We start from the raw sequence: 57035 nt of genomic DNA on the forward strand, positions 1-57035 counted from the left end.
CCACGTTTTTGCGTATCGGACGATGGCTGTGCGCTCGCGCAGGCAGTCCACTCAATCCAGCTCGGCCATGTCCCGCTCTTGCGGCATGCGCAGGGCGTCGAGCGGCGCGGGCCGGCCCACCGCGTAGCCCTGCACGAAGTCGACGCCCATGGCGACCATGCAGTCGACGATCCTGGCATCCTCGACGAACTCGGCGATGGTCTCCTTGCCGGCGGCGTGCGCGACCTGGGTGATCGAGCGGACGATGGCCTGATCGAGCGGGCTGTCGACGATCCCGCGTATGAAGCTGCCGTCGATCTTCAGATAGTCGACTTTCAGATGCTTCAGGTAGTTGAGCGACGACATGCCGGCGCCGAAGTCGTCGAGCGCGAAGCGGCAGCCATGCGCGCGCAGGCGTGAGATGAGCGTGATCGCGTCGTGCATGTTCGTGATCGCGGCGGTCTCCGTAATCTCGAAGCACACGCAGGAGAACGGAATGCCCCAGAGGCGCTGCTGCTCTTCGATATAGTCGGCGAGCCGCTCGTCGCCGAGCGAGGCGCCCGAGAGATTGATCGACCAGGTGCTGTAGCGGTGCGCACCGGCGGCGATCGTGCCGAACGCGCGCGCGATCACCCAGCGGTCGATCGCGGGCATCAGGTCGAAGCGCTCGGCCGCGCCGATGAACCCCGCCGGCGTCACCAGCGCGCCGGAGGCGGTGCGCATGCGCAACAGCACCTCGACGTGTGCGTCCCCGGGGCCCGCGCTGGGGTCGAGCGGCTTGATCTCCTGGCCGAACAGGCAGAACTCGTCGTTCTCGAGCGCCGCCTTGATATCGGCGACCCACGCCATCTGCGTGTGCGCTTCCGAGAGCTCTTCGTCGTCGAGGCGAAAGCGGTGCACGCGGTTGCGCCCCTTCTTCTTCGCCATGTAGCAGGCGGCGTCCGCGGCCTTCATCACTTCCTTGACGCAGGCGAGGCTCGCCACGTCGCCAACGAGGCCGATGCTCACGCTCGTCTGCACGACGCGCCCGGCGCCCGTGAAGCGGATGCCGGCGATGGCCTCGCGCAGGCTCTCCGCGAACTGCCAGGCATGCGAGACCGCACAGTGCGGCAGCACGACACCGAATTCGTCGCCGCCCAGACGCGCGATGATGTCGGTGCGGCGCAGCGTCTTCCTGAGCACGCTGCAGACCTCGCGGATCAGCTCGTCGCCGGTGGAGTGGCCGCACGTGTCGTTGACCACCTTGAACTGGTCGAGGTCGAGGAACATGACCGAGTGGCCCGGGTGCTCGCGCCGCTCGCCTGCGCCGCTTGGGCTGCTTGGGCCACCCGAGTCATGCGCGCCGGCCTCGAGCAGCGCGCCGAGCTGGCGCTCGAATTCGCGGCGGTTATAGAGGTCGGTCAGCTCGTCGTGGGTGGCCTGATACGCGAGGCGCACCGCGTGCTCGCGCAGCGCGCTCACGTCATACAGCACGACGACGTTGCCGATGACGCAGCCCCGCGCGTCGCGCAGCTTCGAGACCGAGTAGTCGACCGCGAGCCGCGAGCCGTCCGGGCGCGCGATGTAGAGATCGGCCGCCGCGCTGCCGCTGGCGTTGGCGCCACTGCCGCCACTGGTGCCGCCGATGCCCTCGGCGCCGCTCGCGGCGTGCGCGCGGCTCAGGAGGTCGACGCTGCGCGCGTTGTCGGCGCCGTTGCGCAGGTCGCAGATGGCCTCGAACGGCTGCGTGAGCATCGCGGCGGCGGAACGGCCGAGAATGCGTTCGGCGACCGCGTTGCAATAGGTCACGTGCGCGTCCTCGTCGGTGCGGATCACGGCGTCGCCGATCGAGGCCAGCGTGACTTCCGCCAACTCGCGCTCCGTATGCGCCTCGGCTTCCGCCGTCTTGAGATCGGAGATGTCGAACAGGCACCCGACCATGCGCACGGCGCGGCCGCGCGCGTCGCGCACCGCCTGCCCGCGCGCGCGGCACCAGCAGTAGCCGCCGGCGCGCGTGCGCAGTCGGAACGCGACATCGAAGGCCGTCGAGCGCACGAGGTGGCGGCGCAGCGCATGGCGCACGCCCGGCAGGTCGTCGGGATGGACGAGCTGTGTGAGGCCGCCTTCGTTGTCGAAGGGCGTGCCCACGGCGTTGCTCGCGTCGTAGCCGAGCTGATCGTAGAGCCAGTTCGAGAAGTAGCACTGGCTGCGGCCGACCTCCCAGTCCCAGAGTCCCGCGTTGATGCCCTCGAAGCCGAGGCTCAGGCGTTCCTCGTTCTTGCGCACCTCGGCCTCGAGGCGGTCGCTGCGCGTGAGTGCGCGGCGGATGAACAGCGTGAACACGGCGAGCAGCAAGCACGCGCAAGCCGCGATCGCGAGCGTGAGGAGCGAGCGCGTGGCGCGCGCGGCGTCGTCGAGCGAGCGCGAGAAGCCGCTTTCGACGGGCGCGAGTTGATTGTCGATGTCGCGCAGCTCGCGCACGAACGCGGCGGATTCCGCGCTCTGCAGCTTGCCCGCCTGCGCGCGCGCGTGCAGCCGCTCACCCGTTTCGGCGAGCTTCAGGATGTAGCGGTCGCCGAGGTCCCAGTACGCGACCGCCGGGCGCATCCACGGCGTGTTCTTGAGCGTGCGGTAGCCCCAGTTCATGCCATCGACGTCGGCCGCCGCGATACGGCCCTGCTCGAAGCCACGCCGGATCACCGCGATATCGGGCTGCGGCCGGTTCATCTCGAGCTTGGCCGTGCGGTCGCCGAGCGGCACGGCGATGCCATCGAGGAACGTACGGTAGTCGGCTTCGTCGCCCTCGCGCGCGTAGCGTTCGAGCGCGTGCACGGCATCCTTCTGGCCCTTCGACCAGGTGCTTTCGCCGGCCACGTAGGCGAGCAGGATCGCCATGATCGCGAGGCTGATCGACGCGATCACCGCCATCACCGCCGCGAGCAGCCACAGCGGCAGCAGGACGGCCGTGGTGCGCCGCAGTCCGTGCCACCCCGGGGCTTGCCGCGCGGGCTCCGTTTTGTGTCGTCTCATCAGGCTTTACCGGTCCGGTCGCTTTGCTGGATGACGTGACGTGTCGAGGGCTAGGGCCTGTTATTGGCGTGAGCAGGCCCTAAGGCTCGGCGGACCTATGAGGGATAACGGCGGGGCGGGAGGGGGCTTTAGGCTTGGGCGGCGATGGTCGGGTATCCCCGGACGCTCGAACGGCCGCTTAAACAGGCGCTTCGGCTTGCGGCTCCGTGCTGTCTGGCGGCGCCGGGAGCACCGATTCCAGGGTGCGCGCGCCCGCCGCGAGCGCACGTTTGTCGCGCGCAGTAAGCTGCTTGACCCGGTATTCGGCGCGCAAGGCGCTCGCGCGGTCGGCGAGCTCGAATTGCGCGAGCACGCGCACCGGCTTGCGCGAGCGCGTATAGCGTGCGCCCGTGCCGTTCGCATGCTGCGCGAAGCGCGCGGCGACGTCGACGGCGATGCCCGTGTAGACGCTGCCGTCGGCGCATTCGAGCAGGTAGAGGAACCACGGCATGTTGGAGGCGGCGCGACGAAGGGCGGTGAGCGAAAAAGTGAGCGTGAGTGTCCCACAGATCGGCCGATCTGCTAAGCGCTGCACAAACAGCGCCGCGTGTAGTGCTCAGGCGCCCGTGTCCGGAGAGCGAGCGTGGCGCCGCCCCCGCCGCCGCATCACGCGCGAAACGGGTTGTGCTCGTTCAATTCGTGCACGTAGGCATGAATCTGGTTCGTCTCGCTCTTGAGAAAATGAGCGACGGCGTCGGCGAACGCGGGATGCGCGAGCCAGTGCGCCGAGCGCGTGACGGTGGGCATGAAGCCGCGCGCCATCTTGTGCTCGCCCTGCGCGCCGCCTTCGAATACGGCGAGCTTCTCCTCGATGCAAAACTCGAGCGGCTGGTAGTAGGCGGTCTCGAAGTGCAGGCAGGGCACGTGCTCGAGCGCGCCCCAATAGCGGCCGTAGAGCGTGCCGCCGCTCTCGTCGCGCTGATAGACGACGAGCGAGCTCGCGATCGGCTTGCCCTCGTACTCGGCGATCACGAGCATCAGGTTCTCGGGCATCGTCTCGCCGATCGTGCGGAAGAAGTCGAGATTCAGATACGGCGACGAAAAATGCTCGCGATACGTCTGCCGGTAGCAGCGGCTGAAGAAGCGCCAGTGTTCGTCGCGGATGTCCTCGCCGCGAATGCGCCGGTGCGTCACGCCCGCGTCGCGCACCTTGCGCCGCTCGGCGCGGATGTTCTTGCGCTTTTTCTGCTCGAGCGTCGAGAGAAAGTCGTCGAAGTCGCGGTAGCCGTCGTTGAGCCAGTGAAACTGCACGCCTTCGCGCTGCATCATGCCGAGGTCGGTGAGCATCGCCGCGTCTTCGGCGGTGGGAAAGAGCACGTGCAGCGAGGAGACGTCGGCCTGCTCGGCGAACGCGACCAGCGTGGCGGCCAGATGGCGCCGCGCGGTGTCGTCGGCGGCCAGCAGGCGCGTGCCTTGCACGGGGGTGAAGGGCACCGCGCACAGCAGCTTCGGGTAGTACTCGAGGCCGTTGCGCTTGTACGCGTCCGCCCAGGCCCAGTCGAACACGTACTCGCCGTACGAGTGGCCCTTCAGGTAAACGGGCGCCGCGGCGGCGAGCCGCCCCGTGCGCGAGTCGGTGAGCGTGACGAACTGCGGCGCCCAGCCCGCATCGGGCGTGGCGCAGCGCGCGGCGTCGAGCGCCGCGAGGAACTCGTGCCGCAAAAAGGGCGTCGGCTGGCCCTGGCGCGCGAGCAGCGCGTTCCATTGCGCGGCGTCGACCTCGGCCGGTGAGCCGAGAATGCCCGTGCGATAATCGAAATGTTCCTTATTCAACTTGCGTGCCCGTGGTGGCTTTGCGCCCGGCACCCACGCGAGTTTCGCGGCGCCGCGGCAAACGGTCATGGTAAAGCAAACCACCCGAACGGGTGAGGGCCGCAATGTCGGGGTGGCCCGGGCGCCAGCCGATGCCGCGGCTCCCATTCGCTTATCGGTTATCCAAATGACAGAGCGCTTCTTCAATCTCTATTCGCATGGCTTTGCGCGCGTGGCCGTGGGCGTGCCGCGCTGCCGTGTGGCCGATCCGGCCTTCAATGCCGAACAGACGCTCGCGCTCGCGCGCGAGGCCGCAGCCGGCGGCGCGGTGCTGATCGCGTTTCCCGAGCTCGGCCTGTCCGCCTATAGCTGCGACGACCTCTTCCACCAGCAGGCGCTGCTGGACGCCTGCGAGCGCGCGCTGGCGCAGATCGTGGCGGCGTCGGCCAGGCTGCCGCTCGCGATGATCGTGGGGCTGCCGGTGCGCGTCGGCCATGCGCTCTTCAACTGCGCGGCGGTCGTGGCGGGCGGGCGCGTGGCCGGCGTCGTGCCCAAGAGCTACCTGCCGAACTATGGCGAGTTCTACGAGCCGCGCCAGTTCAGCGCCGCCGATTGCGCGAGCACCGACACCGTGCGCCTCGCCGGCGAGGACGTGCCGTTCGGGGCGTCGCTGCTGTTCGAAGCGGCGGAGATCCCGGGCCTGCGCTTTCACGTGGAGATCTGCGAAGACGTCTGGGTGCCGATTCCGCCGTCGTCGTTCGCCGCGCTCGCGGGCGCTTCGGTGCTCGTCAATCTTTCCGCGTCGAATGTGGTGGTGGGCAAGGCGGGGTATCGGCATCAGCTGGTCTCGCAGCAGTCGGCGCGCTGCCTCGCCGCGTATCTCTACACCTCGGCGGGCCAGGGCGAATCGACCACCGACATGGCCTGGGACGGCCAGGCGCTCGTTTACGAAAACGGCGAGCTGCTCGCGCAGTCCGAGCGCTTTCTGGGCGACTCGCACCTGATCTATGCCGACGTCGATCTCGATCGGCTTCAGCAGGAGCGCATCCGCCAGACCACTTTCGGCGATTCGGTGCGCCGTCATGCCGACGAGATCGCGAAGTTCCGCGTGATCCGCTGCGAGCTTGCAGCGGGATCGGCGGGAACTGCGACGGCGGCCAAGGGCGCATGGGAGCAGGAGTCGCTGGCGCTCGCGCGCCGCGTCGAACGCTTCCCGTACGTGCCGGCCGATCCGAAGCGCCGCGACGAGCGCTGCAACGAGGTCTACAACATCCAGGTGCAGGCGCTCGTGCAGCGGCTCTCGCAGGCCGGCATCAAGAAGGTGGTGATCGGCGTGTCGGGCGGGCTCGACTCCACGCACGCGCTGCTGGTTTGCGCGAAGGCGATGGACCGCCTCGGGCTGCCGCGCGCCAATATTCTCGCGTACACCATGCCCGGCTTTGCGACCAGCGAGCGCACGCTGCGCCAGGCGCGCGAGCTGATGACGCTCGTGGGCTGCACGGCGCGCGAGATCGACATTCGCCAGAGCTGCATGCAGATGCTGGAAGACCTCGGCCATCCGTATTCGGCGGGCAAGGAAAGCTACGACATCACATTCGAGAACGTGCAGGCGGGCGAGCGCACGAACCATCTGTTCCGCCTCGCCAACTTCAATCACGCGATCGTGATCGGCACGGGCGATCTCTCCGAGCTCGCGCTCGGCTGGTGCACCTACGGCGTGGGCGATCACATGTCGCACTACAACGTGAACGCCAGTGTGCCGAAGACGCTGATCACGCACCTCGTGCGCTGGGTTGCGGAGACGGGGCAGATCGGCCAGAACGGCGAGAGCGGCCGCGACGTGCTCGAAGCGATTCTCGCCACCGACATCAGCCCCGAGCTGATCCCCGGCAAGTCCGATGGCGCGCCCGAGCAGAAGACCGAAAGCACGATCGGCCCGTACGAGCTGCAGGACTTCAACCTCTACTACACGCTGCGCTTCGGCTTCGCGCCCTCGAAGGTCGCGTTCCTCGCGCGCCATGCGTGGCGCGACCGCGAGACGGGCGCATGGCCCGAGAACGCGAAGGTCGCGCGCAATCAGTACGATCTCGCGGCCATCAAGCGCAACCTGCGCATCTTCCTGGACCGCTTCTTCCGCACGAGCCAGTTCAAGCGCACCTGCATTCCGAACGCCCCGAAGGTGGGCTCGGGCGGCTCGCTTTCGCCGCGCGGCGACTGGCGCGCGCCGAGCGATTCGGAGTCGGCGGTGTGGCTCGCGGATCTCGAGCGCGTGCCCGACGCGGAGCGCGCGAGCGCGCCACCGCCTGCCGCGGCGTCTTGAGATGGGCGCGCACAGCGTAAAATCGCAGGACCTTTGCCGAATTCCCGGCCGACAAGCCACAGATAACCCGCAGATCAACTGAGTCAGAGAGGATCGTCATGAAACGCATCACCGCCGTCATCAAACCGTTCAAGCTCGACGAAGTGCGCGAGGCGCTCGCCGAAGTGGGCCTCACGGGCCTGACCGTCACCGAAGTGAAGGGCTTCGGCCGCCAGAAGGGCCACACGGAGCTCTACCGCGGCGCCGAGTACGTGGTCGACTTCCTGCCCAAGGTGAAGATCGAGGTGGTGGTCACCAACGACCAGACCGACCAGGTGATCGACGCGATCATCGGCGCGGCCCGCACGGGCAAGATCGGCGACGGCAAGATTTTCGTCACCGATGTCGAGCGCGTGATCCGCATCCGTACGGGCGAAGAAAACGAAGCGGCGGTTTGAGGCGGTAGCGCGTCACCGCTCGCGGCACCACGACAAAGAAACAGGGGACGGCACCGCTCGCGCGGCCCGTCCCCACCATAAAAAACGGTGCGATACCCGTTTGGGATACCGCACCGATACGCGCCTCTCGCAGCAGCGTGAAAACGTGGATGAAACTGTACTGCCTACACTCGCTGCAACTTAGAACGAGTGCTGGATGCCTGCGTACACGCCAGTCTGGCTGTGGCCGATGAGCGGGTTGGTAGTCGCAGCCGAATCACCGTAGTTGTTCGCGTTCAGACCGAAGTTGGCGGCCTTGCTGTTCTGCACCGTTGCGACCTGGAGGTCGAGCAGCGTGCGCTTGGACAGGTTGTACGAGCCGCCGACCGTGTACAGCGTGGCGTTGCCGCCGCCGTTGTTGGCGTTGACGTGGTAGACCGCCGCGATCAGCGCGGCTGCCGGCGTGGCTTGCCACGTCACGCCACCCCATTCGTGGTCGAGCGTGGTCGGCTGGCCGATCAGCTGGCCCGTCATGCCCGAGGAACGGATGGCTTCATAGCCGCCCTGAACCTTGAACGGTCCGAGGAACACATTGACCATCGCCATGTAGTCGCGCGAGTAGGCGAAGACGCCTTGCGCGGTGTTGCCCGAGTTGACGCCGGTCGGATCGTACGCGCCGCCGAGCGTGCCGTTCGCCGGGTTGCGGATTTCGTCGTACAGGCCGCGGATCTGGAACAGCGAGCTCGTGTAGGTCAGCTGGATACCGTCCTGACGGCCTTGCGGCGTCGTGCCGTTGCCGTTCCAGCTCGTGGCGTTCGAGAACGAGTATTGGCCGTACATGTCAAAGCCGTACAGCTTCGGCGACTGGTACGAAATGTTGTTGCTGGACTGCGGCCAGTTGCGGCCACGTACGAGCGATGCCGACGACCAGTTCGACTGGCCAAACGGATCGAAGTCCCAAATGCCGTTCGAGATGAACAGCTCGCGACCCAGCAGCAGGGTACCGAACTGGTCGTTGGCCATACCGACGGTGGCCCAGCGATTGAAGATCGAGCCGGCCGAGCCGAGCGCGCCTGTTGCCGTGCTGAAGCTGCCTTCCAACTGGAACAGCACCTTGTTGCCGCCGCCGATGTCTTCAACACCCTTCATGCCCCAGAGGCTGGTGCCCCAGTAGCCGCTTTCGAGCTGAACCTGGCTCTTGCCGCTGGTCGCGGGGCCATTCGGGCCGCCGCCGGTGCCGATGCCGTTCATGTACGCAATGCCTGCATCCAGGCGGCCGTAAAGGGTCACGCTGCTTTGCGCATGCGCGACTACGCCAGCCGACATCAACGCTGCGGCGAGCAAAGCTTTCTTCATCTTCTCCTCCATACCCTGTCAAAGAGTCAACCTAAGTACTGCGAAAGACGTCCGCGCGCCTTCGGGGTGCTGCGGACAGAAGTTGTCGCATAGGGAGCGTGACCCGAGGATCGGCGTACGGAAACGATGCGAGCAGGACAACCTGTTCGAGTCGTCTTGCAGATCCCCTGGTTGACTGGCATCTCCCGTTCTTATTTGAAGTGAAACTACTTTTAACGAACTTTGTTTTGCTACTTTGGTTACTAATTTAGCAAAAAAGACTGGCAGTGGCGACCGAAATCGCTTGGCAGGGGCAGGGTGTCGTCAAATTGCCATACGCACGTCCTGGATGGTGGTCGGCACGATCCGAAAAGTATGTCTAAAGCCTTGTAGGACAAGGCACACACGTTTGCTGGCGGAGGATCTTCAGGATTGCCACTATTGACGCGAAATATCGTCAGGAGTAGGGCGAAATGCGCGGATTTGCTGCGAAAAGCAGGTCGTTACGCAGGATTGCGAAGGCAAAAAGAAAAGGCTCTGAAAGCGCCTTGAAATGCTACTTTGACTACATTCCAGGAATCGGATGTAGTCGACTACACACGCGAGCGTTACTTCAGGCTACCGGAGAGAAATTGCCGCAGCCGCTCGCTCTTCGGGTTCGCGAACACGTCGGCCGGCACGCCTTCCTCTTCCACGCGGCCCTGGTGCAGGAACATCACGTGGTTCGAAACGTTGCGCGCGAAACCCATTTCGTGCGTGACGACGACCATCGTGCGGCCTTCCTCGGCGAGCTTCTGCATCACCTTGAGCACTTCACCCACGAGCTCGGGGTCGAGCGCCGATGTCGGCTCGTCGAACAGCATCACGTCGGGGTTCATCGCGAGTGCGCGCGCAATCGCCACGCGCTGCTGCTGGCCGCCCGAGAGGTGCGAGGGATATTGCTTTTCCACGCGCGGCGCGAGACCGACCTTCTCGAGATACGTGCGCGCGCGCTCCTCGGCTTCCTTGCGCGAGATGCCGAGCACGTGCACGGGCGCCTCGATCACGTTCTCGAGCACGTTCATGTGCGACCACAGGTTGAAGTGCTGGAACACCATCGCGAGCTTGGTGCGCACGCGCTGCAGCTGCTTCACGTCGGCCGCGTGCAGCGCGCCGGTGCGCTTGTCGGCGCGGGTCGCCACTTCCTCGCCGTCGACGACGATGCGGCCCGCGTTGGGCTGCTCGAGGAAGTTGATGCAACGCAGCATCGTGCTCTTGCCCGAGCCGGACGAGCCAATCACGCTGATCACGTCGCCGGCGTTCGCCTTGAGCGAGACGCCCTTCAGGACCTCATGGTCGCCGTACTTCTTGTGGAGCGAGTCGACGAAAAGTTTCTGCTTCTGGGAATTCATCAAATACCTCGGTGCGGACTCACTTGCCCTGGGGCCGCAGATACGCGAGCCAGCGGCGCTCGGCCTGGCGGAACAGCCACACGAGCGTGAAAGAAATGATCAGGTACAGCAGGGCGGCGATGCCGAAGGCGCCGAACGACTGGTAGGTCGCCGAGTTCACGTCGCGCGCGATCTTCAGGATGTCGGGCACGGTGGCCGTGAACGCCACGGTCGTCGCGTGCAGCATCAGGATGACTTCGTTGCTGTAGTAGGGGAGCGCCCGGCGCAGCGCCGAAGGCAGGATCACGCGGCGATACAGCGTGAAGGGCGACATGCCGTAGGCGCGCGCCGCTTCGATCTCGCCGTAGGGCGTCGCCTTGATCGCGCCCGCGAAGATTTCGGTGGTGTACGCGCAGGTGTTGAGCGCAAACGCGAGCAGCGTGCAGTTCATGCCGCTTCTGAAGAACGCGCTCGTCAGCTCGTGGTTGCGGATGATGTCGAGGCTATAGAGGCCCGTGTAGCAGAGCAGCAACTGCACGTAGAGCGGCGTGCCGCGGAACACGTACGTATAGAGCCAGACGAGTCGGGAGAGCCACTTGCGCTTCGAGACGCGCGCGACCGCGAGCGGCACCGAGAGGCAGAAGCCGATGCCGATCGAAATCACCAGCAGCCACGCCGTGATGGCGACGCCGGTGAAGTGATAGCCGTCGCTATAGAGATAGTTGCGCCAGTATTGCTGGATCAGTTGGACGAAGTCTTGCATGGTCTTGGCCTCGCGCGTTTCAGAGATCCGCCTTGCGCACACCGGTGGAGTAGCGCTTGTCGAGATACATCAGCACGAAGTTCGAGACCGTGGTGATGACGAGATAGATCGCACCCGCGAGCAGGGTGAAGAAGAAAAAGCGCAAGGTGCCCTTGCCGGCGTCCTGGCTTGCCTTAACGACGTCGGCGAGGCCGATGATCGAGACGAGCGCCGTGGACTTCACGAGCACCTGCCAGTTGTTGCCGATGCCGGGCAGGGCGAAGCGCATCATCTGCGGGAACATGATGCGCGTGAACACCTGCCAGTTGGTCATGCCGTAGGCGTGGCCCGCTTCGAGCTGGCCGCGCGGCACCGCGAGAAAGGCGCCGCGGAAGGTCTCGGTGAAATACGCGCCGTAAATGAAGCCCAGCACGATCACGCCCGCAAGGAACGGGTCGATGTCGATCTGATCCCAGCCGAGGTAATCGGTCAGCATGTTCAGCCAGATCTGCAGGCTGTAGAACAGCAGCAGCATCAGCACGAGATCGGGCACGCCGCGAATGAGCGTGGTGTAGGCCGTGCCCGCGCCATAGACGACGCGGTTTTTCGAGAGCTTCGCTCCCGCGCCGATGAGGCCGAGCACGAACGAGAGCACGAGCGAGAGGACCGAGAGCTTGACGGTCTGCCAGGTGCCGGCGAGGATCAGCGGGCCGTAGCCTTGAAGAAACATAGGTGAGTCCTCGACGGGGCGTCTCAACGCTGGAAAACGCCCCGAGAAAGGCGCGGCAGAGACTGCCGCGGTTCAAGTCCGTTCATGCGCGGCCGGGATGGCTGGCCGCGTGCTTCGCGACGGCGGCGCCCGTGGGCGCCGTGTGTCTCCGTCTCTTTCTTTACTTGCCTTTATAGATATCGAAGTCGAAATACTGCTTCGCGATCCGGTCGAACGTGCCGTCCTTGTGGATGGCGGCCAGCGCGGTATTGAACTGCGCCTTCAGGTCGGTGTCGTCCTTGCGCAGGCCGATCGCGGTGCCGTCGCCGATCGTCGCCGGGTCCTCGACCGCCGGCCCTGCCCACGCGAAGCCCTTGCCGCGCGCCGTCTTCAGGAAGCCCACGTCGGCCTGGACCTCGTCCTGCAGCGTCGCGTCGAGGCGTCCCGACATCAGATCCTGATACACCTGATCCTGATTCTGGTAGGACACGACGTTCACGCCCTTGCCGGCCCAGTGAGCCTTCGCGTAGGCCTCCTGGGTCGAGCCCTGCTCGACGCCCACGTTCTTGCCCTTGAGCGAGGCCACCGTGGGCAGGAGCGGCGAGCCGGCCTTCGCGAGCATGCGCGCGGGCGCGTCGAACATCTTCTCGGAGTAGTCGATCTGCGTGCGGCGCTGGTCGGTGATGGACAGCGACGAGACGATCGCGTCGAACTTGCGGGCCTTGAGCGCGGGAATGATGCCGTCGAGGTCGCTCTCGACCCAGACGCACTTCACGTTCATGCGCGCGCAGAGCGCTTTGGTCAGGTCGACGTCGAAGCCGACGATCTGGCCGCTGGCATTCTTGGACTCGAACGGCGGATAGCTCGCATCGACGCCGATGCGCACGGTTTTCCATTCCTTGGCCGCGGCGCTGCCCGCCAGAAGGGCGAGCGCGACGCACACTGCAAACTTCTTCATCATTCTCCTGTGGACCGGAGTTCGCGCTTTGGCTGTCGGCCGGAGTGGGTGCTTTAGCACTTGCTCCGGCCCTATGCAGAGCGCGTGACTCAGGTCCCATGCAAATCTGATACGGGCGCGGCGCCGTATGGGTGCCGCGCAGCAAGGTGCCGGGTCGGCGCCGTTCGACGTCTGCCGGGCGTCTGCCTGAGATTTTCCCCAAGGCCCGCCCGAGGGCCACTAGAGGACGGGACAGCGGTCCCCGCTCGCGCGGGCTGGCTCGTGACCGGGCGCCGCTATTTTAGGCGATCAAAAATGCGGGTCGGACGCGTACAGCGTTTGGCGCCTGCGCTTACCGGGCGTTGGTGCGCTGGGGCAAACCGCCGGGCTAACCAGGCTGGCCGTGCCAAACAGGCCGTACCCAACTGACCATACCCAACTGGCCGTACCTAACCGGCCGTGCACGAAAAGCGCGGTATTTTACCCGAAGCGGATGGTGGCGCGGTCGCCTGCATTCCGGCATGTGGCTTCGGTCTGACAGACGCTGGAGAAAGAGCGTGACGGCGAGCGTCGCTGAGCCTACTCCGGCCCGCCTTCGGCGCATCGCTCAGGGCCTGCTGGCGAACCATTGATGTCGCTGGAGAAACGCTGCGGTGCGCCGCTGCCGATTGTGCCGCGGGCCGCTCGCCCCCATTTGGCGGTATCGACATGATTGACCGGAGAATGCCCATGCTTACGATCCGACGCGCCGACGAACGCGGCCACGCCAACCACGGCTGGCTCGACAGCTGGCACAGCTTCTCGTTCGCCGACTATTTCGACGAAGCGCACGTGCACTACGGGGCGCTCAGGGTGCTCAACGACGACCGCATCGCAGGCGGAGGCGGCTTCGGCGCGCACGGCCATCGCGACATGGAGATCGTGACCTACGTGCTCTCGGGCGCGCTCGCGCATCGCGACAGCATGGGCAACGGCTCGACCATCCGCCCCGGCGATGTGCAGCGCATGAGCGCGGGCACGGGCGTCATGCACAGCGAGTTCAACGCCTCGAAGGACGAGGAGGCGCATCTGCTGCAGATCTGGCTGCTGCCCAGCGCGCGTGGCGGGGCGCCGGGCTACGAGGAGCAGCGTTTCGACGATGCCGGCAAGCGCGGGCGCCTGCGCCTGATCGCCTCGCCCGACGGACGCGACGGTTCGGTGACGGTGCAGTCCGACGCGTCGATCCACGCCGCGCTGATCGACGGTGGCGAGCGCGCCGAGTACGCGCTGCCGCCGGGACGGCGCGCTTACGTGCACGTGGCGCGCGGTGCGCTGGAGGTCAACGGCGAGCGCCTGGCAGCCGGGGACGCCGCGATGATCGAGGCCGAAACGGCGGTGACGCTCGCGAACGGCGACGCCGCCGAGGTGCTGCTTTTCGACGTGGCGTGAGGGCGGGCCCGAGGACGGCTTGAGGTCGGGTTCAGACGCGGCGCTAGCCCGGGCCGAAATGAATAACGCCGCGGGACGCAAGTCCCGCGGCGTTATTCATTGAGCCGACAAGCCGGGCGCTGCGCTGCCCGGCCGTGCCGCACGAGGCGCTTACTGCGCCGCCGGGGCCGAGGCCGCGCCCTTTTGATGCTGCTTCCAGTGCTCGCGCATCTTCTCGTGGCGCTGCTCCATCTTGGCGAAGCGCTCCTTGAGCGCCGTGCTCACGGTGGTCTTCTGTTGATCGTTCAGCCCGTTGTAGAAGCTGAGCCAGGCCTGCGCCGTCTGCTCGCGCAGTTGCGCGTCCTGCTGCTCGATCTGCTGATGCGTGGTGTGCATCGCGTTCAGGTCGAGGATCGGCTGGTTCTTCATCGAATCGAACTGCTGCTTGAGCTGCTCGTGGTTCTTGCGCATGGCCTCGTGATTCTGCTTCATGGTGTCGAGCGCGGCTTGCCATTGCTTTTCCTGGGCGGCGTTCAGGTTCAGCTTGTCGTGCAGCTTCTTGAACCCCATCATGAAGTCGCCGTGCATGCCGTGGCCGTGATGCATCATGGCCGGACCGCCTTGGGGCGGCGGCGTTTGCGCGTTGGCGGCGGTGGCGCCCAGGGTGAGGGCGAGCGAGGTCGCGGCGATGGCGAGAAGGCGCGAAGTGGTCTTATACATGGTGATGCTCCTGACAGATCCTTGAAGGTGTCCGGTCTGGCACGGCGCCACTTGAAGGTGAGGGCGTTCGCAACCGGTGTCCCTAGCGTATCGAGCGGACGGGCGCCGCGTGTTACGACCCCGCCCGCGGTCGTTACACGACATTACACGCGCCTTTCGCGGTAACACCCGGTAACCCAAAGCGTGCCCGTGTAAGCAATCGGCTTTCACGCGCGCGTTACACTTCGTTCATGGCTACTCAAATTCTGGTCGTCGACGACGACGTCGAACTGCGCGACCTGCTGCGCGACTATCTGGCGAGGCAGGGCATGGAAGTGTCGGTGCTGCACGATGCGGGCTCGCTCGAGCGGCGGCTCGAGCGCGAGCGCCCCGACCTGATCGTGCTCGATCTCATGATGCCCGGCGTGGACGGGCTCACCGCACTGCGCAAGCTGCGGGCGTCGGGCGACGATATTCCCGTCATCATGCTGACCGCCCGCGCGGACGACGTGGACCGCATCGTCGGCCTCGAGCTCGGCGCCGACGACTATCTCGGCAAGCCCTTCAACCCGCGCGAACTGCTCGCGCGCGTGCAGGCAGTGCTGCGCCGGCGCCGCACGGTGCCCTCGGCCGCCGCGCCCGAGCAGCGCGAACCGTTCTCGTTCGGCCGCTTCATGCTCGACTTCCAGTCGCGCACGCTGCAGCAGGAAGGCAAGCCCATCATGCTCTCGGGCAGCGAATTCGCGCTCCTGAAGATCTTCGTCAATCACCCCATGCGCACGCTCACGCGCGAGCGCCTGCTCGAACTGCTGCACGGCCCGGAGTACGACGGCACCGACCGCGGCATCGACGTGCAGGTGTGGCGCCTGCGCCGCATTCTCGAGACCGACCCGTCCACGCCGCGCTTCATCCAGACCGTGCGCGGCCGCGGCTATGTCTTCGTGCCGGACGGCGAACAGAACAGTCATGCGCCGGCCGTTTGATTCGCTGTTCGGGCGGCTCGCGCTGCTCTTCATCGGCGTTCTGCTGATCTCTCACGTCGCGTGGTTCGCGCTGATGCGTCTCGAGCGCGACCAGATGCAGTCGCGCTACGCGGTGGAGGAGGCGGTGTTCCTCGTCGACGCCGTGCGCCAGCACGTGCAGCGCGAGCCCGACCAGCCGCTGCCCTCGCGCGTGCAGCTGGTCGACCCGGCGAGCCGCGAGGTGCCACCGGACAATGCAGATTTGCCCGGCGGCTTGCGCCGCTTCATCGACGACATTCGCGACCGCATGCCGCCCGGCACCGACGTGCGCGTCGGGCAGCCGGGGCATCCGCCCACGCTTTGGGTGCGCGGTCCGCAAGATGCGCGCTGGATCGTCGTGCCGGCGATGCCGCTGCGCCCGATGCGGCCCATCGACCGCGCGGTGCCATGGTTCGTCATCATCTTTTCGGCGGCCGTGTTCGCGGCACTGATGGCCGCGTGGATGCTGCAGCAGCCGCTGCGCGCGCTCGCCCAGGCGGTGGCGCGCTTCGGGCGCGGCCAGCCGGTGCCGCCCGTGCGCGAGCGCGGCCCGCGCGAGATGCGCCAGCTCACGCGCGGCTTCAATCAGATGGTGACGGAAGTCGAGCGCACCGAGAAAGACCGGGCGGTGATGCTCGCGGGCGTCGCGCACGACCTGAAGACGCCGCTCGCGCGTTTGCGTCTGCGTGCCGAAATGATGGACGAGCAGAAGGTGCGCGACGGCGTGGTGCGCGACGTCGACTCGATGACGCATATCGTCGACCAGTTTCTGGTGTTCGCGCATGACGGCGCCGACCGCAGCGAGCCCGTCGAAGTGGACGACCAGTGCGAGCGCATCGCGCGCAACTACCGCACGGTGGGTGGCGAGACGCTCGTGATCGAGCGTCGCCTGAAAGCCGGCGCGGACTTCCGCCTGCCCGCGGCCACGCTCGAGCGGGTGGTGTCGAACCTGCTCGACAACGCGCAGGCCTACGGCGCGCCGCCCGTGGTGATCGAGACCTCGCGCGACGGGGACGCGTTCACGCTGACCCTGCGCGACCACGGCAAGGGCATTGCCGACCAGGACCTCACGCAGGCGAGCCGCCCGTTCGTGCGGCTCGATCCGGCGCGCGGCGGCAATGGCCATAGCGGCCTGGGACTGGCGATCGTCGAGCGGCTCGTGCGTCGGGCGGGCGGCGAAATCGCCATCGGCAATGGTTCGAGCGGCGGCCTCGAAGTGCGCATGACGTTCCCGGTCGAGGTGGTCGAGCGCACGGTCGCCGAGGCGGCGCAGATCTGGTGAGCGCCGGCGTGCGGCGCAGGTGGGCTGAAGCCTGGTGGCAGGGCCTGTTATCGGCGTGAACAGGCCTCAGGCTGAGAACAGCGTATCGAGTGCGGCGGCGGCCTCGCTGTCGACGGTGTTGTAGACGACACTGTCGGCCTCGAAGATGTAGTGCGTCGTGTACTTGCCGAGGCGGGCAAGAATCTCTTCCTGAACCAGCTCCGGTGCGGCTTCGAGCTTCAGGTACCACGCGGTCGATGACAGGCGCGTCTGGAACGCCCCGTATTCGACCATCAGCTGGTCGAACGCGAGAGCATCCTGATCGCGGCAGACGATGACCAGATTTCCCTTCATGCATGCCTCCTATGTGCTGAGCGACTGGCTACGGCGATGCGCGCGGCATGACGCCACGCGCTCCGTTCGTTCGATGATACCGCGTCAGAGGCGAAAGCCCGGGACGAGTCCTGCAATTAAGTAAGTATTCGCTTGCGCAAATTGAGCGGCGATTGCCGCGCGCGCCTGCCTGATGGATTACCAGGTCGCCGCGGTGGTGCGTGGCGGCGCCGCGCCGTCGGAGGCCATCGCCTGGCAGCGGTCGCGGCCGCCTGCCTTCGCCATGTAGAGCGCGAGATCGGCGCGGCTCATCAGGCGCTCGGGCTGGTCCTGGGACGCCGCGAGCTCGGTGATGCCGATGCTCACGCTCAAATACGCCTCGCTGGGCAGCCCGGCGCAAACACTGGCCTTCACCTCGCGGCGCAGGCGCTCGATCACTTCCTGCCCGGTAGCGAGCGACGTGGCTGGCAGCAGGATGCCGAACTCCTCGCCGCCGAGCCGCCCGACGGCATCGTCGGAGCGCAGCTCGGCGCGGCAGGTCTCGACGAAGTGCTGGAGCGCGCGATCGCCCGCCGGGTGGCCGAAGCGGTCGTTGATCTGCTTGAAGTGGTCGAGGTCGGCGATCGCCATGCACAGCGGCCTGCCGCTCGCGTAGGCAGCGTCGATCTCGCGGCGCAGCAGATTGAGGAAGTAGCGGCGCGAGAGCGCGCCCGTCAGGGCGTCGTGACGCGCCTCGGCGGCCAGCAGCGAGTTGGCGGCCTGCAGTTGCTCCGCGAGGTCGCGGCTCGCGCGGTGCAGGCGCCGCTCGCGTACCCATGAGATCGAGATCACGGCCGCGAGCGCCGTCGACCCTGTCAGCGTGAGGAAGATCAGCAGCCGGTCGCGCCGTTGATTGGCGAGCAACTCGGGCCACGCGTTGAGCGGATCGACGAGATGGGCGGTGAGCCCCGAATTGAGCCCGCCCCGATGCTCATAGAGCGCCGGGGCGCGAAGGCCGGGCAGCTCCACGAACGCCTGCGCCTCGCTCGCCGGCATCCAGGGGGCCTCGCGCGTCGCGGCGTGGGCCGCGCTATGCAGCGGGAGTTCGGCGAAGCGCTCGCGCAGATAGGTATTCACGCGATCGACGGCGTTCATCTCCTCGACGTGGGAGCCCGGCATGGCCAGCCCTTCGAGCTTGCTGTCGTGCGCCATGACGACCACGCCATTGCTGTCGGAGACAAAGGTGCCCGGGTGCGTCACCCAGTGGCGCAGGCGCGCGATGCTGACCTTGGCGAGCACGGCGCCCACGAGCAGGCCGTTGTTATAGACCGGCGCGGCGACGAAGATGCCCGGCTCGCCGCTCGAGGTGCCCACGCCATAGGTTTCGGAGAACGCGCCGAGCAGCGTGTCGCTCAGATAGTTGCGCGAGCGCATGTCGATGCCCACGTAGGAGATTTTCTCCATGGCGTTGCTCGACGCGATGCAGATGCCGTTGTTGTTCACGAGCCAGATGGCGTCGAAGCCGGAGAAGCCTTGCGCGTCGTGCAGGAAGCCGTCTACGGCCGCGAGCGCGGGCGCGCTTTGCAGCGCCTCGCGCCGCGCCAGTTCCGTGGACGGATGCGACGCGGCATAATGCCCGGCCTCGGCCAGAGCCTGTTGCACCACGGCGGTTTCGGCCATGGTCGCGGGGATGGCGCGCGACATCGACAGGTCGCTCGCGATGACCTCGGCCATGTTGTCGACGACCGATCGCGTCATCTGGCGCTGGACGCCAAGTGCGGTGTCGAGCTCCTGGCGCACCATGCGCTCGGCGAGCCAGCCCGCGACCAGCCAGCAGACGAGCGCGACCGCCACGACGACCGCCACCGTAACCGCGGGGGACACGGCAGCCTGACGCAAGAGTCTCCTGTTCATCGGCCTTCTGGTTCGTTCAGGCGCATGGCGCGCATGGTGCATTGGCGGGCGGGATGGCGGGCATCCCGGCAAAACGAGGCAATGCGTGGCCGCGTGTGACAACGGTTTTAACAGTTGGCAGCCGCTGCCGTGCGACGATTTTAACTCTCGAATGCGGCCTGAGAATCCGCAGAGGCCCTTGGGTGGGCCGTCTCGATGCAGTTTGCATGCCTGACCAGGGGCACGGTGCAACAGCGCGTCGACGGGCGTCGAATTCGAGCCGAGGCGCAAGGTCCCCGAAGGCGCTCTGAAAGGACGCGCAAAGCGTTTGCAGGCGGCCGTGTGGCGGCATCGAGCGCGAGGTTGAATCTGTCACGAAGGTTGTGTAGTGTCGTGCCGTTCCTGAACAAGGCAAGCCGGCCTCGCGAGTTCCGCGCGGCTGGCCGCCGGCCCGGTCCCGCACTTGCCGACGGTGCGTCGTCAACGCTAACGAAATACGGTCTCCATGCGTCTTGCCTTTCCCGATCGCGCTTTGCCTGAGCGCCATGCGCGCTGCCAGCGTTACGCCTGCTATTCATGTGGCCGCGCCCGCCGCGCCGCGTCTTACCTCGTGCATGCGCGGCAACGCGTGGAGGGCGTCTGAATGGACTTCGGCTTCAACCTGAACCGTACCGCCAACGTTTCGGCGTGGCGCGTGCTGCCCAATCGCTGGGACTTCGTGGCGTTCCCGCTGATCATTGGCCTGATCGCCATGGCCGTCGTGGGCTTTCATCAGACCATGGCGCCGATTGGCGTGCTCAAGACAGAGACGATCTCGCTCGACCCGGCGATGCTGCCCGAGTACGCCTTGCGCACCACGCTGCGCATGCTCGCGGCGATGGTCGCCTCGCTCGTGTTCACGCTCGTCTACGGCACGCTCGCGGCCAAGAGCCGCCGCGCGAGCCAGGTGCTCGTGCCGATCCTCGACATCCTGCAGTCGGTGCCGGTGCTCGGCTACATCTCGTTCACGGTCACCTTCTTCCTCGCGCTGTTTCCCTCGCGCGTGCTGGGCGCCGAACTCGCGGCGATCTTCGCGATCTTCACGAGCCAGGCCTGGAACATGACCTTCAGCTTCTACCAGTCGCTGCGCACCGTGCCGCGCGATCTCGATGAAGTGTCGAAAGGCTTTCACCTGACCGGCTGGCAGCGCTTCTGGAAGCTCGAAGTGCCGTTCTCGATGCCGGGCCTCATCTGGAACATGATGATGTCGATGTCGGGCGGCTGGTTCTTCGTGGTGGCTTCCGAGGCGATTACCGTCGGCAACAACACGATCACGCTGCCGGGCATCGGCGCGTACCTGGCGCAGGCGATCACGGAAAAGAACCTGCACGCGGTGGGCTGGGTCATTCTCGCGATGACGGTGGTGATTCTCGCCTACGACCAGTTCCTGTTCCGCCCGCTGGTGGCCTGGGCCGACAAGTTCCGCATGGAGACCACGTCGTCGGGCGACGCGCCCGAGTCCTGGCTGCTCGACCTGATCCGCCGCACGCACCTGATTCATCAGTTGCTCGTGCCGCTAGGCTGGTTCTTCGCGAAGGCCGCGCGCGTGCCGTTCAGGCTGCCCGCCGCCCTGACCGCGTTGACCGCCATGCCGATGGTGCAGCGCGCGGCGTCGGCGCCCGCGCGCCGTGAGGGCGTGCGCTCGAAGATCGGCGACATCGTCTGGGCCATCTTCGTGATCGCGCTCACGGTGTACGTGGTCTGGCGCGTGGTCGCCTTCGTGCGCACCGGCGTGACGCTCGACGAAGTCGGGCATGTGTTCGTGCTCGGGCTCATTACGCTGTTTCGCGTGCTGCTGCTGATTGCGATTGCCTCGGTGATCTGGGTGCCGATCGGCGTGCTGATCGGCCTGCGCCCCGCGCTCGCCGAAAAGGTCCAGCCGCTCGCGCAGTTTCTCGCGGCGTTCCCGGCGAACTTGCTGTTCCCGGTGTTCGTGATCGTGATCGTGCGCTTTCACCTCAATCCTGACATTTGGCTATCACCGCTGATCGTGCTCGGCACCCAGTGGTATATCCTGTTCAACGTGATTGCCGGCGCCACCTCCTATCCGAACGACTACAAGGAAGCGGCGAAGAACTTCCGCATCCGCGGCTGGCAGTGGTGGCGCCAGGCGATGCTGCCGGGCATCTTTCCGTACTACGTCACGGGCGCGATCACGGCGTCGGGCGGCGCGTGGAATGCGAGCATCGTGTCCGAGTTCGTGCAGTGGGGCGACACCAAAGTCTCCGCGCATGGACTCGGTGCCTATATCGCGCAGACGACCGCCGCCGGCGACTATCCGAAGATCATTCTCGGCATTGCCGTGATGTCGCTGTTCGTCACGCTGTTCAACCGCGTGCTCTGGCGTCCGCTGTACACGTACGCAGAGTCCAAGCTGCGACTCGACTGACCGAATCATCGAACGCTGGAAGGTAAAGCGATGCAAAACCCCAAGACCCTGAGCACCGCGCACGGCGACGTGCAGACGGTCCCGAACCCGCCACGTGTGGGCGAAGAAATCCTGAACGTGCAGAACGTGTGCCGGGGTTTCAACAAGAACCAAGGCGAACTGCTCGTCCTCGACGACGCGAATCTGTCGTTGCGCGAAGGCGAGATCGTTGGGCTGCTCGGCCGATCCGGCTCGGGCAAGTCCACGCTCTTGCGCATCATCGCCGGGCTGATCTCGCCGACTTCCGGCGAGGTCAGCTGGCGCGGCAAGCCGCTCGAAGGCCCGGCCGAAGGCGTGGCGATGGTGTTCCAGACCTTCGCGCTGTTCCCGTGGCTCACGGTGCTGCAGAACGTGGAAGCCGGCCTCGAGGCGCAGGGCGTGGGCGCGCGCGAGCGCCGCGAACGGGCGCTCGCCGCCATCGACCTGATCGGCCTGGACGGCTTCGAGAACGCCTACCCGCGCGAGCTCTCGGGCGGCATGCGCCAGCGTGTGGGCTTTGCGCGCGCGCTCGTCGTCGACCCGATGCTCATGCTGATGGACGAGCCGTTCTCGGCGCTCGACGTGCTGACCGCCGAAACGCTGCGTACCGATTTGCTCGATCTCTGGACGCAAGGGCGCCTGCCGATCAAGTCGGTGCTGATCGTCACGCACAACATCGAAGAAGCGGTCTTTATGTGCGACCGCATTCTCGTGCTCTCGTCCAATCCGGGGCGCGTGGTGGCGGAGATCAAGGTGCCGTTCAAGCATCCGCGCAACCGCCTGGACCCGGCGTTCCGCAAGCTCGTCGACGACATCTACGCGAAGATGACCGCGCGCCAGATCGGCGAGACGACCAGGAAGGGCCTCGAGCTCGGCAGCTGGCTGCCGCGCGTGTCGACCAACTTGATGGCCGGTCTGATCGAGACGCTGGCGGCCGCGCCGTATCACGGCCGCGCCGACATGCCGGAAATCGCGCGTTCGCTGCATCTCGAGGTGGATGATCTGTTCCCGATCGCCGAAGTGCTGCAGAACCTCGGTTTCGCCGACGTGCGCGAAGGCGATGTGCTGCTCACGCCACCCGCGCGCGTGTTCGCGGAGTTCGGCACGCAGGAGCGCAAGATGATGTTCGCCGAACACCTGCTGCGTCACGTGCCGCTCGCCGCGCGGATCAAGAAAGTGCTCAACGAGCGCCCGGGCCATCGCGCACCGCGCGTGCGTTTCGAGCAGGAACTCGAAGACTTCCTCTCGGACGGCGCCGCGGAAGAGACGCTCGACACCGTGATCGACTGGGGCCGTTATGGCGAGATCTTCTCGTACAACGACCAGTCGGAGATCTTCAGCCTCGAAGACGTGGAGTCCTGATCGAGCGATGGCTTGAACGATGCGCACTGCGGCGTGGGGTGGGCATCGCTTTACTTCATGTCATAGACGTCACGCAAAAACGGTCGCCCAGGCGACCGTTTTTTTGTGCAACTGAAGGCGCGCGTTCGACGAGCTGAGCGCAGCCCGACCGATCGCGGCCTGACTGATCGCAGCCCGACGCTATTGCAGCGTGCCCCAGCGCTCCACGGCCGGCTCGGCGCTCGCCCACTTCCAGCCGGTGTCGTCGTGGCAAGTGCTGGCCGTGTACCACTGCTCGGGTGCGTCGGCGGCGTCGCCGTCCTGCACCGAGAACACGAACTCCTTGCATAGCGCGAGCGCCGAAGCAAACGCGCGCGTCACGCGCACCTGGCCGTGACCGTTCTCGACCGGCAGCTTGTGCTTGATGCGCCAGATGTCGGTGCCGCCCACGGGCAGGCGTCCGGCCGTCTCGGCGATCATCTCCTGCTGGTCGGCGTGCATGCTCTTCATGAAGCGGTTGACGGCCTCGTCGGTGGCTGCCTGGACCGCAATGCCCACGCCCACGCCCACCGCCGGATTTGCCGTCACGATGCCGGTGGCGGCGGCCGCCGCCGCGCCGCTGGCCGCGCCGATCGACGAGCAGCCGCTCGATGCGAGGGCGACGCCCGCACATAGCGCAACCAGCGCGGCGACACGCGTGACGTGCGTGACACGTGTCACGGCGCGCGGCACGGCGTGCCATCCCGCGGCGTGCGGCTGTGCGATGGGCCCGGCGAGCACGTCGCGTGCCCCGGCAGCAACGAATTCGTTTGCGCCGTTCATTGCAGCGCGCCCCAGCGGTCAGTAGCCGGTTCCGCCGACGCCCACTTCCACGTCTCGCCGTCGCGGCAGACCGAGGCCACGTAGAACGCGCTGGAGGCCGGCTTGTCCTTGGTCGCATCCTGATCGACGGAGAACACGATCTCCTTGCAGTCGAGCGCGCCGCTGCTGATCGAGCGGCTCACAGTGACGCGACCATGCGCGTCTTCTTCGATCGGGAACGAATGGGTGATGGACCAGGGCGCCACGCCGCCCACGTCGAGCGGGCCGGCGGCCTTGGCGATACTGTCCTGGGTGTTGCGATGGACCACGCGCTCCGAATACTGCACGCCGGCCTTCGCGGCGGCCACGGCGCCCAGGCCGATGCCCGTGGCGACCGCTGCATTGCTCGTGACCTTCGAGGCGATGGCCGCGCCCGCGATGCCGGCGCCCGTTTGCGCGCCTTCGGAGTAGAGCGAGCTGCACGCGGAGCACGCGAGGCTCGCGACGGCGGCAAGCAGCGTGAGCGACGCCGTGCGCCGCCAGCGTGCTCGCGACGCGTGAGGTCGGGACAGCGCCGCAACGGCCGAAGGCGCGATTCGCGGAGCCGGCGTTGGCGCATTGCACGCCAGAGCACTTCGTTCTTGCATGTTATTTCCCTGCCGCTTGCGGCTGGAAGCCGCCCTGCGCGGGCTCCCAGCATCTTTTGGTGCTGCGGATTGTGCAGGATGCCCTATATAAAGGGGATAGGGAAAGTGCAAGAAATTGCAAAACGTCGTGCGCCGTTTGCGGTTACGTGCTTGCGCACGCTAGTTTTTTGTGCCGTTTGAGTCGATGCATTCGTGCCGGCACATAGGCGTGGATACATCGGTGCCAGCACGCCCTTAGCCCGCATCGGCGTTACTCTCGCCTTCGTCGGGCGAGCCTGTCTCGCCGTCCTCGCTACCGTAGCTGCCCAGACGGTTATAGAGCGTCTTCAGGCTCACGCCGAGCGTGCGCGCCGCGAGCCGCTTGTCGCCGCCGCAGTACTTGAGCGTGCCGAGGATGATCTGCTTTTGCGCGTCGGCGAGCGGCGTGCCGATCCACACGCTCATCGCGTCGCCTTGGGTCACGGGCTTTTTCACGCGCGGCACGAGTTGCGGATGGGCGATCTCGACCGTCTTCTCCGCGAGGATGAACGCGCGGTACACCGCGTTCTTGAGTTCGCGCACGTTGCCGGGCCACGACCAGTTGCGCACGGTCTCGAGCGCGCGCTTGCTGAAGACCTTCTGCGTGCCGTTTTCTTCGTTGAGCTCACTGAGAAAGAACTGGGCAAGCAGTTCGCGGTCGCGCTCGCGTTCGCGCAGCGGGGGGGCACGCAGCGGAAACACGGCGAGGCGATACATCAGGTCCTCGCGCAGCGCGTTCTCCTTCACGGCCGCCACGGGATCGCGATTGGTGGCCGCGATGATGCGCACGTCGCCGCGTATCGCTTCGTTGCTGCCGACGGGGTAGTACTCGCCAGTTTCGAGCGCGCGCAACAGCTTGACCTGATGCAGCAGTGACATCTCGGTGACTTCGTCGAGGAAGAGCGTGCCGCCGCGCGCGTGCTCGAAGTGACCGTCGCGCGCCTGCACGGCGCCCGTGAAGCTGCCTTTCTCGTGGCCGTAGAGCTCGGCTTCGATGAGCTCGTCGGGAATCGCGCCGCAGTTCACGGCGATGAACGGGCCGTCGCGGCGCGTGCTTTGCGCGTGGATCGTGCGCGCCACGAGCTCCTTGCCCGTGCCCGACTCGCCTACGATCAGGGCGGTGGCATCAGTGAGCGCCACGCGCTCGATCTGTTCGTAGAGCTCCTGCATGATCGACGACGAGCCGTACAGCAAACCGTACGACTGCAAGCCCGCGACGCGCGGGCCGGGAGGATCGTTGCGGCGCGTTTCGTTGCCTTTATCGTGGCGCCGTTCGGCGCGCTCATCGTCTCGTTCGGCGGCGGGCGAGCCCGGCTCGATTGACGCCATAGCGTGTTCGTCCTGCAAATTGGGGTGTGTGGCCAGAAGCCGGAAAGCGCTCGCGGCGTCTTGGGTGCAGACGCCGCGCGTGGGCCAGGCCCGGAATTGGAGCCGACAGACCGGCAGCATCGGTGCCGCCAGGGTCTTGGCGGCACCTCTGTCGGGCTGTCCTGCTGGCAGACCCTGCGGACCGCTTTTACGGCGGTCCTGGCAGGCCATCCAGGACTAGCGCGGCCGATGCCGCGCCAACGGCCTCAGAATCTCCATCTCGTAAACATTTAACCACTGCCGCGCCTTTAAGGGCAATGGACGTGGCCGCAAAGCGAGCGGGCCGGTGCTTGTGTGTGGCATGCCTCATGCTGCGCAACTCCCACCTGCGCGGGGCGTCTACGCTATAGCAGGCGGACATCCGTCACGCCGGGCCGCGGCTTGCAACCCCGCGGCTTGCAACCCCGCGGCGGCGTCCGGACTGCGCCACCTGGTCGATCCCTCGTTGGCGACAAAATTGGGAGAGTGCGATATGGCGAGAAACAAGCCTGGACTGATTGGGACCCTGTTTGCGGTGGGCGCGCTTGGCGCGACGGCCGGGATGCTGGCCTGGCGCTGGTCACAACGGCATCGCATGCAGCGGCAGAGCTTCTATCGCGATCTGAGCCGCTGGGAAGGCGAGGGCGGCGCACTGGTCGAGAACGGCACGGGTGCGCCGGATGTGGCGGCCGCCGACAGCGGCGCGGGCATGACCGAGACGATGCACGCCACGCGCGCGGTGAGCAAGGTGGCGCACGGACCGGCGAACGGCTTGTCGAGCGACGACTCGAACGGCGCCTGGCCGTTTCCGCACGGGAGCGGCGATCCGGCAACGCGGCACTGATACCGCTTGCCCTTGGGGGCCTTCGCGCGTGGCGCCGTCGCGCGCCGGAAGATCGCGATCGCAGCGAGCACAACGGGGCGGGCCAGCCGCGCCGGGTGGCGTGGCGTGCTTCGCCGCGCGGCCGGGGTGATGCCGCTGAGCGCCGAGAAACGCGCGCAAGCCTGTCTCGAATAAGTCTATAATGGTCATATCCACAACAATCGAGGTTCGGGTTGCGTGCTGGCCGCGGTATTGTTGCGATAGTGCAGCTGAAACCGCTCATTCGCCGTTTTGAGCGCCCCGACCGTTTCGTACTCCCCTGCAGCGCGACAGCATGCGCCGCAAAGCTTGCGGCGCCGGCTCATGTTGCCTGGTGGCCCGCGCGTGCCGCGGGCGCCGCGCCTGTCGCGCATGGGAGCCACTCATCTTTCAGGGCTGACGAGACGCGATGCCACATGTATTGATTGTCGATGACGACGCCCAAACCCGCGAAGCGCTAGCCGCCGTAGTGGCCGAAGACGGACTCACCACTGCACAGGCCGGCGACCTGCGCGAGGCGCGCATCCAGTTGATCCGCCAGATGCCGGACGTCGTCTTTACCGACCTGAAGCTGCCTGACGGCAGCGGCACGGATCTCTTCCAGGACCTCGATCCGCGCTCGGGCGTGGAACTCGTCGTCATCACCGGCCACGCGAGCGTGGAGACGGCCGTCGATGCGCTCAAATCCGGCGCCATCGACTACCTGGTCAAGCCGATCAACCTGCAGCGCGTGAAGGCGATTCTCAACCGCCTGCCGCGCGCGGGCGACCTCAAGGCCGAGATCGGCACGCTGCGCGGCGAGCTGCGCCGCATGGGGCGCTTCGGCCTCATGCTGGGCAATTCGCCGGCGATGCAGGAGGTCTACGACCAGATCAGCCGCGTTGCGCCCACGCCCGCGTCCGTGATGCTCGTGGGCGAGTCCGGCACGGGCAAGGAAGTGGCCGCGCAGACCATCCATCAGCTGAGCCTGCGCCGCAAGCACGAATTCCTCGCCGTGAATTGCGGCGCGATCTCGCCGAACCTGATCGAGTCGGAGATGTTCGGCCACGAGCGCGGCTCGTTTACCGGCGCGGACCGGCAGCACAAGGGCTATTTCGAGCGCGCGAACGGCGGCACGCTGTTCCTCGACGAAATCACCGAAATGCCGATCGAGCTGCAGGTGAAGCTGCTGCGCGTGCTGGAAACGGGCATGTTCATGCGCGTGGGCACGACCAGGGAGATCGAGACCGACGTGCGGCTGATCGCGGCGACCAACCGCGATCCGGAGCAGGCTGTCGAGGAGGGCAAGCTGCGCCTCGACCTCTATCACCGGCTCAACGTGTTCCCGATCAGCCTGCCGCCGCTGCGCGAGCGCGGCAAGGACGTGGAGCTGCTCGCCCAGGCGTTCCTCGACGAGCTCAACGAGCGTCACGGCACGAAGAAGCAGTTCCCCGCGGCCGTGCGCGAGATGCTGGGCGGCTACCCGTGGCCGGGCAACGTGCGGGAGCTGAAGAACTACGTTCAGCGCGCGCACATCATGGCCGGCGCCGAAGGCGATCTCACCGCCGCGGTGCCGCTGCAGATCTCGATTTCCAGACCCGTGGCGGGTACCGCGGTGACGATTCCGTTTGGCACCTCGCTCGCCGATGCCGACCGTCAGCTGATCCTCGCGACGCTCGAGCAGTGCGGCGGCGTGAAGACGCGCGCGGCCGAGATTCTTGGCATCAGCCTGAAGACGCTCTACAACCGGCTGGTCGAGTATGGCAACGAGAGTGGCAAGGGCGAAGCAGCCGCGCGCGTTGCGGGCGGCGCCTGAGCGCGATGCCGGCCGCCGCGGGCCTATCCGCGCGGTGCGCGCCTGCTCTCGGCGGGATGGGCGCGGCTGGCCTGTGTGCGGGTAAGCGCGCGGGTAGGTGCGCTGGTATGTGATTTGTGACTTGCTCTGCAGAACCTCTCGAGGAGCAACCGATGCTGAGCTACCGATTCCCCGATTCATCCGATCCCCAGGGCAAGCAGCCCTGGCTCGCGCATACGCCGCAGCCCGACGATCCCCCGCCCGGCGAACCCGACGAACCGGATGCGCCGCCCATCGGCGATCCGCCGCCCGAGCCCGACGAAGCGCCGCGCGCCGATGCGCCACCCGGGCCCGATCGATGACGCTCGTGCTTTTTATGTACGAGTTACAAACGCTTCGCCATTCTTACCGGCATTTTCACGCGATGGCCCCTAGACTGTAAGCACACCGTCACCACGTCGCCGGTTCGCGGCTTTGGCCGTAGGAGGCACTGACATGAGACATCCCGCCATGCGCCGTTCCGCCCGTTACACGGGCAAGCGCGGCCCGCGCGACGCCGAGCACAAGGGCGGCGACCCCACCAATCCGTCCTCTGGCTATACGCCCGACCCCGCCGGGCAGAACCGTCCGGCGCCAGGTGTGCCGCCCGATGGCGAGCACAACCAGGGCGGTGCGCGCGCGGAGGGGCTCGAGTACCAGCGCGATCTGGGGTCCGAGCAAGACGCCTGATTCGCGAGGCGCCCGCGCAGCGGGCGAAACGCCTCGCGACACTTCGCCGGAAGTCGTACGGAGTACTGCCTTTTTAGGGCGCGATGGAGCCGGTTCGGACCGGCCGTCGCGCGGATGCTGCTCGCGCCTGCCGCGCGAGTTCGCCGCGCAAAGTCGATCTTGCGTGGGCCAGAGGAGGCACGACTCTTGCGTCCCAAATGGATGCACCGTCCCCCGGACCCAACGAAACAGGAGGTATACCCGTAATGGGCAGACTGATCGTGGTATCGAATCGCGTGGCACCGACTCAGGAAGGACGTCCCGCAGCAGGAGGGCTGGCGGTCGGCGTACTCGACGCGCTGAAGGAAACCGGTGGTGTGTGGTTTGGCTGGAGTGGCGAGACCGTGACGGAGCAGGCGCCTCCGGTCATCGAGCAGCAGGGCAGCGTCACGTACGCGACGGTGGGACTCACCCGGCGCGACTATGACCAGTACTACAAGGGCTTCTCGAATACGACGCTCTGGCCGACCTTCCACTACCGCAATGACCTCGCGCGCTACGAGCGCCTGGAATACAGCGGCTATCTGCGCGTGAACGCGACGCTCGCGCGCCAGTTGCAGCCGCTGCTGCAGCCCGACGACATCATCTGGGTGCACGACTACCACCTGATCCCGTTCGCGCGCTGCCTGCGCGATCTGGGCGTGAAGAACCCGATCGGCTTTTTCCTGCATATCCCGCTGCCGGTGCCCGAAGTGATGCGCTCGGTGCCGCCGCACGAAGAGCTGATGCGCTTCATGTGCCACTACGACGTGGTCGGCTTCCAGACCGACGCCGACCGCCAGGCGTTCCTCGACTACATCGAGCGCGGCGGCCACGGCACCTCGAGCGAGGACGGCATGGTCCACGCGTGGGACCGCTTCCTCAAGGTGGGCGCCTACCCGATCGGCATTTATCCCGATGCGATCGCGAAGTCCTCCGTGCAGTTCTCCGACCGCAAGCCGGTGCGCAGCCTGCGCGACGCGATGCGCGGGCGCAAGCTCATCATGAGCGTCGACCGGCTCGATTATTCGAAGGGGCTGGCCGAGCGCTTCCAGGCGTTCGAGCGCATGCTGCTGAACGGGCCGGGCTGGCATGGCCGCGTATCGCTCCTGCAGATCGCGCCGCCGACGCGCTCCGACGTGCAGACCTATCAGACGATCCGCCGCAATCTCGAAGGCGAGGCCGGCCGCATCAATGGGCGCTTCGCGCAGCTCGACTGGACGCCGATCCAGTACCTGAACCGCAAGTACGAGCGCGAACTGCTGATGGCGCTGTTCCGCCAGGCCCAGGTGGGCTACGTGGCGCCGTTGCGCGATGGCATGAACCTGGTTGCGAAGGAGTACGTGGCATCGCAGAACCCCGAGGATCCGGGCGTGCTGGTGCTCTCGCAGTTCGCGGGCGCCGCCGAGCAGATGCCGGGCGCGCTCGTCGTGAATCCCTACGATCTGAACCAGACCGCCGAGGCGCTCGAGCGCGCGCTCTCGATGCCGCACGCGGAGCGGCAGTCGCGTTACGAGGACATGATGGCGGCGCTGCGCGAGAACAATCTTTCGGTGTGGCGCGATACTTTCCTGGCCGACTTGCGCAGCGTGGCGACTGCCGCCTCGGTCACCGCGAAGGCGCGCAGCGCGGCCCCCGTCAAGGCGGCTACGGCCAGCAAGGCGAGCTGAGCGCGGGCAAGGCGAATTGAGCGCGGCTCGCCGCAGCCGCGCGAGGACTCACTGACGACCGGTATGGCGGCAAGCGTCCACCACGCGGCGGCTTTCGAGCCGCCGTTTTTTTGCGCGCGCCGGCCCGACCGGCGCGCGTGCGCAGCCGGCCTTCTTCAGGCCTGCTGCGCGCCCGTCTGGCCGTATGGCGTAGGCGCCTGGGTCGGGTCGAAATCGGCCCAATGGCCGCCGTGCCATTGGCCCGAGGCGCGCTCGACGTCGTCGGCGCCGGCTTCGCGCAACACTTCCGCGGCCGTCGCCTGATTCTCGGCGCTCACATGCACCGCGAGCAGCACGCCCGACTGGCGTGTCTCGTGATGCACGCGCTCCTCGTGCTCGGCCCTGCGCTGCCAGCCCGAGCCGATGCGCGAGCCGATCCACGCCCCCACGGCCGCTGCGATCACGGTGGACGGCAGCGAAGCGTTGAGCAGCGCGCCGAATAGCGCGATGCCCACCACGGCGCCCGCTACGGCGCCCATGATGAGATTGCGTCGCCGATGCGGCGGTGCGACGTCGACATGCACGAGATGCGGCATATGGCGCGCGTGCTGTCCGCGCGGATTGACGAAAAACAGGTTGACGTCTTCTTCGACGAAACCGCGCGCGAACAGCTTTTCGGCGACGGCTTCGGCGGCGGGAAAGGTCGTGAACCGGCCAGCGACGATCAGAGACATGGGAATCCCCCTTTGCAAGGTTGACTCGCCTGGAGAGCGGCGCCGCACCGCCGGCGGATGCCGGGGCCGAGCGCCATAAACCCATGTTAGTGCATGTTTGTGCGTCCGACTGGCCAACGGCCGGCAGCGCGGGCGCGCTGCACTGGCCGCACAGGGGCGCCAGCGCGTTAGCCCTGCGCGGGCGCGCCGCGCCCCGGCACGAGCCGCAGGACGCTCACGACCGCCGCGAGGGCCGCGAAAGCGGTCGCCGCGTAGAGCGCCACGGTCGGCCCATGCTGCGGCGCGACGCCGAAGATCAGGGCGACCAGCGCCGCGCCGAGCGTCTGGCCGGTGAGCCGCGCCGTGCCGAGCATGCCGCTCGCGCCGCCGCTGCGCTCGCGCGGCGCGGCGGAGAGAATCTGCCGGTTGTTGGGTGACTGGAAGATGCCGAAACCCGCACCGCACAATGCCATGCGCCAGCAAATTTCCACGACGGTGGGCTGCGCATGCAGCGTCGCGAGCGAGGCCAGCGAGACGAGCCCGAGCGCGAAAAGCGCGAGTCCCACGCCGCCGAGCATGCCGGCGGGATAGCGGTCGGACAGCACGCCCGAGAGCGGCGCGGCGCCGATGATCACGAGCGGCCAGGGCGTCATGAGCAGGCCCGTCTGCACCTGCGAAAAGCCGAAGGTCTCCTGCAGCAGGAACGGCAGCGCGACGAACGCGAGCATCTGCGCGCAGAACGAGCAGATCGAGGTGCCGATCGACAGCGCGAACACCGGATTGGCGAGCAGATCGACGGGCAGGAGCGGCGCGGGCTGCGTGAGCTGGCGCCGCACGAAGAACCAGCCGACCACGAGCGCGACTGCGAATTCGAGCGTGACCCACGCGTTGCTCTCGCCGTGGCCGAGGCCGTCGACGGCAAAGATCAGGAGCCCGAACACGATGGCGTTGAGCACGGCGCTCAGCAGGTCGTAGGGCGCCGGATGCCGTTCGTTGACGGGCAACGCGCGCATACCCAGCACGAGGGCGGCAATGCCGATCGGCACATTGATCGCAAAGAGCCAGGGCCACGACGCAATGGCGAGCACGCCCGAGGCGAGCGTCGGACCGACCGCCGAGGCGATCGCCACCACCATCGCGTTGATGGAGATGCCGCGCCCGAGCTGCGTGCGCGGGTAGATCATGCGCACGAGCGCGGTGTTCACGCTCATGATCCCGGCGCCGCCGAAGCCTTGCACCGTGCGCGCGATCGCGAGCGCCGGCAGCGAGGTCGCGAGCGCGCAGCCGAGCGAGGCAATCGTGAAGAGCGCCATGCCCCACAGGTACACGCGCCGGTAGCCGATGCGGTCGCCGAGCGAGGCGAGCGGCAGCAGCGAGATCGTCACCGAGAGCTGGTACGCGTTGACGATCCAGATCGAGCTCGCGGGGCTCGCATTCAGGTGATGCGCGATGGTCGGCAGCGCGACGTTGGCGATCGCGCCGTCGAGCACGGCGAGCGTGATGCCGAGCGCGACCACGAGGATCGCGTAATAGCGTTGCGGGAAGGGCAGTCCGGTCTCGAGGTCGTCGGTGGGATCGACGGGATCGGTGGGATCGGCGCGCGAGGCGGAAAGCGTGGATGTGGGCATCGATGAGAGGGGCGGCGCGCGTCGAGCCCGCGCGCCGCCGGGTGCGTTCGTTGTTGTGCGTGCGAGGCGCGCCATGGCACACATTGGCGCCGTGCGCCGTGTGTCCTGCGCACGCAAGCTTGCCGTTACTTCAGTTCGTAGAGCCCGACGTACGTGGTCGAATCCACTTCGTTCAGATGCGTCATGAAGCGCGCGACCGCGTTGGTGGTCTCGGGCGTCACTGGCAGCTGCGCGATCTTCAGCGCATGGACGCGGAAGATGTAGCGGTGCGGCTTGTCTCCGCGCGGCGGCGCGGCGCCCCCGAAGCCGACCGTGCCGTAGTCGTTGCGGACCTGCACGGCGCCTTGCGGCAACAGGCTGCCATCGGCCTTGCCGGCGTTGCGCGCGAGCGAGCGCACATCGGGCGGAATGTTGACGACCACCCAGTGCCAGAAGCCGCTGCCCGTGGGCGCGTCGGGATCGTAGACGGTGAGCGCGAGGCTTTGGGTGTCGGCGGGCGGCGCGTCCCACTGCAACGCGGGCGAGACGTTGTCGCCATCGACGCCGAAGGCCCGATCGTCGAACTCCTGCGCCTTCGGCATGAAGCCGTTACTCGGAAAGTCGTCGGACCAGAGTCGAAAATCAGCCATCGGTTGCCTCCTTATCGTTCAGTTCTGAAGTGGATGCGGCGGGCGTTAAACGTTGGGCGTCCCACGTCGGGCGGTCGGGCGTCACACGTCGGGCGTGACGTGCCGGGAACCCTGCGGCTGGCATCGCTTTGCCGGGGGCGCCGACAGTCGATCCAGTTTATCACTGCGGCGCGCAGCGCTTTGGCCGCAAGCCAGGCTCAGGCACGCGCTTCGAACCAGACACTTTCGGGGTCTTCGAGCCAGTGTGCGAGCCGCTCGACGACCGCCTGCGGATCCTGGGCCGCGCCGCGCAGCGCGCATTCCCAGATCACGGCCACGCGCCAGCCCTGGGCTGCGAGCGCGGCGAGGGCCTTCGCGTCGTGGGTGCGGTTGCGCGCGATCTTGGCGCGCCAGAACTCCGGCCGCGTGGCGGGCCACTTGAAGAGCGCGCACTGATGGCCGTGCCAGAAGCAGCCGTGCACGAACACCGCGGCGCGATAGCGCGGCAGCACGATGTCAGGGCGCCCCGGCAGCTCGCGCACGTCGAGGCGAAAGCGAAAGCCGCGCCGATGCAGCAGGCTGCGCACCAGCTTCTCGGGCTTCGTGTTACGCGCGCGGATGCCCGACATCATCCGGCTGCGCGTGGCGGTGTCGACGACGTCGACCATGGCGGGCCTGGTGTGGTTCGCCCGGGCCGGCCTTCAGGCCGGCGCGACGGCCGCGCGCTCGTCGGCCAGCGCCGCATCGAGATGCGGCATCATCGTGCGCGCCACTTCGCGCATCACCGGCATCACGACGCTGTTGCCGAACTGGCGATACGCCTGGGTGTCGCTCACGGGAATGCGGAAGGTGTCGGGAAAGCCCATCAGGCGCGCGCACTCGCGCGGGGTGAGGCGGCGCGGACGCAAGCCCTCGCCCTGGTGCACGAGAATCTCGCTGCCGTCCTTGTGATAGCGCGCGGAGAGCGTGCGCGTGACGCTGCCGGGAAACGCGAGGCCGAAGCCGAAGCCGTTGCCGGCCGCGCGATGCTTTTCCGCGTATTGCTGCAGGTAGGCCCAGAGTCCCGGTGTGAGCGTGTATTTCGGCTGCACCTGGCGTGCCGCATGATCGAAGAAGCGCTCGCCGTCCCACGGCAGGACGGGCTCGCTGCCGTCGGTGCGATGCAGGACCGAGGCGAGGCGCGGGCCTTCCTCGGGCAGCCCCAGCGCATCCCACGTGAACGGCGCCGGCTCGCGAAAGCCGACGATGATGATGCGCTCGCGATGCTGCGGTGTGAAATGGCGGCCGTCGATCACACGATAATGCACGTCGTAGCCGAGCTCGTCGCGCAGTACTTGCAGGATCACGTCGAAGGTGCGCCCGCGATCGTGCGAAAGGAGGTTCTTGACGTTTTCGAGCAGGAAGGCGGCGGGCCGTTTCTCGGCGATGATGCGCGCGACGTCGAAGAAGAGCGTGCCCTGGGTGGTGCACTCGAAGCCGTGCGGACGGCCGAGCGCGTTTTTCTTCGAGACGCCCGCGATCGAGAACGGCTGGCACGGAAAGCCCGCGAGCAGCACGTCGTGGTCGGGCACGTCGGCGGCCGGAAATTCGACGATGTCGCCGACGAACGCATGGTCTTCGCCGTCCTTCTGCGCGTAGTTCTCCAGATAAGTTTTCTTCGAGAATGGATTCCACTCGCTCGTCATAACGCAGGTGCCGCCGTGCGCCTCGAAGCCCATGCGAATGCCGCCGATGCCCGCGAACAGATCGACGAAGCGAAAGCGCGTGGGCCGTGCGCCGGGCGATCCCGCGCCGGGCGATCCCGCGGCGGCCTCCGCGCTATGCAGGAGCTCGCGCAGCGCCGCTTCGAGCATGGCGGGGCAGGGCGTTTCGCCTTTTTCCCAACGGCGCACGGTCTTGACGTCCTTGCCGACGTGAGCGGCGATCTGCTGCTGCGTGAAGCGCTGGCGTGCCTGCTGCAGCAGGTCTCGCGAATGGGCCGGGTGCACGAAGTCCTCTCTGGGTATTTTGGCGGACATTATGACCGATGGGTGACCCCCGGCACCAGGAATTCCGCAGAGAGTGACGCAAGACGCGAAGGCGCTGCGCGCGGACGCCGCGCACGATGCGCGGGACGCTCGAGAGGCGGTGCGCGGCTCAGCGGCCGGCGGCTTTGCCGATGGCGTGCTTGGCGCTGGCCGCCGCCGCTGAGGCGGCGTTCAATTCGTGCAGGTCGATCTGGATCAGCAGGCTGTCGATATCGGCGAGCTGGCCTTTATTGACGTGCCCGGTGTCGAGCAGCCGGTGCAGGCGCTTGCGCCAGTAGGAGGCGGGGAGAATCGCGCCGCCGAAGTCGCCCGAGAGCGACAGCGGCATCACGCGCCGAATATGGGCGATATCCTGGTCGATGAGACTCGACATCAGGTGGCCGGCCGGGAGGGGACGCAGGGTGTCCATGCACATTGATTACGGCAGTTTCGTCACTGACTTTAAGGGCGGATGAATCCATGTTTACCCGCGGCCGGATACATTGCCGCTGGGCTCAACGCAAGATAAGCATCGTCATCGACGAAACGACGACGGTGCCGAGCGCCGCCATCAGCGCGAATACGTAAGGTGAGGTCATGGCGTTGGTCTCGTTTTGCGTGGTGCTTGAGACCATCGTAGGCGATGGCGGGGCCCATGAATGTTAACAATTGACAAGTCACGGCTGCCTGCATCACGCAACGGCCATGGCCGCCCTGAGAGCGGCGGCTCGCGCCCGGTTGCGGCGTGCCGCCGGGCCCCGGCCGCCGGCCTGAACGGCTGCGATGCGCTTGGGCAGCGAGGTCCGGCGGCTCGCACGACCTCGCGCGGCAGCCTTACTCCTCCGGCGTTTCGGGCGTGGGCGCCGGACCTTGTGCGGCGCCTTCGAGGAAACGGCGCGTGGCCTCGAACGAATTGAGCATCTGCTCGGGCCAGGGCGTCTGCAGCATGACGGCCTGATGATTCTCGAACGCCGACGACAGCAGCTTGATGAGCTCCGGCGAGCTCAGATGGCGCAGCAGGACGCTCACGGCGATCGCGGTGGCCTGGCTGGCGCCGGCCGTCTGCAGTTCGGAGTGGGTGAGGGCGGCGAGTTGCTTGTTGATGTCCATGGTGGATCTGCCTGGAAAGAGGACGCTGCGAGGCGCGCGGCATCGGCGACCGGCTCGCGCGGGATGCGCAGCGAGAGCGTAACGAAATAAAGGGAGAGATCGGGGCCGCCGCGCCGGCAGGGCGGGCACGGGCGAGCGGCGCGGTGAAGATGGGTGCGGGCGGCTGGTCCCCCTGGCAGGAATCGAACCTGCATCTAGCGCTTAGGAGGCACTTGTTCTATCCATTGAACTACAGGGAGCCGTCAAATCCGCTGCGGGGAGCGCGAGCCCCCTCTCCGCCAGACCGCCATGTTTCCCAAGTCACCCGTCATGGCGCGGAGTCTGCGCACAAAGTGTGGTTGTGCGGCGCAGGCGCAAGAGTATAGCAAACGCCATCCGGCTGGAAAATGCCACCCCGCTCGGCGCGCGCTTCAGAACTCCACGGCGACGAAATCGGCCTTGCCCACGTCGCACAGCGGGCAGCGCCAGTCTTCGGGGATATCCGCGAAGCGCGTGCCCGCGGCGATGCCTTCGTCGGGCAGCCCATCTTCTTCGTTATAGACCCAGCCGCAGATCAGGCAGACCCAACTCTTGTATTCGATCACTTCGCTCACAACACACCTTTCATTCCAGTTCGACGCGGTTTTCCGCGGATCGTTGCCCGCGGATTGAGCCGCCCATCTAGCCCCAGATAGCCACATATGGCCCCGTTAGCCACCCTGGCCCGCTTGAGGCGGGGCGGCGGGCGAGCCGCGATATTACAGGAAAATGACGCTCCGGCCGCGCGCGGCGGGTTCACGGCGCCGCGATCGGCCAGGCGCGGCCGGGCATGCGCGCGTGGGCGGACGTCACAGCGAATGCCACGGCGAGCATCGAGGCAACGGGGCCAGGGCGGCGGACCCCATGCGCCCCGGTACAATACGCGCTTGCTCTCCAACGCAGGCAACGGTCTCCATTCATGTCGCTTTACACCATCACCGGCGCGCAACTCGCGTTCGGCCACGTCGCGCTGCTTGATCACGCGGACTTTTCGCTCGAAGCCGGCGAGCGCGTCGGGCTGATCGGCCGCAATGGCGCGGGCAAGTCGTCGCTGCTCACGATCGTCGCCGACCTCGCCCGGCCCGACGACGGCCTCGTCACGCGCCAGCAGGATCTTTCGACCGTCTACGTGCCGCAGGAGCCCGATTTCGACGCCGATGCCACCGTGTTCGACACCGTCGCCTCGGGGCTCGCGGGCGTGCGCGCGCTGCTCGACGAATTCGACGTGGTCGCGCACAAGCTCGCGGACACCCCCGAAGGCGCGGAGCACGACGCGCTGCTCGCGCGCATGAATGCGCTGCAGTCGTCGCTCGATCACGCCGACGCCTGGAACTGGCGCACGCGCGTGTCGACCACGCTCGCGCAGATCGGCCTCGAAGGCGACGCGCGTGTGGGCGCGCTCTCGGGCGGCATGCAAAAGCGCGTCGCGCTGGCGCGCGCGCTCGTCGTGCAGCCCGACGTGCTGCTGCTCGACGAACCGACCAACCACCTCGACTTCGACGGCATCCGCTGGCTCGAAGAGCTGCTCGTCGCGCAGCGCTCGAGCCTGCTCTTCATCACCCACGACCGCGCGTTCCTCGACCGCGTGGCCACGCGCATCGTCGAGCTCGACCGCGGCAAGCTGCTCTCGTATCCGGGCAACTTCTCGCAGTACCAGGAGCGCAAGGCACAGCAGCTCGAAGTCGAGCGCGTGGAAAACGAGAAGTTCGACAAGCTGCTCGCGCAGGAAGAAGTCTGGATCCGCAAGGGCGTCGAGGCGCGGCGCACGCGCAGCGTGGGCCGCATCGCGCGGCTCGTGCAGATGCGCCACGAACGCGAGGAGCGCCGCAACGTTCAGGGCAACGTGAAGCTCGACGTCGCGCAGGGCGAGAAGTCAGGCAAGATCGTCGCGGAGCTCACCGACGTCACCAAGCGTTATGGCGATCGCACGATCGTCGATAACTTCACGACCACGGTGATGCGCGGCGACAAGATCGGCTTCGTCGGTCCGAACGGCGCGGGCAAGACCACGCTGTTGAAATTGATCCTCGGCGAGCTGAAGCCCGATGCCGGCACGGTGCGCGTGGGCACGAACCTGCAGGTGGCGTACTTCGACCAGATGCGCGCGCAGCTCGACCTCGAAAAGAGCCTCGCCGATACCATCAGCCCCGGCAGCGACTGGGTCGAGATCAACGGCGCGAAGAAGCACGTGATGAGCTATCTGGGCGACTTCCTGTTCTCGCCCGAGCGCGCGCGCTCGCCCGTGAAGTCGCTCTCGGGCGGCGAGCGCAACCGCCTGCTGCTCGCGCGTCTGTTTGCGCGCCCCGCGAACGTGCTGGTGCTCGACGAGCCGACCAACGACCTCGACATTCCCACGCTCGAGCTGCTCGAAGAATTGCTGACCGATTACGACGGCACCGTGTTGCTGGTGAGCCACGATCGCGCGTTCCTCGACAACGTGGTGACTTCGGTGATCGCCTCCGAGGGCGAAGGCCGCTGGCGCGAATACGTGGGCGGCTTCACCGACTGGCAGACCCAGAGCGCCCGCGCGCAGGAGCTTGCCGAGGCGCGCGCGCCGAAGGAGGCGGCCCCCGCTGCGGCCGCGCCGAAGGAGAGCGCGGCGGGCCGCAATGCGCAGCGCACCGTGAAGCTTTCGTTCAAGGAGCAGCGCGAGCTCGAGGAACTGCCCAAGCGCATCGAGGCGCTGGAGACGGAGCAGAAGGAGATCGGCGCGAAGATCGAGGATGGCTCGATTTTTGCGAAGGATGCGCAGGAGGGCACGCGGCTCACCGAGCGCTATGCGCAGATCGACGAGGAATTGCTGATGGCGCTGGAGCGGTGGGAAGAGCTGGAGAGCAAGCGCAAGTGACGTGAAAAGCTGGCGCAAGCGGGAGAAGGCGGCCTGATGAAGGCCGCTTTTTTTATGAGCTCTTCAGGCTGCGGAGGTCGCGTTCCAGTGCTGGTAAATCGCACTGAACGGTGGCCCAGATCGTCTTCGCAGTGATGTTGAAATAGTCGTGTGTGACGCGCTCTCCCATGGCCTCCATCTGTAGCCACGGAATCTCGGGATGCGCTGTCATGAAGGCTGCATCACTGAGCTTCACGCGGCGCGCTGCCTCGCCGATGATATTGAGGTTGCGCGCGACGGCGTCGCACATCATCGGAGATGCTTGAAACGTTTCCAGTGTCACCGACTCAGTGTAGTCATGGACACGTTCGATAGCCTTGAGCATGTGCTCTATGTGGTCGCGCGTGCGCGAGGCTCCGGATGGTCTCATAGGCGCTGCACTCCCCCAAATTGCGCAACAAACCGGCTGAAACGGCGCCGGCGGGCGGCATGCCACCCGTGCCCCATTCTACGCGACTCAAGCCCCTCGCCGCCCCTCGGCCGAACGGCCGACCCTTTTCCAAATTGCCGCGCAAGCTCAAATCAGTACAATACCTCGCGAATCGGAGCGACTCGCGCGAGCGCGCGCCGGCCCGGCAAGGTTTGCCCGGGCGTTGCGCAGCGCGCCCAGCCCGTTGTTTCGTCACGGTTTTTTTGAACACTCAACGCGTTGTCCCCGCAGATGTCCACAGCACCTGTGGACATCTGCACAGGACGACCCCCTGCGGATCACCATGTCAACGAAGAAGTCAAACGCTGCAAACGCTGGATATAGCGAAGCGTCGATCAAGGTGCTCAAGGGCCTCGAGCCCGTCCGGCAACGGCCGGGCATGTACACGCGCACCGAGAATCCGCTGCACATCATCCAGGAAGTCATCGACAACGCGTCCGATGAAGCGCTCGGCGGCTACGGCAAGCGCATCACCGTCACGCTGCACGCCGACCATTCCGTCTCCGTCGAGGACGACGGCCGCGGCATTCCGTTCGGGCTGCACCCCGACGAGAAGGTGCCCGTCGTCGAAATCGTTTTCACGCGCCTGCACGCGGGCGGCAAGTTCGACAAGGCCGCCGGCGGCGCCTACACGTTCTCGGGCGGTCTGCACGGCGTGGGCGTCTCGGTCACCAACGCGCTTTCGACGCGTCTGGACGTGACGGTCTGGCGCGACGGCAAGGTCGCCGAAATCGGCTTCTCGGACGGCAACGTCGTGAAGCCCCTCACCACGCGCAATGCCGCGCGCGACGAGAAGAAGTCCGGCACGCGCGTGACCGCGTGGGCCGACCCGAAGTACTTCGACTCGCCCAATCTGCCGCTTGGCGAGCTGCAGCGCCTGCTGCGCTCGAAGGCGGTGCTGCTGCCCGGCGTCGAGGTCGAGCTCGTCAATGAGAAGACCGGCGAGCGCCTCTCGTGGAAATACGAAGACGGGCTGCGCGGCTATCTGCTCGAAGGCATGGGCGGCAGCGACCTGCTGATCCCGCTCTTCGAAGGCGAGCGCTACGCCGACGCCCGCACCACCGACGACACCTTCGCCGAAGGCGAGGGCGCCGCGTGGGTGGTCGCGTGGAGCGAGGAAGGCCCGCTCACGCGCGAGTCCTACGTCAACCTGATTCCGACGCCCGCGGGCGGCACGCACGAGAGCGGCCTGCGCGACGGCCTGTTCCAGGCGGTGAAGAGCTTCGTCGAGCTGCACAACCTGCAGCCCAAGGGCGTGAAGCTGCTGGCCGAAGATGTGTTCGCGCGCGTCTCGTTCGTGCTCTCGGCGAAGGTGCTCGACCCGCAGTTCCAGGGGCAGATCAAGGAGCGCCTCAATAGCCGCGACGCCGTGAAGCTCGTCTCGTCGTTCTCGCGTCCCGCGCTCGAGCTGTGGCTCAATCAGCACGTCGAGCACGGCAAGAAGCTCGCCGATCTCGTCATCAAGCAGGCCCAGGCGCGCACGCGCGCGGGCCAGAAGGTCGAGAAGCGCAAGAGCTCGGGCGTGGCCGTGCTGCCCGGCAAGCTCACCGACTGCGAGTCGACCGATATCGCGCGCAACGAGCTCTTCCTCGTCGAGGGCGACTCGGCGGGCGGCTCGGCGAAGATGGGCCGCGACAAGGAATACCAGGCCATCCTGCCGCTGCGCGGCAAGGTGCTCAACACGTGGGAAACCGAGCGCGACCGCCTGTTCGCCAACAACGAAGTGCACGACATTTCGGTGGCGATCGGCGTCGATCCGCATAGCCCCGACGAGAGCGTCGATCTCTCGAACCTGCGTTACGGCAAGATCTGCATACTCTCGGACGCGGACGTCGACGGTTCGCACATCCAGGTATTGCTGCTCACGCTCTTCTTCAAGCACTTCCCGCAGCTGATCGAGCGCGGCCACGTGTGCGTGGCGCGCCCGCCGCTGTTCCGCGTCGATGCGCCGGCGCGCGGCAAGAAGCCCGCGCAGAAGCTCTACGCGCTCGACGAAGGCGAGCTCGAGGCGATCCTCGACAAGCTGCGCAAGGACGGTGTGCGCGAGACGCAATGGACCATCAGCCGCTTCAAGGGGCTCGGCGAAATGAGCGCCGAGCAGCTCTGGGACACGACGATGAACCCCGACACGCGGCGCCTGTCGCCCATCGCGCTCGGCGACCTCGACTACGAGGCCACGGTTGCGCGCATGACCATGCTGATGGGTAAGGGCGAAGCGGCCTCGCGCCGCTCGTGGCTCGAAGAGAAGGGCAACGAAGTCGAAGCGGATATCTGAGCGCGCACGCCTTCTCACCCCATACACGCCCATACAAGATTACGGACTGACTGAAACATGGACGATCTCTTTGCTGAAGTGACCGACGCCCCGAACGGCGACACGCTCACGCTCGGCCACTACGCGGAGCGCGCGTACCTCGACTACGCGGTGAGCGTGGTGAAGGGCCGCGCGCTGCCCGACGTCTGCGACGGCCAGAAGCCGGTGCAGCGACGCATCCTCTTCGCGATGAACGAGATGGGTCTCGGCGACAACGCCAAGCCCGTGAAGTCGGCGCGCGTGGTCGGCGACGTGCTCGGCAAGTACCACCCGCACGGCGACCAGTCGGCCTACGACGCGCTCGTGCGTCTCGCCCAGGACTTCTCGATGCGCTATCCGCTCATCGACGGCCAGGGCAATTTCGGCTCGCGCGACGGCGACGGCGCGGCGGCCATGCGTTACACCGAAGCGCGTTTGACGCCCATCGCGAAGCTCCTGCTCGACGAAATCGACATGGGCACCGTCGATTTCATGCCGAACTACGACGGCTCGTTCCAGGAGCCGAAGACGCTGCCCGCGCGCCTGCCGATGCTGCTGCTCAACGGCGCATCGGGCATCGCGGTCGGTCTCGCCACGGAAATTCCCTCGCATAACCTGCGCGAAGTCGCGGCGGCGGCTGTGGCGATGATCCGGAATCCGAAGCTTTCGCACGCGGAGATCATGGAACGGCTGCCGGGGCCCGATTTCCCGGGCGGCGGCCAGATCATCTCGAGCGAGGCGGAGATCGCGGCGGCCTACGAGTCGGGCCGCGGCAGCCTCAAGGTGCGCGCGCGCTGGAAGATCGAAGATCTCGCGCGCGGCCAGTGGCAGCTCGTGGTGACCGAGCTGCCGCCGAACACCTCGGGCCAGAAGGTGCTCGAGGAGATCGAAGAGCTCACGAACCCGAAGCTCAAGCTCGGCAAGAAGACGCTCACGCCCGAGCAGTTGCAGAGCAAGCAGTCGATGCTCGCGCTGCTCGACGCCGTGCGCGACGAGTCGGGCAAGGACGCGCCCGTGCGCCTCGTGTTCGAGCCGAAGACGAGCCGCATCGACCAGGGCGAGTTCGTCAACTCGCTGCTCGCCAACACGAGCCTCGAGTCGAATGCGTCGCTGAACCTCGTGATGATCGGCGCCGATGGTCGGCCGCGCCAGAAGGGCATCAGCGAGATCCTCGGCGAGTGGATCGGCTTCCGCTTCGCGACGGTCACGCGCCGCACGCAGCATCGCCTGACGAAGGTCGACGACCGCATCCACATCCTCGAAGGGCGGATGATCGTCTTCCTCAATATTGACGAGGTCATCCGCATCATCCGCGAGTCGGACGAGCCCAAGAGCGCGCTGATGGGCGCGTTCGGCCTCTCCGAGCGCCAGGCCGAGGACATTCTTGAAATCCGTCTGCGCCAGTTGGCGCGGCTGGAAAAGATCAAGATCGAGAAGGAGCTCGCGGAGCTGCGCGAAGAGAAGGCGAAGCTCGAAGAGCTGCTCGCGAACGAGTCGTCGATGAAGCGGCTCATCGTGAAGGAGATCGAAGCCGATGCGAAGCAGTACGGCGACGACCGCCGCACGCTGATCCAGCAGGAAAAGCGCGCGAGCTTCGAAGTGCGCGTGGTGGACGAGCCGGTCACGGTGGTCGTCTCGCAGAAGGGCTGGGTGCGTGCGCTCAAGGGCCACGGGCTCGATACGCAAAGCTTCACGTTCAAGGCCGGCGACGGGCTCTACGCGGCGTTCCAGTGCCGTACGCCCGACACGCTGATCGCGTGGGGCAGCAATGGGCGCGTCTATTCGGTGGCGGTCGCGCAGTTGCCGGGCGGCCGCGGCGACGGCGTGCCGGTCACCTCGCTCATCGAGCTCGAAGCGGGCACGCATCTGCTGCATTACTTCGCGGCGAATGCGGAACAGCAACTGCTGCTCGCGTCGAGCAACGGCTTTGGCTTCATCGCGAAGATCGGCGACATGGTGAGCCGCGTGAAGGCCGGCAAGGCGTTCATGACGATCGACGAGGGCTGCGTGCCGCTCGCGCCCATGCCGATGCTGCCCGATGCGATCCAGGTGGCGTGTCTGTCCTCGGGCGGCCGCCTGCTCGTGTTCGGCCTCGACGAGATGAAGACGCTCTCGGGCGGCGGGCGCGGCGTCACGCTGATGCAGCTCGACGAGAAGGAAAAGCTCGTGCAGGCGCTCGCGATCACCGCCGCGGGCGTCGTGCTCGAGGGCACGGGCCGCGGCGGCAAGGCCGGCGAGGATCTGATGACCGGCGCGGTGCTGGCGCCGCAGATCGGCAAGCGGGCGCGCAAGGGCCGTGCGCCCGACTCGAAGCTCAAGGTCGTCACGGGCCTGCGCCCGGTGATGCCGCAATAAGCGCTTCAGCGGCTGCAATGGATGCGCGCGCCGGAAAATTCGGCGCGCGCATCCGACGCACACATCCGGCGCGAACCTCGGCGCGGCATGAAATAATGCCGCGCAACCCGGTTCGAGCCTTGCATGGGGCCGCAGTAAGTGATGAAGCACTAACTCCGGCCGACAGCCGGATATTTTTACGAACAGGGAATTTCTAGCATGGGTCACGCGATCGAATTCGCGCTCTTTTTGCATCTGCTGAGCGTTGCCGTCTGGGTGGGCGGCATGGTGTTCGCGCACTTCTGCCTGCGTCCGGCGCTCGAAGACCTCTCGCCGCAACTGCGGCTGCCGCTCATCGAATCGGTGTTCGGCCGCTTCTTCAACTGGGTCGGCGTTGCCGTGATCGTGATCCTGCTGACCGGCGGTTTTCTGCTGATGCAGTTCGGCGGCGGCCATGCCACCTGGCAGTTGCACGCGATGGCCGGCCTCGGCGTGATCATGATGCTGATCTTCGGCCATATCCGCTTCGCTGTGTTTCCGCGCATCCGTCGCGCGGTGCAGGCGCAGAAGTGGCCTGACGGCGCGCGCGCCGTGGGCACCGTGCGCCGGCTCGTCATCGTCAATCTGGTGCTGGGCGTCGTGACGATCGGCGTCGCGGTCATGTCGCGCGGCTTCTGATCGCTTACTGATCGTTTCGGTCCAGCGCTCGCGGCGCGCGCTGCTATAGGGAGTTCTCAGAGATCGTGAAAAATCTCTCACTGAGATGAAAATTATTTCTCAGTGTTCGTGAAAATTTCAATCATTGCTGTAGCCCGGTCGACTGCTCATGTCTTCCGGGCTATTTTGTCGTAGGGCGCCAGAGTAAGTGCGACTGGCGACACAGTTGTGCATCTGTGTGACAACGTTATTGCGACTGGCCTAACAGCCCGGTTTCGCCTCTTTGTCGCACAGGGCCTTGCTATCAATCGTACAAAATTCGCGAACGCTATCCGTCCGTGCGTGTCCGTGCATTATTGCTGCTGCGCCGCTGGGTGCGCATTCAGTTTCGTCAGGTTTTCGTTCAGACTTGTGCGCAGCGTGGCAATCGCCTTGTCCGGATCGGCCGGCCGCAATTCCGCACGGGCCAGTTCCTGATAGGCGTAGTTACGCACGAACGGGTCTTGCGTTTTCGACAAGACATCCTGATAGAGCGCCGGTAGCTCATTCGCGCGTCCCGTTTCCAGGTACAGATGCTTGATTTCACGCAAATCGTGGATCGCAGCGCGCGCCGCCATATGGCCCATGCCGTGGTGATGACCGTGCTTCCAGCCGCCGTCGTGTCCGGCCGCCGCGGGCGCGTCGGGAGGCGTTTCGGCCGCGACAGCTGTCTGCGCGAAAGCCGCGGGCGCCAGTGCGGCAAACGTGATCGATGCGATCACCTGGTTCAAGCGAGCTTTCGTCATGATGGACTCCTTCTGGAAAGGTCTGGCCGAGTGTTCGATGCGTTCACTCTAGCGCGGTTTGCGCGCAAAAAGGGTCGGCGTAACCGGCGGTAAAGAAACTGCGCCACCAGGTAATTTTGTATCTCTCGACCGATTTCCCTCCCCACAATCCTTCTCACCCCTGGTACTACCCGGCTGGCCCGGTCCCGTATTACTATCCCGCACCCGTCGGGTCCGCAGCAGCAGGCTGGCACCTGGTACTACTGCGACGCAGCGAAGGCGTACTACCCGTATGTCAAGCAATGCGCGAGCGGCTGGCGCGCGGTGCCGGCCAGCCCCCAATGAATGACATGAAGCGTTTTGCAATGACACACGCAAAGTGGCGCTCACTCGCCGCTGTGGCCAGTTGCTGCTCCTTATAGGTTGCTTCCGGCTGGAGCGGTTGCCGGGTGGGGCTTGCACCCACTGGGAAAAGCGCCGCCTTTGCACGGCGCAAGCCAACTACGGTCGCTCCTCCGCACGCTCAAAGGGTCATTCAAGCGTCGGCTCCGCCGAGACACCGGGCCTTCGTGGTCGGCGACTACCAAGTGTAGGGAGCATGCTGTCGATGTAAAGCAATTGTCAAACGCCAATGCGCTTATCGAAACCTTCTCTCAGCTAAGCTGACAGCCAGAATTTCAAAGCAAGACAGGCATCCTGGCCGAACTGCGTGGGCGCTGGCTACCTCCAGATGCCCCTATGAGCATTCTGGGCGGCATTGGCCTGCTCGCGATAGTCCTCTCCGGCGTCGGGTCCGGGGCGAGCGGCGCCGTTGAAGAGGGCGGCGCGCGCAATGTCGCCGACACCCGACAAATCGCAGATGTATTTGGCAGCCTGGCGTTGGCAACGAAGCGTTCCCCCTTTCGAGTTGATCAGCGCCTGGAGTTGCTGCGCATAGTCGCCACCTTCCCCAGTGACGCCGGCGAGGGCGAGCTGTTGTCTGCCCACGACCAGGGTCGCCGTGTCGATGACTTTTGCCTGGCCGCGGACGTCATCGGGAAGCGACGGCGTGTAGGGTCCCAGATCGGCGGCTGGCACAAACACTGCCTGACCGTTTTCGGTGAGGGCTACCTTCCATTTGCCATCTTGGGATCGCTCTACCGTCTGGATAGGAGTCCCAATTTTGATTGGGTAGAATTTTGGCGCATCAGCGCTTGGACCCGCGTAGGCCGCGCTCGACGACGTGACCACCAGGACCTCGGACGCTGCCTCGAATTGCGTGGCCGGGGGGGAGGCCGGCGGCATACTTGCTGCCATGGCCTGTGTGGGCGAGGCGGGTGGCGTGCTCGCTGCCATGGCCTGTGCGGGCGAGGCATGTGTTACCACTTGCGCCGTTGAGGTCGTGGGCACCGGTGCCGATCGCGGCAGCAGGAAGGCCACGGCGCCGACAATACTCAGTCCCACGGCGCCAGCGCCAATCGCCAGGTACCATAGCTTCGAAGACATAGGATCGAGCCTCTTCGTTGAATTCGAGCCCATCGACGCGTCGGTAAGGGCGTCGCGACGACCTGCTTTGCCGGCAGATCAGTTGCTTGACGCTGGCGGTGGGGCGGCCCAGTTACTCGGGGCAGGCGCGGGGACTGCCCAGTTCGGCCCTGCCGATGATGCCTTCTTCTTGACCTTCGCTGATTTCGTCGATTTAGCCAGTGCGTCCTCCGATGCTTTGATCAACACCGGCACGACGGACGTGATGTCGACCCCCTGACAAGGGTTCTGCAATCCAATGGCGTGGGTGCACTGCTCCAGCGGCGACTGGGTGGTCGTCAGCGTCAGCGCTTCTTTGTAATACTTGATCGCCGCGTCGTGATAGGAAAGCCCTTGTGCGGCCTGACCAAGATAGTAGTAGGCGAGGTCCTGCCGGTAGCCGATCTGCACCACCCTGGTCGCGAGGTCGTCCCACTGCTCGGCCATATCGAGTGCCTGCAAAGCTGCAACCTGCTTATTCCAGGTCAGCATGCAGTTGACCGTGCAGTCGAGCGTCAGATTGCCTGCTTTCAGATCGTTGTAAATCTTGGCATGGATTTCCGGTGTCATCGTGTCGAACTTCTCGGCACAAGCAGACAGAAGCAACGCGGACATCGACAGGATAAGAATTCTATGTATCCGCATCTTGGTCTCCCAGTTAGAGCGGGTTCTGATGGGCGCATCAGACCCAGACGCCTTCCTTTGAATTCATTGGGCAGTGGCGGTGTCATTGCGGTTCAGCGGCGGCACATCCTGGGTCCGTGTCCAGCCAACTGGGCACGCAGCAAGGTCCGGGTAGTAACCGGCAGGGTCGGCACAGCGATACCAACCAGGCGGTGGTGCCGGCAGAGGAGGGAATGCCGGCGCCACAGTCAAGGGCGTGGCAATCACGACTTCCTCGTGGACAACCAGTGGCGCGACAACCATTGGATAGGGGTAGACCGGATCTGGATATTCATACCAGACGCCGTCCACATCCCACCACCAGCCGTGACGTCCGTAATGCCAGCCGTCGTGCCAACGGCCACGGTGCCAGGCTGCCCGCTCGCGTTCGTTGAACTCCCTTACGTCGCGGGTGTGGAAGTCATGTTCGTGTGCATGGACGAAGTCGCGCTCGCTTTGGATGTCCCGATGCTCCTGAACTTGAGCGATTTCCCGCTCGCGGGAAGCTGCGGCCGCTGTGGCGGCACCGCCACCGACCATCGCGTTATTGTGCAGTTCATGTCCGACACGGCCGGCCTCATTCAGGTGCTCAGCCTCCATCCGTCCTTCTGCGTGTGGTTCCTTATGAGACGCATTCCCTGTGTTCGCATGTGCCGGGACATTGGCGGCACGCGCACTACCCGGAACATGAGCTGCGGAGAGATTGCCTGGAACGTGAGCTGCAGAGAGATTGCTTGGGACGTGAGCCGCCTGTGGGCTTCCTGGTACATGCGGACCGGCGCTAGCGCCTGGCAGATGTACACCCGCTTGGCCTGGTTGCGCCGGCCTCGCCATCATTGGTGCCGCAGGAGCCCTGGGCGCCGGCGCAGGTGGTTTCTTCTCGGCGGCATAAGCGGATGGCGCCAAGGCTCCCGAAGCAATCGCAAAGCCAGCAGTGAGCAGGATGGATTTCAGCTTCCCCATCATTCGAACTCCGATACGCAGTTCGCCCCACTCGACCAGCCTTCAGTCGAGAACCTTGTCGTGCATAGTGACGTAGCCTCAATCAGGAAACGCCCGGGATCAGGGGCTGCGCGTCTGCAAGTTACTTGCGCCTCGTGATTCGTAGCAACATTCGCAAGACGTTCAATCGAATGGCCTGTCAACGCCCGTTACCAGCGCCCAACCAACGCAGCGTCGCACCTTGTTGCGCCTACTACGAAGATAGATGACCGGGGGGAAGGGCACCGTAAGTGCTTTTCCGCATGAGCTTCGCTTCCGTAGCGTGCGAAGGCGCCTATTCAGACAGCGTCGTCATTTGCTAAATGCGCAAGACCAGCGCTTATCTGGCCTTTCAATACAAGTACGACGGCGTAAGCGCGCTTGAAGAATACTACTGTGCGAACACGCGCGGCCAAGTTACGTTCCGCGGACAATTGTCTCGCTTCAAGGGAACACCCGTTGGTTCCAGGCCCAGGTCGCGCACCAAAGTGGTCACTCAGAGGGCAGCGGATTCGTCGCGCCGCGAACGTTCGCAACCGCCGATTACGGGGAATGACATGACGGCACGGATGGCTGCGGTACCTTGGAATCTGCCCGTGATGCGATGCTGTGTCGAACGGCACAAGTGGGTCGCGAGCGTCCAGTCGCGACCCGCTGCCGCCTGGGCGGCGACGGTCCTCCTCGAACTGTTGCGCCGGCGCGAAACCGCACCGGCGCGGGGCGATGATCCTCGACAGGCGACGGAGTTCAGGCTGCTGCCGCCTGATGCGTCGCGTCGTGTTGATCGCCGCCCAGGATATCAACAAGATTGGCCAACATCCGCCCCAATTCACCCGTCATCAGCGTGACATCTGACTCGAAGCGTTCGTCGTCGTTTTGCGCGGTGGGATCGGCCGCCTCCTTGATCACGTCGAGCGGTGTGACACGCTTGATTGTCAGCGACGGCGTCAGTACGAAGGAGACCCGGTCGTCCCAGGTCATCGCGAGGCGCATGCATTGTTTGCCGGCTTCGATGTGCCGGCGCATGTCGTTCGCTTCGAGCGCGTGGCCGACGTATCGCACCGTGGCGCCGCCTTCGCCGCTCGAGCGCAACTCGGCGTCCTGGTCCACGGTGAAGCCACCCGGCGCCTCGCCGGACATCAGCCAATCCGTCATCGCGGCGACCGGAGAAAGCGCCACGCGAACGCCGGCGAGCGGCAACTGGTCGATCGATTTCACGAGCAGGCCGCGAACGTCATCGGCAAGCGCCTGCGCAGCCGCATCGATGACGAGCCAGCCATTCGCCGTATCGATCCAGACGCGGGTATCGCGCCGAATGGTGAACGCGCGCGGCAGCAGTTCATCGGTAACCTGCTCCTTGAGTTCGCGCAGTTGTTTTCGCCCCAGCTTGAAGCCCTGCTGCTCCTCGACTTCAAGCGCCCGGGCCTTGGTCACCTGATTGACGACCGACGCCGGGAGCAGCTTCTTTTCGGCACGAAACACGAGAAGCATCTGCCGGTTGGTCGAATACACGAGCGAGCCGTCGTCGCGCGGCGATGCCCATCCGAAGCTCTGCATCTCGACGCTGTTGCCCGGCTGAAACGCGTGGGGCGTCAGCCATTTTTCCATCTGATCGGGGGTAACGGCCCAAGGTGCCGGAAGACGATGAAGCTGAAGATTTTTGAACCACATGGGAGTACGGGCAAAGCGCACCATTCTAGATGACGGTGACGCTTCCCGGCCACTTACGGTCACCGAGAACAATCCGCGCGTCGACACCTGAGCGCCCGATGAGCCCTTTCAACGGGTCATTCAATCGAATGAAACCGTGGGCGGTGCCGAGTTCACGAAAATGCAGCCAGAAGAGAATAATGCGCCCGTGCGCATCACAGCGAGCTTTCCAGGCGTCGGCGATCTATATGTCGATAGCGGGAAAGCGCAATGACCGATAGCAAACATTCCTAGAGTAAGCCCTCAATTCGCGGCCTCATACCGCAGCCCCCGGATGCTGCTCCGCCTTATTCTAATCGTGAGCACGCTTATCAATTTTCATCTATCGAGTAGCGGATCATGTAAGCCCGCAAAACCAGGTTAGTGCTCCCGCCACGATACCAAGCCGGAGTCAGCCCACCATGCCCCAGAGATTTGTTGCCATTGACTTTGAAACCGCGAATGCCGATCTGGCCAGTATTTGCCAGGTCGGCCTTGTCACATTCGAAGACGGCAAAGTCATAGATAGTTGGGGATCGCTCGTCGACCCGCAGGACTATTTCGACGACATCAACATGGCGATTCACGGAATTGATAGAGCCACCGTTGCGGGTTCGCCTACTTTTACGGAGCTTTTCGACGAGATCCGTAGTCGCCTGGAAGACCAGATCGTCGTCAGCCATACGTCATTTGACCGGACAGCTCTACTCCAGGCGGCGGCAAAGCATGGCCTGGCGCCCGTTTCATCACGGTGGCTCGATTCAGCCCGGGTTGTTCGTCGAGCCTGGTCGCAATGGTCACGCAAGGGTTACGGCCTAACCAACGTCTGTGAACATCTGGGCATAGCATTCGTTGCCCACGACGCGGTTGAGGACGCACGCGCTTCCGGGGAAGTTCTCCTTCAGGCGATCAGAGCGACGGGAATCGGCCTCGAACAATGGCTGGAGCGCGCCGTGAAGCCAATCACCCCAGTTCACTGTGCACCATCGATTGCGATGGACGGAAATCCGGACGGTGTGCTTGCAGGGGAAGAAATTGTTTTTACGGGTGCGCTAGCGCTGCCACGTCGCGAGGCTGCGGCACTTGCTGCGACCGCTGGATGCGATGTAGCAGCCAATGTGCGGAAGACGACGACGCTTTTGGTCGTCGGCGATCTGGATATCCTGAAGCTGGCAGGACACACCAAAAGCATCAAGCAGAGAAAGGCCGAGGAGTGGATCTCAAAGGGTCACGCGATACGAATTCTGAAGGAAAGTGACTTCATCAAGATGGTCGATCTCCGCGAATAAGAATGGCGGTCGTCTCAGAGAATCGCACGAGCTTTTCACCGCCGAAAATGATGCCGTTCTCGGATACCGAACGACGTAGCCATAGAAAGCATTTGACCGCCTGTATCTCAATGGCTACTCCACCCCGAGAAATGGCAGAGCAAACCGAAGTTTGAAGGCAATCTGACCGGCGATGACTCTGCGAACCATGTGAGAAAGCGCTTCATTTGCGCCGGCACGTCCCTGGACGGCGGCGCCTCGTAATGCACTTCCTCACGACCTGGCGTGTCGCTCACGATCTGCATCGGATCGTCATGGTCGCGATATCGGCCGACGGCGATTCGGTGAATGCCGGACGTGCCACCGGGGAACAGCGCAGATTGCCAGCGGCACAAGCGGTCCTCATCGAGGGGCAAATCAAACGCTGTCGTGGCATCACTGATGACCTCGACAAGGCCATCAACCTGGCGGTCGAAAGGTCCCGACGTTGTCAGTCCGAGTCGCCGCATCACGGACGACCGAACAACATCGAGCGGCAACCGCACCCCTTCTATGGCGGCCGTGGCAAGCACCTCATCCGATAGCGCATCCAGTGCGACTTGGCTCGTACTACCAAGGCCGATGGCCATGGCCTTACCTTCGACCACGCCGTGCATCCTGTAGGCCTCTGCCAGATCAGGTGCGGTCATCTGCGCGTCGTAGGTGAAGTCTGGCCATTCGTCACGACGCCATGTTTGCGGAGAAGAATCCGACCGCATGAAACGCCGCGGTGTTTAACGCTCCCGCCACGCCGGCGAGTATGCAGGCGAGCTGCCGGTCGATTTCATGGTTGCGAGAATGCCCACGGCTCAATACCGCTGATCACCAACCTCACCCCATGCGCCCATATAGCCGGTCGAAGCACGCTTCATCGAACCAGGTGGCAAAGCGTTCGACCTCCGCGAGCACCAAAGGGCGAATTTTTCACGTTCTTTGAGAACGTACACTACAGCCGCTCCGCGAGCGCATGGCGCTGCATGCAGCGCTCCATCGCGTCGAAGAACGCTTCTTCGGCCGCATTCCGCTTGCGCTCTCGATGCCACAGCAGGTGGATGTCGACGTCCACGAGACCTTCCTCCGGCGGCAAGCGCCACAGGCGCTGCCGCGCCAGATCGTCCTTCACCATGTGCTCGGGCAGGCAGCCAATGCCGTAGCCCGCGAAGATGAGCCGCCGCACCTCGTCGAGGCTGGGCGAGGACGCCACGATTCTCCCCGTAAAACCGCGCTGGTCGCGAAACACCGTGAGCGGCGACAGGCTGTCGCCAATCTGGTCGCTCGTGAACGACACGAAATTTTCCGCGAGCAAGTCTTCCATCGTCAGTTGCGAGAGACCGAATAGCCGGTGGTGCCGGCCGCAGAACATCGCGTAGCGCTGGCGCAGGAAGCAGCGCATCTCGAGCTTCTCGACCGGCGTGCGGCACAGGCTCAGGCCCGCGGTCGCGGTCTTCTGCAACAGCGACGAAATGATGTCCGAGGAGCGCATGACTTCGATCTGCAGGTCGATGCGCGGATACGCCGAGTGGAATTCGGCGAGGAATTCGTCGTACACGCGCGATTCGATCCGGCTCACCGTGAGCAGCCGGATCGAGCCGGTGATGTCGGTGGTGCGCTCGTCGAGCCCGGTTTCGAGCTGCGAAATGGTGCCGTAGATGTCGCTCGCGATGCGGTAGACCTCTTCGCCGGCCTGGGTCGGCACGAAATGCGTGCCGCGCCGCTCGATGAGCTTGCGCCCGAGCGCGTCTTCGAGCCGCTTGAGCGCCTGGCTCACGGCGGGCTGGGTCACGTAGAGGCGCGCGGCGGCCCGGCTCAGACTGCGCTCCTGCATGATCGCGAGATAGGTGCGCAGCAGGTTCCAGTCGAGCCGGTCGTTGAGAAAGCGGGTGATGTCGGCGCGCATGGGCAGTTTCCTCGCCGGTTTGGGGCTCCTGTATTAGTAAAATTTATGTGCAGAATAATAACTCGAAATTTGACTAATGTTTTATGGAAGGCGATAAAGCTTTCATGTGTGTTGCATCGAACGCACGACGAAAGTGCAGTAAGGAGACACTTCCATGACCACCCCGCAAACCTCCGCCCCTGCCACACGACAACCGGTGCGTGCCGCTGCCGCGGCATTCATCGGCACCATGATCGAGTGGTACGACTTCTACATCTACGCCACGGCCGCCGCGCTGGTGTTCGGCGAGCTCTATTTCCCGTCCGAAGACCGCTTCGTCAGCACGATGGCCTCGTTCGCCACGTTCGCCGTCGGCTTCTTCGCGCGGCCGCTCGGCGGCCTGATCTTCGGCCATCTCGGCGACCGCATCGGCCGCAAGAAGGCGCTCATGACCACGCTCATGATGATGGGCGTCGCCACCGTCTGCGTGGGCCTCCTGCCGTCGTACGCGAATGTCGGCATGCTCGCGCCGGTGCTGCTCGTGCTGCTGCGCATCGTGCAGGGCGTGGCCGTGGGCGGCGAGTGGGGCGGCGCGGTGCTGATGGCGGCCGAGCATGCGCCCGCCGGCCGCCGCACCTTCTTCGCTTCGTTCGCGCAGCTCGGCTCTCCAGCGGGCCTGATCCTCTCGCTGCTGGCGTTCCGCTCGGTCACCTCGCTCGACAAGGCCGACTTCCTCTCGTGGGGCTGGCGCCTGCCGTTCCTCGTTTCGGCGGTGCTGCTCGTGGTGGGCATCATGATCCGTCTCGGTGTGAACGAGTCGCCCGAGTTCGAGAAGCTCAAGGACCAGCGCAGCACCGTCAAGCTGCCGGTCGCGGAAGTGTTCCGCTCGGCATGGGGACTCGTGCTGCTGTGCATCGGCGCGAACACCATCGGCATCGCGGGCGTGTACTTCACCAACACCTTCATGATCGCGTACACGACGCAGTACGTCGGCATCACGCGCTCGCTCATCCTCGACTGCCTGTTCGCGGTGGCGATCATCCAGTTCCTTTCCCAGCCCATCGCCGCGTGGCTCGCCGAGCGCATGGGCGGCGCGCGCTTCCTGAAGTGCGCGGCCCTCGCCGCGATGCTCTCGCCGTACCCGATGTTCGTGCTCGTGCAAAGCGGCAAAGTCGTGCCGATGGTGATCGGCATCGCTCTCGCCGTGGTCTGCATGGCGAGCTTCTATTCCGTGATCGCGGGCTTCGTCTCGGGGGTGTTCCCCACGCGCGTGCGCTACTCGGCCATCTCGCTGTCCTATCAGGTCTGCGGCGCGGTGGCCGGCGGCCTCACGCCGCTCGTCGGCACCTGGCTCGCGCATCGCTATGCGGGCCAATGGTGGCCGCTCGCGGTGTTCTATACCTGCCTCGCCGGCGTGTCGCTGGTGTGCATCGTCGCGCTCGACGCGCGGCGCGCGGCGCATGCGCACGACGAGGCGGCCGCCGAGGCGCTCAGTTCACATTGAATTCACATTGAGTTCGCACTGATTTCGCCTTGATGCATCAGTCCAGGTGTCAACAAAAATTCGACCGGAGATGGGTTTAACCATGAAAGACCTCTTGCATATCGATGGCCCGCGTCTGTGGGCGAGCCTCACTGAAATGGCGCGCATCGGCGCGACGGCGGGCGGCGGCGTGCGGCGCCTCGCGCTCACCGAAGAAGACCGGCGCGGCCGGGAGCTGTTCGCGCACTGGTGCCGCGAGGCGGGCATGACGGTATGGACCGATCAGGTGGGCAACCTGTTCGCGCGGCGCGAAGGCGCCGATCCGCAGGCCGCGCCTGTGCTGATGGGCAGCCATCTCGACACGCAGCCCGAGGGCGGGCGCTTCGACGGCGTCTACGGCGTGCTGGCCGGGCTCGAAGTGGTGCGCGCGCTCAACGATGCGGGCGCCGTGACCGACAAGCCCATCGAGATCTGCTCGTGGACCAACGAGGAAGGCGCACGCTTCACGCCGGCGATGCTCGGCTCGGCCGTGTTCCAGGGCGCGATGACGCTCGAAGACGCGCTCGCACGCCGCGACGCCGATGGCGTGACGCTCGGCGAGGCGCTCGACGCGTGCGGCGCGCGCGGCACGCGGCCCGTGCAGGGCGTGGCCGTCGATGCCTACTTCGAGGCGCATATCGAGCAGGGCCCGATCCTTGAGGCGAACGGCACGACCATCGGCGTGGTGACGGGCGGCCAGGCGATCCGCTGGTTCGACGTGACGGTGTCGGGCGTGGCCGCGCACGCGGGCACGACGCCGATGCGCTACCGCAAGGACGCCTGGTTCGGCGCGGCGCACATGGCGATGGAAATCGAGCGGGTGATGGCGCGCCATGCGCCGCTCGGTCTCGTGACGATCGGACAGGTGCAGATTGCGAACTCGTCGCGTAACACGATCGCGGCCAATGTGACGTTCACGGTCGATCTGCGCCATCACGACGATGCCCAGATCGACGCGATGGAGCAGGACCTGCGTGCGGTCTGCGCGGCAGTGGGCGGTACGCGCGGGCTCGGCGTGGAGATCACGCATTGCTGGACCTCGCCCGCCACGCCGTTCGACCCGGCTTGCGTCGCGCTCGTGGCCGAGGCGGTCGAGCGCCTCGGCTATTCGAACGAGCGCATCGTGAGCGGCGCGGGTCACGACGCGATCCACCTCGCGCGCTATTGCCCGACGGCGATGGTCTTCATCCCGTGCGTGGACGGCCTCTCGCACAACGAAGCCGAGGACGCGCT

The 57035-nt window shown here is 65.8% G+C and carries 49 protein-coding genes and 1 tRNA gene (1 of these 50 running past the window's edge); 19 read left to right on the forward strand and 31 right to left on the reverse strand.

The genetic code is table 11. From position 1 onward, the window contains the following. Window positions 1-51: 51 nt before the first annotated feature. The 3 genes from BO1_RS52125 to BO1_RS21485 form a co-directional block, all read right to left on the reverse strand. Window positions 52-2988 (reverse strand): EAL domain-containing protein, encoded by a 2937-nt coding sequence (locus tag BO1_RS52125; protein ID WP_052409546.1) that lies wholly within the window; start codon window positions 2986-2988, stop codon window positions 52-54. Window positions 2989-3166: 178 nt separating this feature from the next. Continuing rightward, window positions 3167-3478, reverse strand: a complete 312-nt coding sequence (locus tag BO1_RS21480) for a GIY-YIG nuclease family protein (protein ID WP_028219314.1) — start codon at window positions 3476-3478, stop codon at window positions 3167-3169. Between the two features lie 155 nt (window positions 3479-3633). Beyond that, window positions 3634-4800 (reverse strand): GNAT family N-acetyltransferase, encoded by a 1167-nt coding sequence (locus BO1_RS21485; RefSeq protein WP_028219315.1) that lies wholly within the window; start codon window positions 4798-4800, stop codon window positions 3634-3636. 166 nt (window positions 4801-4966) lie between these two features. Here BO1_RS21485 and BO1_RS52130 point away from each other — a divergent pair, with 166 nt between their 5' ends. Together BO1_RS52130 and BO1_RS21495 are read left to right on the forward strand one after the other, a co-directional pair. Further along, window positions 4967-7099 carry an NAD(+) synthase gene (locus BO1_RS52130; RefSeq protein ID WP_043285793.1) on the forward strand — a complete coding sequence of 711 codons (2133 nt, stop codon included), beginning with the start codon at window positions 4967-4969 and terminating at the stop codon, window positions 7097-7099. A gap of 98 nt (window positions 7100-7197) precedes the next feature. Beyond that, window positions 7198-7536: a P-II family nitrogen regulator gene (locus BO1_RS21495; protein ID WP_028219316.1), complete on the forward strand. Its 339-nt coding sequence runs from the start codon at window positions 7198-7200 to the stop codon at window positions 7534-7536. A gap of 180 nt (window positions 7537-7716) precedes the next feature. On the opposite strand, the gene BO1_RS21500 is transcribed toward BO1_RS21495, so the two are convergent. From BO1_RS21500 to BO1_RS21520, 5 genes are all read right to left on the reverse strand, one after another. Continuing rightward, a complete protein-coding gene (locus tag BO1_RS21500) occupies window positions 7717-8871 on the reverse strand; it encodes a porin (RefSeq protein ID WP_028219317.1) in 1155 nt (384 codons plus the stop codon). A 587-nt stretch (window positions 8872-9458) separates the two neighbouring features. Beyond that, window positions 9459-10241, reverse strand: a complete 783-nt coding sequence (locus BO1_RS21505; RefSeq protein WP_028219318.1) for an ABC transporter ATP-binding protein — start codon at window positions 10239-10241, stop codon at window positions 9459-9461. A 19-nt stretch (window positions 10242-10260) separates the two neighbouring features. Further along, the gene (locus BO1_RS21510; RefSeq protein ID WP_028219319.1) at window positions 10261-10983 is read right to left on the reverse strand and encodes an ABC transporter permease; all 723 of its coding nucleotides are present in this window, start codon (window positions 10981-10983) and stop codon (window positions 10261-10263) included. Window positions 10984-11002: 19 nt separating this feature from the next. Beyond that, window positions 11003-11692 carry an ABC transporter permease gene (locus BO1_RS21515; protein WP_028219320.1) on the reverse strand — a complete coding sequence of 230 codons (690 nt, stop codon included), beginning with the start codon at window positions 11690-11692 and terminating at the stop codon, window positions 11003-11005. 160 nt (window positions 11693-11852) lie between these two features. After that, window positions 11853-12629, reverse strand: a complete 777-nt coding sequence (locus BO1_RS21520; protein WP_028219321.1) for an ABC transporter substrate-binding protein — start codon at window positions 12627-12629, stop codon at window positions 11853-11855. A gap of 708 nt (window positions 12630-13337) precedes the next feature. On the opposite strand from BO1_RS21520, the gene BO1_RS21525 reads away from it, so the two are divergent. Further along, window positions 13338-14036 (forward strand): pirin family protein, encoded by a 699-nt coding sequence (locus BO1_RS21525; protein ID WP_028219322.1) that lies wholly within the window; start codon window positions 13338-13340, stop codon window positions 14034-14036. A gap of 150 nt (window positions 14037-14186) precedes the next feature. On the opposite strand, the gene BO1_RS21530 is transcribed toward BO1_RS21525, so the two are convergent. Beyond that, a complete protein-coding gene (locus tag BO1_RS21530; protein WP_028219323.1) occupies window positions 14187-14735 on the reverse strand; it encodes a Spy/CpxP family protein refolding chaperone in 549 nt (182 codons plus the stop codon). Window positions 14736-14965: 230 nt separating this feature from the next. Here BO1_RS21530 and BO1_RS21535 point away from each other — a divergent pair, with 230 nt between their 5' ends. Together BO1_RS21535 and BO1_RS21540 are read left to right on the forward strand one after the other, a co-directional pair. Next, window positions 14966-15697 (forward strand): response regulator, encoded by a 732-nt coding sequence (locus tag BO1_RS21535; RefSeq protein ID WP_028219324.1) that lies wholly within the window; start codon window positions 14966-14968, stop codon window positions 15695-15697. Then, window positions 15681-16997: an ATP-binding protein gene (locus tag BO1_RS21540; RefSeq protein WP_028219325.1), complete on the forward strand. Its 1317-nt coding sequence runs from the start codon at window positions 15681-15683 to the stop codon at window positions 16995-16997. Before BO1_RS21535 ends, BO1_RS21540 begins: the two co-directional genes overlap by 17 nt. 66 nt (window positions 16998-17063) lie before the next feature. Here BO1_RS21540 and BO1_RS21545 read toward each other — a convergent pair whose 3' ends face one another. After that, window positions 17064-17330 (reverse strand): double-stranded DNA-specific endonuclease, encoded by a 267-nt coding sequence (locus BO1_RS21545; RefSeq protein WP_028219326.1) that lies wholly within the window; start codon window positions 17328-17330, stop codon window positions 17064-17066. A gap of 177 nt (window positions 17331-17507) precedes the next feature. Further along, on the reverse strand, window positions 17508-19202 hold the full coding sequence (locus BO1_RS21550; RefSeq protein ID WP_028219327.1) for a sensor domain-containing diguanylate cyclase: 1695 nt from the start codon (window positions 19200-19202) through the stop codon (window positions 17508-17510). Window positions 19203-19824: 622 nt separating this feature from the next. Here BO1_RS21550 and BO1_RS21560 point away from each other — a divergent pair. Together BO1_RS21560 and BO1_RS21565 are read left to right on the forward strand one after the other, a co-directional pair. Beyond that, complete coding sequence (locus BO1_RS21560; RefSeq protein WP_028219328.1) at window positions 19825-21609, forward strand: ABC transporter permease; 1785 nt, start codon at window positions 19825-19827, stop codon at window positions 21607-21609. Between the two features lie 30 nt (window positions 21610-21639). Then, complete coding sequence (locus tag BO1_RS21565; RefSeq protein WP_028219329.1) at window positions 21640-22989, forward strand: ABC transporter ATP-binding protein; 1350 nt, start codon at window positions 21640-21642, stop codon at window positions 22987-22989. Between the two features lie 180 nt (window positions 22990-23169). Here BO1_RS21565 and BO1_RS21570 read toward each other — a convergent pair whose 3' ends face one another. From BO1_RS21570 to BO1_RS52135, 3 genes are all read right to left on the reverse strand, one after another. Next, a complete protein-coding gene (locus BO1_RS21570) occupies window positions 23170-23790 on the reverse strand; it encodes a hypothetical protein (RefSeq protein WP_245643866.1) in 621 nt (206 codons plus the stop codon). Then, entirely contained in the window at window positions 23787-24416 is a 630-nt protein-coding gene (locus BO1_RS21575) for a hypothetical protein (RefSeq protein WP_245643867.1), read from the reverse strand. Before BO1_RS21575 ends, BO1_RS21570 begins: the two co-directional genes overlap by 4 nt. Window positions 24417-24650: 234 nt before the next feature. Further along, window positions 24651-25763: a sigma-54 interaction domain-containing protein gene (locus BO1_RS52135; protein WP_043285799.1), complete on the reverse strand. Its 1113-nt coding sequence runs from the start codon at window positions 25761-25763 to the stop codon at window positions 24651-24653. Window positions 25764-26274: 511 nt separating this feature from the next. Between BO1_RS52135 and BO1_RS52140 the strand changes: the two genes are divergently transcribed. From BO1_RS52140 to otsA, 5 genes are all read left to right on the forward strand, one after another. Next, window positions 26275-26625, forward strand: coding sequence for a hypothetical protein (locus tag BO1_RS52140; RefSeq protein ID WP_043285800.1), 351 nt, complete (start codon window positions 26275-26277; stop codon window positions 26623-26625). A gap of 427 nt (window positions 26626-27052) precedes the next feature. Next, complete coding sequence (locus tag BO1_RS21595; RefSeq protein WP_028219332.1) at window positions 27053-28438, forward strand: sigma-54-dependent transcriptional regulator; 1386 nt, start codon at window positions 27053-27055, stop codon at window positions 28436-28438. 152 nt (window positions 28439-28590) lie between these two features. Then, window positions 28591-28779, forward strand: a complete 189-nt coding sequence (locus BO1_RS52145; RefSeq protein ID WP_043285802.1) for a hypothetical protein — start codon at window positions 28591-28593, stop codon at window positions 28777-28779. Window positions 28780-28912: 133 nt separating this feature from the next. Beyond that, window positions 28913-29146, forward strand: coding sequence for a hypothetical protein (locus BO1_RS21605; protein ID WP_028219333.1), 234 nt, complete (start codon window positions 28913-28915; stop codon window positions 29144-29146). A 245-nt stretch (window positions 29147-29391) separates the two neighbouring features. Continuing rightward, on the forward strand, window positions 29392-30834 hold the full coding sequence (gene otsA, locus BO1_RS21610; RefSeq protein ID WP_028219334.1) for an alpha,alpha-trehalose-phosphate synthase (UDP-forming): 1443 nt from the start codon (window positions 29392-29394) through the stop codon (window positions 30832-30834). A 155-nt stretch (window positions 30835-30989) separates the two neighbouring features. Here the strand turns inward: otsA and BO1_RS21615 are convergent, their stop codons facing one another. The 9 genes from BO1_RS21615 to BO1_RS21665 all read right to left on the reverse strand — a co-directional run bounded on the left by BO1_RS21615 (window position 30990) and on the right by BO1_RS21665 (window position 37471). Then, window positions 30990-31547 carry a hypothetical protein gene (locus BO1_RS21615; RefSeq protein WP_028219335.1) on the reverse strand — a complete coding sequence of 186 codons (558 nt, stop codon included), beginning with the start codon at window positions 31545-31547 and terminating at the stop codon, window positions 30990-30992. A 167-nt stretch (window positions 31548-31714) separates the two neighbouring features. Further along, complete coding sequence (locus BO1_RS21620; RefSeq protein WP_084688096.1) at window positions 31715-33154, reverse strand: MFS transporter; 1440 nt, start codon at window positions 33152-33154, stop codon at window positions 31715-31717. A gap of 125 nt (window positions 33155-33279) precedes the next feature. Continuing rightward, complete coding sequence (locus tag BO1_RS21625; protein ID WP_028219337.1) at window positions 33280-33783, reverse strand: YbhB/YbcL family Raf kinase inhibitor-like protein; 504 nt, start codon at window positions 33781-33783, stop codon at window positions 33280-33282. Between the two features lie 197 nt (window positions 33784-33980). Beyond that, complete coding sequence (locus BO1_RS21630; RefSeq protein WP_028219338.1) at window positions 33981-34430, reverse strand: very short patch repair endonuclease; 450 nt, start codon at window positions 34428-34430, stop codon at window positions 33981-33983. Window positions 34431-34463: 33 nt separating this feature from the next. Further along, window positions 34464-35780, reverse strand: a complete 1317-nt coding sequence (dcm, locus tag BO1_RS52150) for a DNA (cytosine-5-)-methyltransferase (RefSeq protein WP_043285806.1) — start codon at window positions 35778-35780, stop codon at window positions 34464-34466. A 118-nt stretch (window positions 35781-35898) separates the two neighbouring features. Continuing rightward, window positions 35899-36198: a hypothetical protein gene (locus BO1_RS52155; protein ID WP_245643868.1), complete on the reverse strand. Its 300-nt coding sequence runs from the start codon at window positions 36196-36198 to the stop codon at window positions 35899-35901. Between the two features lie 404 nt (window positions 36199-36602). Continuing rightward, window positions 36603-36878, reverse strand: coding sequence for a hypothetical protein (locus tag BO1_RS21655; protein WP_028219340.1), 276 nt, complete (start codon window positions 36876-36878; stop codon window positions 36603-36605). Window positions 36879-37042: 164 nt separating this feature from the next. Beyond that, window positions 37043-37117: transfer RNA gene (locus BO1_RS21660), tRNA-Arg, on the reverse strand. Between the two features lie 171 nt (window positions 37118-37288). Continuing rightward, complete coding sequence (locus tag BO1_RS21665; protein WP_028219341.1) at window positions 37289-37471, reverse strand: rubredoxin; 183 nt, start codon at window positions 37469-37471, stop codon at window positions 37289-37291. Between the two features lie 344 nt (window positions 37472-37815). Between BO1_RS21665 and BO1_RS21670 the strand changes: the two genes are divergently transcribed. Next, on the forward strand, window positions 37816-39744 hold the full coding sequence (locus BO1_RS21670) for an ATP-binding cassette domain-containing protein (protein ID WP_028219342.1): 1929 nt from the start codon (window positions 37816-37818) through the stop codon (window positions 39742-39744). 52 nt (window positions 39745-39796) lie between these two features. Here BO1_RS21670 and BO1_RS21675 read toward each other — a convergent pair whose 3' ends face one another. Next, a complete protein-coding gene (locus BO1_RS21675; protein WP_167338372.1) occupies window positions 39797-40108 on the reverse strand; it encodes a HepT-like ribonuclease domain-containing protein in 312 nt (103 codons plus the stop codon). Between the two features lie 388 nt (window positions 40109-40496). Between BO1_RS21675 and BO1_RS21680 the strand changes: the two genes are divergently transcribed. From BO1_RS21680 to BO1_RS21690, 3 genes are all read left to right on the forward strand, one after another. Continuing rightward, window positions 40497-42488: a DNA topoisomerase IV subunit B gene (locus BO1_RS21680; protein ID WP_028219344.1), complete on the forward strand. Its 1992-nt coding sequence runs from the start codon at window positions 40497-40499 to the stop codon at window positions 42486-42488. Window positions 42489-42545: 57 nt separating this feature from the next. Then, a complete protein-coding gene (gene parC, locus BO1_RS21685; protein WP_028219345.1) occupies window positions 42546-44861 on the forward strand; it encodes a DNA topoisomerase IV subunit A in 2316 nt (771 codons plus the stop codon). Window positions 44862-45059: 198 nt separating this feature from the next. After that, a complete protein-coding gene (locus tag BO1_RS21690; protein WP_028219346.1) occupies window positions 45060-45518 on the forward strand; it encodes a CopD family protein in 459 nt (152 codons plus the stop codon). Window positions 45519-45850: 332 nt separating this feature from the next. Here BO1_RS21690 and BO1_RS21695 read toward each other — a convergent pair whose 3' ends face one another. The 5 genes from BO1_RS21695 to BO1_RS21715 all read right to left on the reverse strand — a co-directional run bounded on the left by BO1_RS21695 (window position 45851) and on the right by BO1_RS21715 (window position 51079). Further along, window positions 45851-46282, reverse strand: a complete 432-nt coding sequence (locus BO1_RS21695) for a hypothetical protein (RefSeq protein ID WP_028219347.1) — start codon at window positions 46280-46282, stop codon at window positions 45851-45853. Between the two features lie 699 nt (window positions 46283-46981). After that, complete coding sequence (locus tag BO1_RS21700) at window positions 46982-47746, reverse strand: hypothetical protein (protein WP_028219348.1); 765 nt, start codon at window positions 47744-47746, stop codon at window positions 46982-46984. 78 nt (window positions 47747-47824) lie between these two features. After that, window positions 47825-48409, reverse strand: coding sequence for a tetratricopeptide repeat protein (locus tag BO1_RS21705; protein ID WP_028219349.1), 585 nt, complete (start codon window positions 48407-48409; stop codon window positions 47825-47827). Window positions 48410-48472: 63 nt separating this feature from the next. Beyond that, window positions 48473-49027, reverse strand: a complete 555-nt coding sequence (locus BO1_RS57775; protein ID WP_156992355.1) for a hypothetical protein — start codon at window positions 49025-49027, stop codon at window positions 48473-48475. Between the two features lie 1128 nt (window positions 49028-50155). Then, window positions 50156-51079 (reverse strand): recombination-associated protein RdgC, encoded by a 924-nt coding sequence (locus tag BO1_RS21715; protein WP_028219351.1) that lies wholly within the window; start codon window positions 51077-51079, stop codon window positions 50156-50158. Window positions 51080-51519: 440 nt separating this feature from the next. Here BO1_RS21715 and BO1_RS21720 point away from each other — a divergent pair, with 440 nt between their 5' ends. After that, complete coding sequence (locus tag BO1_RS21720; RefSeq protein ID WP_028219352.1) at window positions 51520-52386, forward strand: exonuclease domain-containing protein; 867 nt, start codon at window positions 51520-51522, stop codon at window positions 52384-52386. A 107-nt stretch (window positions 52387-52493) separates the two neighbouring features. Here BO1_RS21720 and BO1_RS52160 read toward each other — a convergent pair whose 3' ends face one another. Further along, window positions 52494-53123, reverse strand: coding sequence for a Fic family protein (locus BO1_RS52160; RefSeq protein ID WP_281179192.1), 630 nt, complete (start codon window positions 53121-53123; stop codon window positions 52494-52496). Between the two features lie 227 nt (window positions 53124-53350). Continuing rightward, entirely contained in the window at window positions 53351-54301 is a 951-nt protein-coding gene (locus tag BO1_RS21730) for a LysR family transcriptional regulator (protein WP_028219353.1), read from the reverse strand. 154 nt (window positions 54302-54455) lie between these two features. Between BO1_RS21730 and BO1_RS21735 the strand changes: the two genes are divergently transcribed. Together BO1_RS21735 and BO1_RS21740 are read left to right on the forward strand one after the other, a co-directional pair. Then, entirely contained in the window at window positions 54456-55784 is a 1329-nt protein-coding gene (locus BO1_RS21735) for an MFS transporter (RefSeq protein WP_028219354.1), read from the forward strand. Between the two features lie 82 nt (window positions 55785-55866). Beyond that, window positions 55867-57035, forward strand: partial view of a Zn-dependent hydrolase gene (locus tag BO1_RS21740; protein ID WP_028219355.1) — the 5' portion only. The gene runs 97 nt beyond the window's last position; the window shows 1169 of its 1266 coding nt (coding positions 1-1169); it begins with the start codon at window positions 55867-55869; the stop codon falls past the right edge of the window.

It is taken from the genome of Paraburkholderia oxyphila NBRC 105797, from assembly GCF_000685075.1.
GTDB lineage: Bacteria > Pseudomonadota > Gammaproteobacteria > Burkholderiales > Burkholderiaceae > Paraburkholderia > Paraburkholderia oxyphila.

Coding starts and splice junctions, on each gene's coding strand:
- BO1_RS21510 (WP_028219319.1), bottom strand. CDS start 10,983: ATGCAAGACTTCGTCCAACTGATCCAGCAATACTGGCGCAACTATCTC.
- parC (WP_028219345.1), top strand. CDS start 42,546: ATGGACGATCTCTTTGCTGAAGTGACCGACGCCCCGAACGGCGACACG.
- BO1_RS52145 (WP_043285802.1), top strand. CDS start 28,591: ATGCTGAGCTACCGATTCCCCGATTCATCCGATCCCCAGGGCAAGCAG.
- BO1_RS21545 (WP_028219326.1), bottom strand. CDS start 17,330: ATGAAGGGAAATCTGGTCATCGTCTGCCGCGATCAGGATGCTCTCGCG.
- BO1_RS21630 (WP_028219338.1), bottom strand. CDS start 34,430: ATGGTCGACGTCGTCGACACCGCCACGCGCAGCCGGATGATGTCGGGC.
- BO1_RS21730 (WP_028219353.1), bottom strand. CDS start 54,301: ATGCGCGCCGACATCACCCGCTTTCTCAACGACCGGCTCGACTGGAAC.
- BO1_RS21720 (WP_028219352.1), top strand. CDS start 51,520: ATGCCCCAGAGATTTGTTGCCATTGACTTTGAAACCGCGAATGCCGAT.
- otsA (WP_028219334.1), top strand. CDS start 29,392: ATGGGCAGACTGATCGTGGTATCGAATCGCGTGGCACCGACTCAGGAA.
- dcm (WP_043285806.1), bottom strand. CDS start 35,780: ATGTCCGCCAAAATACCCAGAGAGGACTTCGTGCACCCGGCCCATTCG.
- BO1_RS21530 (WP_028219323.1), bottom strand. CDS start 14,735: ATGTATAAGACCACTTCGCGCCTTCTCGCCATCGCCGCGACCTCGCTC.
- BO1_RS21605 (WP_028219333.1), top strand. CDS start 28,913: ATGAGACATCCCGCCATGCGCCGTTCCGCCCGTTACACGGGCAAGCGC.
- BO1_RS21620 (WP_084688096.1), bottom strand. CDS start 33,154: ATGCCCACATCCACGCTTTCCGCCTCGCGCGCCGATCCCACCGATCCC.
- BO1_RS21705 (WP_028219349.1), bottom strand. CDS start 48,409: ATGCGGATACATAGAATTCTTATCCTGTCGATGTCCGCGTTGCTTCTG.
- BO1_RS21655 (WP_028219340.1), bottom strand. CDS start 36,878: ATGGACATCAACAAGCAACTCGCCGCCCTCACCCACTCCGAACTGCAG.
- BO1_RS21565 (WP_028219329.1), top strand. CDS start 21,640: ATGCAAAACCCCAAGACCCTGAGCACCGCGCACGGCGACGTGCAGACG.
- BO1_RS21695 (WP_028219347.1), bottom strand. CDS start 46,282: ATGACGAAAGCTCGCTTGAACCAGGTGATCGCATCGATCACGTTTGCC.
- BO1_RS57775 (WP_156992355.1), bottom strand. CDS start 49,027: ATGGAGGCTGAGCACCTGAATGAGGCCGGCCGTGTCGGACATGAACTG.
- BO1_RS21500 (WP_028219317.1), bottom strand. CDS start 8,871: ATGAAGAAAGCTTTGCTCGCCGCAGCGTTGATGTCGGCTGGCGTAGTC.
- BO1_RS21575 (WP_245643867.1), bottom strand. CDS start 24,416: ATGCAAGAACGAAGTGCTCTGGCGTGCAATGCGCCAACGCCGGCTCCG.
- BO1_RS52155 (WP_245643868.1), bottom strand. CDS start 36,198: ATGGACACCCTGCGTCCCCTCCCGGCCGGCCACCTGATGTCGAGTCTC.
- BO1_RS21625 (WP_028219337.1), bottom strand. CDS start 33,783: ATGGCTGATTTTCGACTCTGGTCCGACGACTTTCCGAGTAACGGCTTC.
- BO1_RS21615 (WP_028219335.1), bottom strand. CDS start 31,547: ATGTCTCTGATCGTCGCTGGCCGGTTCACGACCTTTCCCGCCGCCGAA.
- BO1_RS21735 (WP_028219354.1), top strand. CDS start 54,456: ATGACCACCCCGCAAACCTCCGCCCCTGCCACACGACAACCGGTGCGT.
- BO1_RS52135 (WP_043285799.1), bottom strand. CDS start 25,763: ATGGCGTCAATCGAGCCGGGCTCGCCCGCCGCCGAACGAGACGATGAG.
- BO1_RS52125 (WP_052409546.1), bottom strand. CDS start 2,988: ATGAGACGACACAAAACGGAGCCCGCGCGGCAAGCCCCGGGGTGGCAC.
- BO1_RS21480 (WP_028219314.1), bottom strand. CDS start 3,478: ATGCCGTGGTTCCTCTACCTGCTCGAATGCGCCGACGGCAGCGTCTAC.
- BO1_RS21535 (WP_028219324.1), top strand. CDS start 14,966: ATGGCTACTCAAATTCTGGTCGTCGACGACGACGTCGAACTGCGCGAC.
- BO1_RS21700 (WP_028219348.1), bottom strand. CDS start 47,746: ATGTCTTCGAAGCTATGGTACCTGGCGATTGGCGCTGGCGCCGTGGGA.
- BO1_RS21675 (WP_167338372.1), bottom strand. CDS start 40,108: ATGCTCAAGGCTATCGAACGTGTCCATGACTACACTGAGTCGGTGACA.
- BO1_RS21515 (WP_028219320.1), bottom strand. CDS start 11,692: ATGTTTCTTCAAGGCTACGGCCCGCTGATCCTCGCCGGCACCTGGCAG.
- BO1_RS21680 (WP_028219344.1), top strand. CDS start 40,497: ATGTCAACGAAGAAGTCAAACGCTGCAAACGCTGGATATAGCGAAGCG.
- BO1_RS21715 (WP_028219351.1), bottom strand. CDS start 51,079: ATGTGGTTCAAAAATCTTCAGCTTCATCGTCTTCCGGCACCTTGGGCC.
- BO1_RS21550 (WP_028219327.1), bottom strand. CDS start 19,202: ATGAACAGGAGACTCTTGCGTCAGGCTGCCGTGTCCCCCGCGGTTACG.
- BO1_RS21560 (WP_028219328.1), top strand. CDS start 19,825: ATGGACTTCGGCTTCAACCTGAACCGTACCGCCAACGTTTCGGCGTGG.
- BO1_RS21670 (WP_028219342.1), top strand. CDS start 37,816: ATGTCGCTTTACACCATCACCGGCGCGCAACTCGCGTTCGGCCACGTC.
- BO1_RS21570 (WP_245643866.1), bottom strand. CDS start 23,790: ATGAACGGCGCAAACGAATTCGTTGCTGCCGGGGCACGCGACGTGCTC.
- BO1_RS52140 (WP_043285800.1), top strand. CDS start 26,275: ATGGCGAGAAACAAGCCTGGACTGATTGGGACCCTGTTTGCGGTGGGC.
- BO1_RS52160 (WP_281179192.1), bottom strand. CDS start 53,123: ATGCGGTCGGATTCTTCTCCGCAAACATGGCGTCGTGACGAATGGCCA.
- BO1_RS21495 (WP_028219316.1), top strand. CDS start 7,198: ATGAAACGCATCACCGCCGTCATCAAACCGTTCAAGCTCGACGAAGTG.
- BO1_RS21525 (WP_028219322.1), top strand. CDS start 13,338: ATGCTTACGATCCGACGCGCCGACGAACGCGGCCACGCCAACCACGGC.
- BO1_RS21540 (WP_028219325.1), top strand. CDS start 15,681: ATGCGCCGGCCGTTTGATTCGCTGTTCGGGCGGCTCGCGCTGCTCTTC.
- BO1_RS21595 (WP_028219332.1), top strand. CDS start 27,053: ATGCCACATGTATTGATTGTCGATGACGACGCCCAAACCCGCGAAGCG.
- BO1_RS52130 (WP_043285793.1), top strand. CDS start 4,967: ATGACAGAGCGCTTCTTCAATCTCTATTCGCATGGCTTTGCGCGCGTG.
- BO1_RS21520 (WP_028219321.1), bottom strand. CDS start 12,629: ATGAAGAAGTTTGCAGTGTGCGTCGCGCTCGCCCTTCTGGCGGGCAGC.
- BO1_RS21505 (WP_028219318.1), bottom strand. CDS start 10,241: ATGAATTCCCAGAAGCAGAAACTTTTCGTCGACTCGCTCCACAAGAAG.
- BO1_RS21690 (WP_028219346.1), top strand. CDS start 45,060: ATGGGTCACGCGATCGAATTCGCGCTCTTTTTGCATCTGCTGAGCGTT.